Source organism: Flavobacterium sp. (assembly GCF_040402895.1).
In the GTDB taxonomy this organism is placed as follows: domain Bacteria; phylum Bacteroidota; class Bacteroidia; order Flavobacteriales; family Flavobacteriaceae; genus Flavobacterium.
Map to the genome: position 1 here is coordinate 115344 of NZ_JBBALR010000005.1, position 57671 is coordinate 173014.

The following is a 57671-nucleotide window of genomic DNA, read 5'->3' on the forward strand; positions in this document are numbered from 1 at the left end:
AGTAAAGAAAACGAAGGGACTAAACTGTATTTCGATTTAAATTTTGGGAAGTCTAACGCAGAAATTATCTTAAACCATGAAAACAAGAAAGTTACTTCATATGTAAACTTAAAAAATAAAACCGTTTTATTGGTTGAAGACAACAAAATCAACCAAATGATTACTAAAAAAATGGTCGAAAACAAAGGTATGATTTGCAGTATTATTGATAATGGAGAAGATGCTATTGTAGCTATGCAAAATAACACCTTTGATTTGGTTTTAATGGATGTACACTTAACAGGAATTAACGGAACAGAAGCTACTGCGGAAATTAGAAAATTTGATAAAACTACACCGATTATAGCATTAACCGCAATTTCTTTAAACGAAAATAGAGAAATGTTACTTTCTTTCGGCATGAATGAAGTAATTACTAAACCTTTTAATCCAGATTATTTCTATACTGTAATTAGTGAATTTTTAGTTTAATTTTTTTACCCAACTAGTAAGTGTCGAATCAAATTTTTCTTTTTCTGAGATAAATTTGGTTTGTATAGGCAAATAAAATAAGTTACTCCCGTTTATTTTTCCGTTTAAGCGCATAAAATCTTTTTCTGTAGTCACTATAATTTTATCTTTTGAAAGTTCATTTAATTCTAAAATTTCCACTTCTGAAAAATTATGATGGTCGGGATAAATCATAACTTTATCGTTACCTGAATTTAAATAATCAATAAAATATTTTGGTTTAGCAATTCCGCAAAGAATTACTTTTTCTATTGTTTTAATTTCAGAAACTTCTATACTGTTTAAAGAGCTATAAACATTAGTATCATAATCAATTGAAGTAAAAAAAACGGGTACACTTACGTTTAATTTTAGTTTTACTTTATCTTTGTTTTTTTCTGTAATATTTTGAGGACATTTCGTTACAACAATTATGTTGGCGCGCTTTTTACCAATGGCACTTTCCCGCAAATTTCCATAAGGCAAAATAAAATCATCTGAAAACAAATCGTCATATGCTGTTAATAAAATATAAAAACCTGCTTTAACTTTTCTATGCTGAAACGCATCGTCTAACAAAATAATATCTGGATTGCTATTCGAAATTAAGTTTTCAATTCCAATTTGTCTGTCTTCACAAACGGCAACAGCAATATCTTTAAATTTTGTATGAATTTGATACGACTCGTCACCTAATTCGGCAGCAGAAACAATATCATTTGCCGACACAAAACCTTTTGTACTTCGTTTGTATCCACGACTTAAAACAGCAATTTTATAAGTATCTTTTAATAATCGAATGATATATTCTGTTTGAGGCGTTTTACCTGTACCTCCTGCGCTTAAATTTCCTATTGCAATAATCGGTAAATCATATGATTTTGAAGTAAAAATACCTAAATCGTATAGCCAATTTCTAATAAAAGTGATTAACCAATAGAAACCCCCAAGTGGAAAAAGTAATTTTCTTAAAAAAACCATAGTTAGTTATCTAAATTATCACCTACAAAAGTACAAAAATCGCATGAATTAAATTTCAAGTAAATTATATTTAAAATCAATTGCATTTTTTATCTTTGAAAAATACAAAATTACTAAAATATAAAATGCAATTATCTGAAATCACAAAACATCTAGAGCAATTAGCTCCTTTAGCTTATGCTGAAGATTTTGACAATGTTGGGCTGTTAGTTGGTCATACAAATGACATTACTGGAATTTTGGTTTGTCATGATGCTTTAGAAGAAGTTATAGATGAAGCCATTTCCAAAAAATGTAATTTAGTAGTTTGCTTCCATCCTATTTTGTTTTCAGGATTAAAAAAAATAACTGGAAAAAATTATGTCGAACGAGCGATTATCAAAGCCTTAAAAAATGATATTGCCATTTATGCTGTTCATACTGCATTAGATAATCATCAAAATGGAGTGAATAAAATTTTCTGTGATGCGCTAGGTTTAACGAAAACTAAAGTTCTAATTCCCAAACAAAATTTCATTTATAAATTAGTTACATATACTAAACCTGAAAACGAAAACCAAGTCAAACAAGCCTTATTTGAGGCAGGTGCTGGTAGTATTGGAAATTATGATAATTGTAGTTTCGTTTCTTCTGGAATTGGCTCTTTCATGGGTAATGAAAACAGCAATCCAATAATAGGTGAAAAACATGTTTTACAAAATGAAGACGAAATTAAAATCGAAGTAACTTTTGAAAAACAGTTACAAAATACTATTTTGCGTGCCCTCTTTTCAAATCATATGTACGAAGAAGTGGCCTATGAAATTTACAAAACTGAAAATGAACACCAAAATATTGGCTTAGGTATGATTGGCGAATTAGAACAGCCCATGAAACCCATCGACTTTTTACAATTTGTGAAAGAAAAAATGGAATGTGGAGGCATTCGTCATAGTCAATTTTCAACAACTCCAATCAAGAAAGTAGCAGTTTTAGGTGGAAGTGGAAGTTTTGCTATAAAAAATGCCATTGCAGCTGGAGCAGATGCTTTTTTAACCGCTGATTTAAAATATCATCAGTTCTATGAAGCTGAAAACAAGCTGCTTTTAGCGGATATTGGACATTTTGAAAGCGAAAGATATACAAAAAATTATATTGTTGACTTTCTTAAAGAAAAAATCACTAATTTTGCAATCATTTTATCAGAATTAAATACAAATCCCGTTAAATATTTTTAACAATATGGCAAATACAAAAGAACTAAGCGTAGAAGAAAAGTTAAGAGCAATTTATGCTTTACAATTAATTGATTCTAAAATTGACGAAATTAGAAACGTAAGAGGAGAATTACCTTTAGAAGTGGAAGATTTAGAAGATGAAGTAGCTGGATTATCTAAACGTTTAGAGAAATTAAACGACGATTTAAAGAACATTGATAATCAAGCAAAAGAAAAAAAGAACAATATTGATGACCATATGGCAGCAATAAAAAAATATACGGAGCAACAAAAAAATGTGCGAAATAATAGAGAATTTAATTCTTTATCAAAAGAAATTGAATTTCAAGAATTAGAAATTCAATTAGCTGAAAAGCAAATTAAAGAAATGAAAGTTACTTTAGAAAACAAAAAAGAAATTGTTAATCAAACTAAAGACAAACTGGATAGTAAGCAAAATCACTTAAAACATAAAAAAGCAGAATTAAGTGATATTATGGCAGAAACAGAAAAAGACGAAAACTTTTTAATCGAAAAATCTAATGATTTTAGAGGAAAAATTGAAGCGCGTTTATTAGCGGCTTACGACAGAATTAGAAATAGTGTTGTAAATGGTTTAGCAGTTGTTTCTATCGAACGTGGCGCCTCTGCAGGTTCTTTCTTTACCATTCCACCACAAACTCAAATGGAAATTGCTGGTAGAAAGAAAATCTTAACAGATGAACATAGTGGTCGTATTTTAGTTGATAGTATTTTAGCTGATGAAGAAAGAGAAAAAATGGCGAAAATTTTTGCCAAAATGTAATAGTATTAGTCGAAAGTTTAAAGGCTAAGGTCTAAAATTCGAAATATTAGACTTTTACTCCATATAAAAACCAAATTAAAAATTCCAAACTCCAAGTTTTAAATTTGGAATTTGGAATTTTTTTTATTGGAATTTTAAACAAAATAAACCTCACAAACATTTAAACTAAAATACTACCTTTGTCTAATGGAAGAACAATTCGTACGCATAAATAAATATTTGTCAGAATCAGGATTTTGCTCTCGTAGAGAAGCCGATCGATTATTGGAAGAAGGCAGAATCACCATCAACGGAAACGTACCAGAATTAGGCACCAAAGTAGCTCCAGGAGACGAAGTTCGTGTGAATGGCGAATTAGTGACCAACGCCAATAAAAAACCTATTTATTTGTCTTTTCACAAACCTGCAGGAATTGAGTGTACAACTAATGTAAACATTCCAGACAATATTGTAGATTACATCAATTATCCCGAACGTGTTTTTCCTATTGGAAGATTAGACAAAGCCAGTGAAGGATTAATATTTATGACCAATGATGGCGATATTGTAAACAAAATTTTACGCGCCAGAAACAACCACGAAAAAGAATATATAGTTACCGTTGATAAACCAATTACGGAAACGTTCATTAAGCAAATGAGTAATGGCTTGCCTATTTTAGATACCATTACCAAAAAATGTAAGGTAGAAAAAATGAGTCAGTTTGTATTTAAAATTGTTTTAACACAAGGTTTAAATAGACAAATTCGTCGTATGTGTGAATATTTAGATTACGAAGTAACTTCTTTGAAACGAATCCGAATTATCAATATCACTTTAGATGTTCCTGTTGGTAAATACCGCCCGCTAACAGACAAAGAAATCGTAGAATTAAATACACTGATTGAACCGTCGAGTAAAACAGAAGACGCCAGTATTTTGAGAGAGAAGAAAACCAATTACGGAAGCCGAAATTACGATAAGCGAAATAGATAATTTTTTTTATGCGTTCCCTTTCAGGTCGTGTCTTCCGCTATATCTTTTTATTTTTTGTTACCTATTAAAACCTTAGACAACAAAAAACAAAAAGGATGCCGCTACAACCACTAACGCAAAATGCTGTTTTCATTAGAACAGATATTCCATTACGTAGTCGTCCATAACGTAACTATTTCCTATATCAATTACTTCCTCTTTTACATTAGTGAAACCTAATTTCTCATAGAAAAATTTAGCACTATTGTATTTATTAACATTTAAATAAATACCTTTCTGATTATTGGTTTTAGCGATTCTTAAAATTTCATCAATCATAAATTTTCCAAAGCCTTTACCTTGATTTTCTGGTAACAAATAAATTTTATGAATTTTAAGCCAGCTCTTTTCATTACAATTAAATTCGTAAGCTACAAAACCAACAACTTTGTTATCTTCAAAAAATAATTCAAAAATTTGACCCGCATTCATTTGATTTTCTAAATTTTCAACAGAATAAAAGGTATCCAACATATAATTTAATTGGTCTTTTGATAAGATTTCACCATAAGCAATTGGCCAAATAGCATAAGCCAAATCTTTGATAATGGCTAATTGGGTTTTATTTATTTTTTCTAAATGTATCATAATAATAAAAAGGCGATTACAAAAAAAAATGCAATCACCTTGAGATCTATAATTAAAAATTAAATACTATTCTTTACTATGCCTGACCAGTTGGCCCAAAATTTAGTGGTATTGGCGGATGCTCTTCCTCTTTTATTTGTCCGTGTGTGCTTTCAAAACGATGAATGTTTTCGTTTAATGCTTTTAATAATCTTTTAGCGTGTTGTGGTGTTAAAATAATTCTTGATTTTACTTTAGCTTTCGGAACGCCAGGCATTAAGGCAATAAAATCTAATACAAATTCGGTATTGGAATGGTTGATTATGGCTAAATTGGAATAGGTTCCTTCTGCTACTTTTTCGTCTAGTTCAATATTGATTTGACCTTCTTGGTTGTTGTTTTCCATTTTTATTGGGTATTGGATAATGAATAATTTCTAAATTTAGACTTTCGACTAATGCAATAATACAAAAACCTTTTGATTAAAAAAAAGCCTAACAGAAAAAATCTGCTAGGCTTTTTTGATATATTAAGAATTAAGAATTAGTAATTAAATTCTTCTTTTCCAGCCATTAATTCGCTGTATTCTTCTTTAGAACCTACAATTATGTGATCATAATCTCTCATACCTGTACCTGCAGGAATTCTGTGACCTACGATTACATTCTCTTTCAATCCTTCTAATGTATCAATTTTACCAGCAACAGCGGCTTCATTTAACACTTTAGTAGTTTCCTGGAACGATGCCGCAGAAATGAATGATTTTGTTTGTAACGATGCTCTTGTAATACCTTGTAAAACTGGTGTTGCAGTAGCCGTAATTACATCTCTTGCAGTAACTAAGTTTTTATCTTCACGTTTTAATAATGAATTTTCATCTCTTAATTCTCTAGGAGAAATAATTTGTCCTGGTTTTAAGCTTGAAGAATCACCCGCTTCTTCTACCACTTTCATTCCGTATAACTTATCGTTTTCTAGAATAAAGTCTGAAGTATGTGCTAATTGATCTTCTAAGAATAACGTATCTCCTGGATCTTGGATTCTTACTTTTCTCATCATTTGACGAATCACTACTTCGAAGTGTTTGTCATTAATTTTTACCCCTTGTAAACGGTACACTTCTTGAATTTCATTTACCAAGTACTGTTGTACAGCAGATGGTCCTTGAATTCTTAAAATATCTTCTGGAGTAATTGCTCCATCTGATAATGGTGTTCCGGCTCTTACGAAGTCGTTTTCTTGAACTAATATTTGAGCGGAAAGTTTTACTAAATATTTCTTAACATCTCCAAATTTAGATTCAATTGACAACTCACGGTTTCCTCTTTTTACTTTTCCGAAAGTAACTACACCATCAATTTCAGTAACTACAGCCGGGTTTGAAGGATTACGAGCTTCTAACAACTCGGTAATTCTTGGTAAACCTCCTGTAATATCACTAGCTTTAGAAGAACGACGAGGGATTTTAACAAGAATTTTTCCTGCTTTAATTTTCTCACCATCATCAACCATAAGGTGTGCCCCTACTGGTAAGTTGTATGATCTAATTAATTCTCCATCTTTACCATAAATATGTAAGGTTGGAATTAATTTTTTGTTACGACCTTCAGAAATTACTTTTTCTTGGAAACCTGTTTGCTCATCAATTTCAACCATGAATGATTGTCCTTGTTCTAAATCTTCATAAGCAATTTTACCTGTAAATTCAGATACAATTACTCCATTATAAGGATCCCATTTACAAATAGTAGCTCCTTTTTCTACTTTATCTCCGTCTTTCACAAAAATAGTAGAACCATAAGGAATATTATGAGTACTTAATAAAATACCTGTATTAACATCAAGTAATTTTAATTCGGTAGAACGAGAAATTACGATATCGATAGGTTTTCCATCTGCATCTTCACCTTTTACTGTTTTTAAATCTTCGATTTCTAATTTTCCAGCAAAACGAGCAGAAATTCCCGCTTCTTCAGAAATACCCCCTGCAACCCCTCCAACGTGGAACGTACGAAGTGTTAACTGTGTACCTGGCTCTCCAATTGACTGCGCAGCAATTACACCGACAGCTTCACCTCTTTGTGCCATTTTACCAGTGGCTAAATTACGACCGTAACATTTTGTACAGATTCCTTTTTTAGCTTCACAAGTTAATGCCGAACGCACTTCAACTTTTTCAATTGGTGAAGCTTCAACAGCTTTAACAATTGCTTCTGTGATGTGTTCTCCTGCATGAATTAAAATTTCAGAGTTAAATGGATTTACAACATCTTGTAATGCTACACGTCCTAAGATTCTTTCTCCTAATGTTTCAACAATTTCTTCGTTTTTCTTTAATGCAGAAACTTCTACACCTCTTAATGTACCACAATCAACAGAATTGATAATAACATCTTGAGATACATCATGTAATCTACGAGTTAAATATCCTGCATCGGCAGTTTTAAGAGCCGTATCCGCTAATCCTTTACGTGCACCGTGAGTAGAAATGAAGTATTCTAAAATTGATAATCCTTCTTTAAAGTTAGAAAGAATTGGATTTTCAATAATTTCACCACCACCTGCAGTCGATTTTTTCGGCTTAGCCATTAATCCACGCATACCAGTTAACTGACGAATTTGTTCTTTAGAACCCCTTGCACCAGAGTCAAGCATCATATATACCGAGTTGAAACCTTGTTGGTCTTCACGGATATTTTTCATAGCTAATTCTGTTAATTGTGCATTGGCAGACGTCCAAATATCAATTACCTGATTGTAACGCTCGTTATTTGTGATAAGTCCCATGTTATAGTTCATAGAAATACCTTCTACTTGTACACGAGCATCAGCAATTAATTGCGTTTTTTGTTCTGGAATACGAATATCACCTAAACTGAATGACAATCCACCTTTAAATGCGAATTTGTAACCCATATCTTTCATATCATCTAAGAAAGCTGCTGTAGTAGGCACATCCGTAACTGCTAAAATTTTACCAATAATATCTCTTAACGATTTTTTTGTTAAAACTTCATTTATATATCCTGCCGCTTCAGGTACTACTTCATTAAATAATACTCTACCTGCAGTAGTTTGAATAATTTGGTTTACTAACTCTCCATTTTCGTTAAAATCTCTTGCTCTAATTTTCACTCTAGCATTTAATTCTAATCTTCCTTCGTTTAAAGCAATATTTACTTCTTCCGCAGAATAGAAAGTTAATCCTTCTCCTAAAATAGTATGTTCAGGAGTTGATAAACGCTCTTTGGTCATGTAATACAGACCCAATACCATGTCTTGAGAAGGTACCGTGATAGGTGCTCCATTCGCAGGATTCAAGATATTATGAGACGCTAACATTAATAATTGTGCTTCCAAAATTGCTTCTGGACCTAAAGGTAAGTGAACCGCCATCTGGTCACCATCGAAATCGGCGTTGAATGCCGTACATACTAATGGGTGTAACTGGATTGCTTTTCCTTCAATTAACTTGGGTTGGAACGCTTGGATACCTAAACGGTGAAGTGTAGGCGCACGGTTAAGTAATACTGGATGTCCTTTGATAACATTTTCTAAGATATCCCATACTACTGGTTCTTTTTTGTCGATAATTTTCTTAGCCGACTTTACTGTTTTAACAATTCCTCTTTCGATTAACTTACGAATAACGAATGGTTTGTATAATTCAGCAGCCATATCTTTTGGCAATCCACATTCGAACAATTTCATTTCTGGTCCTACAACAATTACTGAACGCGCAGAATAATCAACACGTTTTCCTAATAAGTTTTGACGGAAACGACCTTGTTTTCCTTTTAATGAATCGGATAAAGATTTTAATGGTCTGTTTGATTCTGTTTTAACTGCAGAAGCTTTTCTTGTATTATCGAAAAGTGAATCTACCGCTTCTTGTAACATACGTTTTTCGTTACGTAAAATTACTTCTGGCGCTTTAATTTCCACTAATCTTTTTAAACGATTGTTACGGATGATTACTCTTCTGTATAAATCATTTAAATCTGAAGTTGCGAAACGACCACCATCTAAAGGCACAAGAGGACGTAATTCTGGTGGAATAACCGGAATTACTTTTAAAATCATCCATTCTGGACGGTTTTCTCTGTTTTTGTTAGATTCACGGAACGATTCAACAACATTTAATCTTTTTAATGCTTCTGTTTTTCTTTGTTTAGACGTTTCATTATTAGCGGCATGACGTAATTTGTATGATAATTCATCTAAATCTGTACGTGCTAATAAATCCATAATACATTCAGCACCCATTTTGGCGATAAATTTATTTGGATCGTTGTCATCTAAATATTGGTTTTCCATTGGTAAAGTATCCACAATATTTAGATATTCTTCTTCTGTTAAGAAATCTAATCTGTTTAATTCTTCTCCTTCTGGACCTTTAGCAATACCCGCTTGGATTACTACGTATCTTTCGTAGTAAATAATCATATCTAATTTCTTAGAAGGCAATCCTAAAACGTAACCAATTTTATTTGGAAGCGAACGGAAATACCAGATATGCGCAATTGGCACTACAAGATTGATGTGCCCAACTCTGTCTCTACGTACTTTTTTCTCGGTAACTTCTACCCCACATCGGTCACAAACGATTCCTTTGTAGCGAATTCTCTTATATTTTCCACAAGCACATTCGAAATCTTTTACTGGTCCGAAAATTCGTTCACAGAAAAGCCCATCTCTTTCTGGTTTGTGAGTACGGTAGTTGATTGTTTCTGGTTTTAACACCTCACCTCTTGATTCACCTAACATGGCTTCTGGCGATGCCAAACCAATTGTTATTCTGTTAAATCTTTTAACTCCTGTACTTTTGTCTTTGTTATTTCTATTATTCATCATAGTTTTTACTATTGATTTATGTGCAATTTAAAATTGATTCTTATTTAAGTCGAAAGTTTGAAAGTCAAAAGTCAAAAGTCGCATTAGACTTTCTGACATTAGAACTTTTTGACTTTGGACTTAAAAACTACCTCGGCTTACTTCTCTAAACTTCAACATTAACGTTGTAAGTGCTAGTTATATTTCTATAAAAAATCGGAACGGTTTACGGGTATAAATCCTAAAAACTCTTATAATAAGTACTCAGTCCCAATTGAATGGAACTGACTACAAATTTTATTTATTCTTCTAATCTGATATCTAAACCAAGACCTTTTAATTCATGCATTAATACATTGAATGATTCAGGTAATCCTGGTTCTGGCATAGTTTCACCTTTAACGATTGCTTCGTAGGTTTTTGCTCTACCGTTTACGTCATCTGATTTAACAGTTAAGATTTCTCTTAAAGTACTTGATGCACCGTATGCTTCAAGTGCCCAAACCTCCATCTCTCCGAAACGTTGTCCTCCAAATTGCGCTTTACCTCCTAAAGGTTGTTGCGTAATTAATGAGTATGGTCCGATAGAACGTGCGTGCATTTTATCATCAACCATATGCCCTAATTTAAGCATATAAATAACCCCTACAGTTGCCGGTTGATGGAAACGTTCTCCAGTTCCACCATCGTATAAGTACGTATGACCGAATCTTGGAATTCCAGCTTCGTCCGTATAGCCATTAATTTGATCTAATGAAGCACCATCAAAGATAGGCGTTGCAAACTTTTTACCAGTTCTTAAACCAGCCCAACCTAATACGGTTTCATAAATCTGTCCAATGTTCATACGAGAAGGTACTCCTAATGGATTTAATACGATATCTACTGGTGTTCCGTCTTCTAAGAAAGGCATATCTTCCTGACGAACGATTTTTGCAACAATACCTTTGTTACCGTGACGTCCTGCCATTTTATCCCCAACTTTTAACTTACGTTTTTTAGCGATATATACTTTAGCCAATTTTAAAATTCCGGCAGGTAATTCATCTCCAACAGAAATTGTAAATTTCTCTCTTCTTAGTACCCCTTGTAAATCGTTTAATTTGATTTTATAGTTGTGTACTAAATCGTTAATTAATGAATTGGTATGTTCGTCTGTAGTCCATTGTCCTTTTGTTAAGTGAGCAAAATCGTCTACCGCTTGTAACATTTTTTTAGTGAATTTTTTTCCTTTTGGTAATACTTCTTCACCTAAATCATTAATAACACCTTGAGATGTTTTCCCGTCTACTATTAAGAATAATTTATCAATTAACCTGTCTTTTAATTCGGTGAATTTCACTTCGAATTCCATTTCAAGTTTGTCTAAATCTTCTTTGTCTTTAGAACGCTTACGTTTATCTTTAACTGCTTTAGCAAATAATTTTTTATCTAAAACAACACCATGTAAAGATGGAGATGCTTTTAACGAAGCATCTTTTACATCACCTGCTTTATCACCAAAGATAGCACGTAATAATTTTTCTTCTGGAGTTGGATCTGATTCTCCTTTAGGTGTAATTTTTCCGATAAGAATGTCACCAGGTTTTACCTCTGCTCCAATTCTAATCATACCGTTTTCATCTAAATCTTTAGTAGCTTCTTCTGAAACGTTAGGAATATCATTTGTTAACTCTTCATTACCTAATTTAGTATCTCTAACTTCTAATGAATAATCATCTACGTGAATAGAGGTAAAAATATCATCTCTAACTACTTTTTCAGAAATTACAATCGCATCTTCAAAGTTATACCCTTTCCAAGGCATGAAGGCAACTTGTAGGTTTCTTCCTAAAGCTAATTCTCCGTTTTGAGTAGCATATCCTTCACAAAGTACTTGACCTTTTTCAACTCTTGTTCCCTTTATTACGATAGGTTTTAAGTTAATAGTAGTACTTTGATTGGTTTTTCTGAATTTGATTAAGTTGTATGTTTTTTCATCTTCATCAAAACTTACCATTCTTTGTTCGTCAGTACGGTCGTATTTAATGGTCACTTTATCAGCATCAACATACGTTACAATACCTGAACCTTCTGCATTAATAAGCACACGTGAATCAGACGCTACTTGTCTTTCTAAACCAGTTCCTACGATAGGAGCTTCTGGTCTTAACAAAGGTACTGCCTGACGCATCATGTTAGAACCCATCAAGGCTCTATTCGCATCATCATGCTCTAAGAATGGAATTAATGAAGCAGAAATAGAAGCAATTTGATTTGGTGCCACATCTGTATAATGCACTGCAGATGGTGAAACAACAGGAAAATCTCCCTCTTCACGAGCAATTACATTATCAGCGGTAATTTTACCTTTTGCGTCCATTTCAATGTTTGCTTGCGCAATCATTTTTCCTTCTTCTTCTTCTGCGCTTAAATAAACTGGAGTTGACTCTAAATCTACCACACCATCAGTTACCTTACGGTAAGGTGTTTCAATGAATCCCATTCCATTTACTTTTGCATATACACCAAGTGAAGAAATCAAACCAATGTTTGGTCCCTCAGGTGTTTCAATAGGACATAAACGTCCGTAATGAGTGTAGTGAACGTCACGAACTTCGAATCCTGCTCTTTCTCTAGATAAACCTCCAGGTCCAAGTGCTGATAAACGACGTTTGTGAGTAATCTCTGCTAATGGATTGGTTTGATCCATGAACTGAGATAACTGGTTGGTACCAAAAAATGAATTAATTACAGAAGATAACGTTTTTGCGTTAATCAGATCGATAGGTGTAAAGACTTCGTTATCACGCACATTCATTCTTTCACGAATAGTACGAGCCATACGAGCTAAACCTACACCAAACTGTGCGGATAATTGTTCCCCAACCGTTCTAACACGACGGTTAGATAAGTGGTCAATATCATCAATCTCCGCTTTTGAGTTAATTAATTCGATTAAGTATTTTACAATCGTAATGATATCTTCTTTAGTTAAAACTTGTTTATCCATAGGGATATCTAAGTTTAACTTTTTATTCATTCTATAACGACCTACATCACCTAAATTGTAACGTTGGTCTGAGAAGAATAATTTATCGATAATACCACGAGCTGTTTCTTCATCTGGCGGTTCGGCATTACGTAATTGTCTATATATGTGCTCTACAGCTTCTTTTTCAGAGTTCGTAGGGTCTTTTTGCAAAGTGTTGTGGATAATAGCAAAATCAGCTTGATTGCTATCTTCTTTGTGTAATAAAATTACTTTAACATCTGCTTCAATAATTTCTTCTACGTTTTCTTTATCTAAAATCGTATCACGATCTAAGATAATTTCGTTACGTTCAATAGAAACTACTTCTCCAGTGTCTTCATCTACGAAATCTTCATGCCATGTATTTAATACACGAGCAGCAAGTCTTCTTCCGATGAATTTTTTAATTCCAGTTTTAGACACTTTAATTTCTTCCGCAAGGTCAAAAATTTCAAGGATGTCCTTATCTCTTTCGAAACCTATGGCACGGAAAAGCGTAGTAACTGGTAATTTTTTCTTTCTATCAATGTACGCATACATGACGTTGTTGATATCGGTAGCAAATTCTATCCAAGAACCTTTGAAAGGAATTACTCTGGCAGAATATAATTTAGTTCCGTTTGCATGGAAAGATTGACCAAAGAATACCCCTGGTGATCTATGTAATTGAGAAACCACAACACGTTCTGCACCATTAATAACGAAAGTTCCGCTAGGTGCCATGTATGGAATTGTTCCTAAATATACATCTTGCACGATAGTTTCAAAATCCTCGTGCTCCGGATCTGTACAATACAACTTCAAACGTGCTTTTAAAGGAACGCTGTACGTTAAACCTCTATCAATACATTCTTCGATAGTATATCTTGGTGGGTCAATAAAGTAATCTAGGAACTCCAGTACAAATTGGTTTCTAGTATCCGTTATTGGAAAATTTTCCATGAAGGTATTATAAAGACCTTCGTTACCTCTTTCGTCTGATTTAGTTTCTAATTGAAAAAAATCTTGAAATGACTTCACCTGAATATCTAGAAAATCTGGATAATTCGGTATGTTTTTTGTCGAGGCAAAATTGATTCTTTCTGTTTGATTAGCAATCATCAATGGATAATATTTTTGATTAAAAAAAAGTAATTTTTGTGATAACACAACATTTATAAAATATTTTATACTTTTTTTTTACAACCAATACATCTTTAAAAACAAATAAAATTTATTTTTTTTCTTCGTATTGATTTAAAAAAACATTTTTCGATACAATATAATTTTTTAAAAACTATAAATTTTATTATACGAAAAATGGTTTAGGTCGTTGGAAGCAATCTCCAAGACCTAAACCTGTATTATAAACTGAGTGAGATTATTTTAACTCAACAACAGCTCCTGCTTCTTCTAAAGCTTTCTTAAGCCCTTCAGCTTCATCTTTAGAAACTCCTTCTTTAATATTTGATGGAGCAGCATCTACTAAATCTTTAGCTTCTTTAAGACCTAAACCAGTTAATTCTTTAACCGCTTTAACTACTCCTAATTTAGAAGCACCAGCTTCTTTTAATACTACTGTAAATTCTGATTGCTCAGCACCAGCACCAGCATCACCACCACCAGCAGCAACTACTACAGCTGCAGCAGCTGGTTCGATACCATACTCATCTTTTAATATTGTAGCTAATTCGTTAACTTCTTTAACTGTTAAATTAACTAATTGTTCTGCGAATTGTTTTAAATCTGCCATTTTTTCTATCTTTAATGTGTTTAAAATATGTAATTTATTAAGTGCGTTTTGTTTTGTTATTCTGCAGCTTCACCTTTAGTTTCAGCATGTTTTAATAAAGCTGAAAGTATACGTTTAGCTGGAGATTGTAATAATCCGATGATTTCACCGATAACTTCTTCTCTTGATTTAATAGCTACTAAGCTATCTAATAGTTCGTCACCAATGTAAACTTCTTGATTAATGTAGGCTCCTTTAAAAACAGGTTTTTGTCCTTTTTTACGGAATTCTTTAATAATTTTTGCAGGACCATTAGCGGTATCTGCAATCATTATAGAAGTATTTCCTTTTAAAGTTGACGATAAATCTCCATAGTCGTTGGCAGAAACCTCCATAGCTTTAGCTAATAAAGTATTTTTTACAACTTCTAATTTGATTCCTGCTTTAAAACAAGCTCTTCTTAAGTCTGAAGTAGTTCCTGCATCAAGTCCAGAAATGTCTGCTAAATACACAACATTCACATCTGCTAACTGTGCAGTTAAATCTTCAATAGCAATTGATTTTTCTTCTCTAGTCATACTAAATATATTTAACTACCAATTATACTGCTTTAGGATCTAAAGCGATAGCAGGACTCATAGTACTTGTTAAGTGAATAGACTTAATATAAGTACCTTTCGCTGCAGTTGGTTTTAATTTGATTAATGTTTGAACAATTTCGTGTGCATTGTCATAGATTTTATCCGCATCAAAAGATACTCTACCTATTCCTGCATGAACGATACCAGTTTTATCAACTTTAAAGTCAATTTTACCAGCTTTTACTTCTTGAATTGCTTTAGCAACATCCATTGTTACTGTACCTGTTTTAGGGTTTGGCATTAAACCTCTTGGTCCTAAAACACGTCCTAATGGACCTAATTTACCCATAACAGCTGGCATAGTGATAATTACATCAACTTCTGTCCAACCATCTTTTATTTTTTGAAGGTAGTCATCTAAACCAACGTGGTCTGCACCTGCTGCTTTAGCTTCCGCTTCTTTATCTGGAGTAACTAAGGCTAAAACTCTTACATCTTTACCTGTACCGTGTGGTAATGCAACCACACCTCTTACCATTTGATTTGCTTTTCTTGGATCTACTCCAAGTCTAACAGAGATATCAACTGATTCATCAAACTTTGCAGAAGCAATTTGTTTGATTAATACTGAAGCATCTTTTAAAGAATATAATTTATTCTTTTCAATTTTTGCTGCAGCTTCTTTTTGCTTTTTTGTCAATTTTGCCATATCTCTTATTTTAGAGGAGAATCTCCAGTTACAGTTATACCCATAGATCTAGCTGTTCCAGCAATCATACTCATTGCAGCTTCCATTGTGAATGCATTTAAATCTGCCATTTTATCTTCAGCGATTGCCTTAATCTGATCCCAAGTAACACTTGCTACTTTTTTACGATTAGGCTCTCCTGAACCAGACTTTAATTTTGCAGCATCCATTAATTGAACTGCAGCAGGTGGAGTTTTTACAACGAAGTCAAAAGACTTGTCTTTATATACAGTAATTTGTACTGGACATATTTTGCCAGGTTTATCTTGTGTTCTAGCATTAAATTGCTTACAGAACTCCATGATGTTAACCCCAGCAGCTCCCAAAGCAGGTCCAACCGGTGGCGACGGGTTCGCAGCACCTCCCTTAACTTGTAGTTTAACTACTTTACTAACTTCTTTAGCCATTTTTAAAATTTTTACATTAATCAGTGGAAGCGGATTAATGCGGGTTTATATATATGTAACAAAAATTATACTTTTTCAACTTGCATAAAACTTAATTCTAAAGGTGTTTTTCTTCCGAAAATTTTAACCATTACTTCAAGTTTACGCTTTTCTTCATTTATTTTTTCAATAGTTCCATTGAAGCCATTGAAAGGACCGTCAATAACTTTAACAGTTTCATCAATTGAGAAAGGAATATTAACGTTTTCTGTGGTTACAGATAATTCGTCTACTTTACCTAGCATTCTGTTTACTTCAGCAAGTCTTAACGGAACCGCTTCACCACCTTTTGTTTCGCCTAAAAAACCGATAACACCAGTAATAGATTTAATGATATGCGGTATTTCACCTGTTAAGTTTGCTTCAATCATAACATAACCTGGGAAATATACTCTTTCTTTTGATATTTTTTTTCCGTCTTTTACTTGTACTACTTTTTCAGTAGGCACAAGAACTTGAGAGACATAATCAGCCATTCCCACACGATTAACTTCCTGCTCTATATAAGCTTTAATCTTGTTTTCTTGCCCGCTTACCGCTCGAACGACATACCATTTCTTTACGTTATTGTCAGCCATTTTGTATTAACCTTTTAACAAATTAAAGAAACCGTTTAACACTTTTGTAAAGGTTAAATCAATACCCCAAGTTGCTAAAGCAAATATTACTGAAAATAATGCTACAACGATAGTGTATTTTTGAACTTCTGCCCATTCTGGCCAAGTTACATTTGATTTTAATTCTTCGAATGCTTCAGAGAAATATTTTAACATGATATTTACATTATTTGCACGAGCGGAGGGATTCGAACCCCCATCAATGGTTTTGGAGACCACTATTCTGCCCTTGAACTACGCTCGTATGTTAAAATCAGTACCGATTGCTCGATACTGATTTAAAAAAATATAATTGACTTTAAATTAGTCTAAAATTTCAGTTACCTGTCCAGCACCTACTGTTCTACCACCTTCACGGATAGCGAAACGTAAACCTATAGACAATGCAATTGGAGATAATAATTCAACATCAATAGTTAAGTTATCACCTGGCATAACCATCTCTCTTCCTTGTGGTAACATAATAGTACCTGTTACGTCAGTTGTACGTACATAAAACTGAGGACGGTAGTTATTATGGAATGGAGTATGACGTCCACCTTCTTCTTTTTTCAAGATATAAACCTCTGCTTTAAATTTAGCGTGTGGTTTTACTGAACCTGGCTTAATAATAACCATACCTCTTTTGATATCAGCTTTATCAATACCTCTTAACAATAAACCTACGTTATCTCCAGCTTCACCTCTATCTAAGATTTTACGGAACATTTCAACTCCAGTAATAGTAGAAGTTAATTTTTCAGCACCCATACCGATAATTTCAACTGGGTCTCCTGTATTAGCAATACCTGTTTCGATACGACCTGTAGCAACAGTTCCACGACCAGTAATTGTAAATGAATCCTCAACTGGCATTAAGAATGGTTTCTCAACGTCACGAACTGGTAATTCAATCCATGAATCTACTGCATCCATTAATTCCATGATAGTAGCTACCCATTTTGGATCTCCATTCAATCCTCCTAAAGCAGAACCTTGAATAACTGGACCATTATCACCATCATATTGATAGAAAGATAATAAGTCTCTGATTTCCATCTCAACTAACTCTAATAATTCAGCATCATCAACCATATCCACTTTGTTCATGAATACAACCATTCTTGGTACACCTACTTGGCGACCTAAAAGGATATGCTCACGAGTTTGTGGCATTGGACCATCTGTAGCAGCAACTACTAAGATAGCACCGTCCATTTGTGCAGCACCTGTAACCATGTTCTTAACGTAATCCGCGTGACCTGGACAGTCAACGTGAGCGTAGTGACGGTTAGCAGTTGAATACTCAACGTGCGACGTGTTAATTGTAATACCTCTTTCTTTTTCTTCTGGAGCATTATCAATTTGATCAAATGATTTTGCTTCTGATAAACCTGCATCTGACAATACTTTTGTAATTGCAGCTGTTAACGTAGTTTTACCGTGATCTACGTGTCCGATAGTACCAATATTCAAATGGGGCTTCGAACGGTCGAATGTTTCCTTTGCCATGATTTTAAAATTTAATCTTAGTTATTTATATTTATTAGTGTTCAAAAATTATTTCTATTTTGAGCCAATGTCGGGAATTGAACCCGAGACCTCTTCCTTACCAAGGAAGCACTCTACCCCTGAGCTACACCGGCTTTTGTGAGTTCAGAAGTTAAAAACAAACCTAAATTTGCTCTTAATCCTATTTTTCTTTTACTCGTTTTTAAAGATTTTACTTAAAAAATAATTAAATAAATTCATTTAAAAAAGTTTGTGGGGAGAGCAGGATTCGAACCTGCGAAGTTTTCACAGCAGATTTACAGTCTGCCCTCGTTGGCCGCTTGAGTATCTCCCCTAACCTTACTTAAAATCAAAAAAAACAAATTATAAATTCCAGCATAAACTAGAAAATAAATTAATTAATTCTTGATTGTCAAAATTTCAAAGAGCCAGTGGAGGGACTCGAACCCACGACCTGCTGATTACAAATCAGCTGCTCTAGCCAGCTGAGCTACACCGGCATTTCTATGCATAAAAAAAGTCCGCTATTTCTAACGGACTGCAAATGTATGTAATTTATTTATTAATCAAAACTTTTTTAAATCTTTTTTTAAATTAACTATGTGCTCTTAATTTTTCTTTTCTCTTTACTAATAATCGTTCTAAAGATTCAACTGCTAAATCTGCTGCCTCTTCAAAACTTTTACTGTGTTTCGTTACAATAAAATCATCTCCAGGTACCAATACCTTTAACTCCACCGTTTTGTTTTCTTTTTCACTTATATTTTCAACTTTTAAAAACGCATCTGAAGAAATTACCTTATCGTAATATTTTTCTAATTTAGTCATTCTTTCATCAATAAAATCAACTAATTTTCTGTCGATATTAAAATTAACTGCATGTACATTCACTTTCATAATAATTATAGGTTTTAATTAAACATTACTTGTTTCTTGGGTGTGCATTGCTGTATACTTTTTTTAACTCTGATAAACTACTATGCGTATAAATCTGAGTAGATGACAAACTTGCATGTCCAAGCAACTCTTTTACTGAATTTAAATCTGCACCGTTATTTAACAAATGTGTTGCAAACGAATGCCTAAGAACGTGGGGGCTTCTTTTTACCTTTTCAGATATAGTACTAAAGTAATCATTTATTAATCGATACACAAACGTTTCGCTTATTTTATTCCCTTTTTTAGATAAAATTAACTTTTCGGGAGCATGAATAATTGGAAGTTCTTTACGTTTTGTTAAATATAATTTTATTACGGCTGACGTGGAAGCTAATAAAGGTATAATTCTTTCTTTATTTCGTTTCCCTAATACCTTTATTGAATTACCATAAAAGTCTATTGCCTTACTTTCTAAATTAATCAATTCTGCTCTTCGCATTCCTGTTGCGTATAATAATTCAACTACCAACCTATTTCGCACACTATCAAAATCGGTTTCTAAAAAATGTAATTCAAATAAGGAGTTCATTTCCTTTTCAGAAAAAGGAATCTGAACTTGCTTGGGTGTTTTTAACGATTTGTGTTTTACAAAAGGATTACTGTCAATTTGTTTCGTTTTTAATAGAAATTTGTAAAACGATTTTAAGGAAGCCATTTTTCTATTTATTGAGGAAGCCGCAATTTTTGTATCTGACAACGCAACAATCCAACTTCGAATTAACGGATAATTCACTTCTTCTAAAGAACACCCCTCATGATTTTTATTAAGAAACAATTGAAAGGATAAAATATCTTTTTGATAGGCATTCACAGTAAGTGGGGAATACTTTTTTTCCTTTTCGAGATATTCTAAATGGGACTGTAAATTATTACGCATAAAAAAACCGTTAGATACAAATTTATAATTTATAATCTAACGGTTAAAGTATTTAATCAAAAAATGATGGATTAACTTTCTAAGTTGTCTCTCATGTTTTGGATGTAAGCCGCTTTTTGAATTTTGATTCTGTTTGTCACAGAAGGCTTAATGAAAGCTTGACGCGCACGTAACTGACGAACAGTTCCTGTTTTATCAAATTTTCTTTTATAGCGCTTTAATGCTCTATCGATATTTTCTCCGTCTTTAATTGGTATAATTAACATAATATTGACACCTCCTCTCGTTAAGGGTGCAAACTTAAATAAAAATTATGAATTATGAATTACGAATTGAAAATTATTTTTAAAACAACTATTTTACTGCTGGTTTATAATTTTGATTATCAATAATCATTTTTGATAAAATCTCTTTTAAGATTTCTGAAGTACCTCCACCAATTGGACCTAAACGACTGTCTCTTAACAATCTAGCTAACGGGTATTCTTCCATATATCCATAACCACCAAGCATTTGTAAGCAATCATATATGGCTAAATCGGCTACTTTTGTTGATTTCAATTTTGCCATAGTAGCTTCTTTTACAACATATTCACCTTTATCTAATCTAGCTACTGCTGCATAATTAAAGATTTTACAGTGTTCTACTTCGGTAGCATGCTCCACCATTGTATGACGCAGCGCTTGAAATTTATTAATAGTAGTTCCAAATGCTTCGCGTTGCGACATGTATTCTATAGTATAATCAATAGCATATTCCGCTCGAGCGTGCGCATTAACTGCCATTATTAATCTTTCAAATGCAAAATGCTGCATAATATAAGGAAATCCTTTCCCTTCTTCTCCCATTAAATTTTCAGTTGGAATCTCGACATTATCAAATGCAATTTCAGCAGTATCAGAAGCTCTCCATCCTAACTTATCAAGTTTGGTTGCAGAAATTCCTTTTAAATTGGTATCTACTAAAAAAATGCTAATTCCTTTATTTCCAAGTTCTGAATTTGTTTTTGCTGCTACTATATAATAATCTGCATACACGCCATTTGTAATAAATGTTTTCGAACCATTAATAATAAATTTATCACCTTGCTTTACTGCAGTAGTTCTCATTCCTGCAACATCACTACCTCCAAAAGGTTCCGTAACACACAATGCACCAATTTTTTCGCCTAATATACTTGGCGCTAAATAATTTTGTTTAATAGCTTCACTTCCTTCTGCGTTTAAATGCGTCATGGCCAAATAAGCATGTGCCCACATAGCTGCAGCAAAACCAGAAGACTTAATTTTTTGAAGTTCTTCTAAAAATACTACGGTATAAAACAAATCTAAATTTAATCCACCATATGCTTCTGGATAATTAATTCCAAAAAAGCCCATTTCACCAAATTTTTTCCAAATAAAGCGTTCAATCGTGCCTGTTTTTTCCCATTTTTCGATATGAGGCACTACTTCTTTTTGTAAAAAATCTTGTAAACTTTTTCTAAATAATTCGTGTTCTTCTGTAAAATATAATGAATTCATTAATTAGATTTTATTGGTTTATTTTTAGAATTCCAAATATAAGGCTATTATTTTTAATTTTTCAAGTGGAAATTGCTTAACATTTGTTAAATCTTCACTACGTTTAAAATCACCATTCATACTTCTAAAAGTAACGATATTCTTAGCTATAGTGTAATTAAAGTAAGGAAATTGCTGTAATTCTTTAATAGTAGAAGTGTTAATATTTATCTTTTTAATATTTCCAGTTGATTTAATTTGAAATTTTTTATTTAAATCGACTAGGGCCTCCAGAGAAATTCCCCATATAAAACCTAATTGATCCATTGAAACAAAATTTCCAAATTTTTCTCGTTCCGATATTATTTTTAAAGCTAATTTATCACCAATCATGTATACTTTTTCCAATTCTATTTGATCGGCTGAATTTAAATCTTGCACAATAATTTTAGATGCTTTCTTATCAAATTTTTGAAATTTATTTTCAAATTTCGATTGATATTTTTTAGTAGTTGTAGTTGTTACCCAATCTGGAAATTTAAAATATATTGCATACTGTTTCATCCATGAATTAGAAACACCTGTAAGTTTTTGAAATTCTGCATTTGAATTTACATATTTATTTTGTTTTCTAAAATTATGCAGCTTGTCAATTTGTGATACTGTCATTCCTAACTTGTAACCTTTATAGTCTGAAATAAAATTTGGGTTAAATGGATAAATTTTACTTGAATTTTTCTGATTTACATCTTTTAAACTATCAATTTCATTTTGAGCTAAAAGCCAGCTTTTCTCTTCTTGAGTTAATTCGAAAGACGTTGTACCCTTTTGGTTATTATACCAATAAATAAATAGTTGTAACAACCCAATACAACCAATCAAAATTGCAATTCCGAAATAATGTCCTTTAGAAAATCGTAACATAGCCTACTATTATAAATCAAAAACCGAACTTCTTTTCGTGTAAATTAAATCTTTTAACTTTAAAATAAAAGCCAATGTTAAATAAAAACCAAATCCTAATCCTACCGTAATAAAAGATATATATACAAAAAACAAACGTACTTGAGTGGCTCGCATCCCCAAACGGTCCGCTAATCGTGACGCAACAAAAAAACCGTTTTTTTCGAAGAAATGTAGTAAATTGTACATAAATATTAGTAACTATTTAAAGTATAAAGATACTTAGTTTTTTAACAATTGCAAACCTACAGCACAGTTAAGGCATTTATTTTTATTACAATATTCCTTTTTAAGTTCTAATAACGATTGCGATTGAAAAGCATTCTTTGTTTTTATATTAAAATCGGAAAATTTTTTAAGAATTGCATTCTTTTCTGCTGGCATTTCTTCTAAAAGACCTATTAATTCTTCAACATTTAATTTTCCTTGATGTTTAGCATAACAAAACTTTATAGGAATTACGGTATTAATTATTATCAAATCGATAAATGGATGGGTTGACCCTTTGCTTTTTGATTGGCTTACTTTTGAAAAATTATAATGATTTTTCCAATATTCTGAGGTTTCACTTTTTAATAATTGCTTAATTTGAGCATAGGAATTAGCTTGAATCAGCTGAAAAAACAAATTCTGATTATTCGCTATTAAATTTGCAAATTGCGACAACCGTATTGTTGGAAAATTGTCAGGACGAAGTTTAAAAAATTGTGGATGCAAACCAAATTCTGATTCTAAATTATATTTTATTTTTAGATAGCTCCAATGCGATGCTAATTTTGTGTGATATTCATCTTCTAATGGCTCATTTAACAAATTCAATTTTCCAAAAAACAAAGCTTCCAAATTTTCAACATCAAAACGTTCTTTTCTAACAATCGAAAAAGGAATAGACTTGGCTACTTGCAAAAAGCAATCACCATTGGTATTGAGACCAAAATTTTTGAATAGCATTTCAAAAAAAACGGCTTCCCAATTATTATTTGTTTCTATTAATCGTTTATCAATAATTTCAGATTTTCTTTCTAATCTATTTAAAAACAAACTTTCTAACCAATTTTCCCAAATAAAATTGTCAATTTTATCGATTTGATTTTCGCAATTTATCCAAGATTTAGAAGTTATTAGCGACTTGTACTTGTTAATTTCAGAAAGTGATACATACTTTTTTAATTCTAAAGTTGGAATTTCAGAATTGTCTTTTCTAAAAATAGGCATGTCATTTTCCCAGACCACGTGTAGAATAACGTTGTCATAATTAGCATCTTTTTCGTGATGGTGCAAATACCAATCGGAAGACTTAACATGGATTTCAATATTTCCAGCCCATTTTTGCTGATTAATAGAAATTTGCGCATTAAAAATATCGGGGCCTGCATTTTGCAAATACTGGCCAAAATGATTGATTTCTAATTTTTCGTTAAGATGTGTTTTGAGTTGGGTAAATGGTAGTTTCTTATTTACCCATAAATAATGGAGAAATTCTTCTTGCATGGCGTGTACTTTTTAATTTGGCTTATATATAAAACAAATATAAAAAAAACGGATAACATATTGCCATCCGTTTTAAAAATATTTATTTAGATTTTCTATTTAATAGAACTAATTATATCGTGTTTAGTTATAATATGATGTTTTCCGTTTCCTAAATCTACTAAAACCGCTTGATTGTCTTTATTAATTAATTTAGAAACTTCATCAATAGAAGCCGATGCCAATACAACTGGGAAGGGTTTACCCATAACTTCTTTAATTGGTAAATCTGCGATATCTTTATTTTCAAAATAGCTTCTAAATAAATCCGACTCATCCAAACTTCCAACAAATCCTTTAGTATCAATTACTGGAATTTGAGAAATTTTGTATTTTTTTAATCTTTCAATAGCATGAGACACCAATTCTTCTGTTCTTACAACAATTAAAGGTTTGTCTTTATGATCTTTGATTAAATCTTCAGCTTTAGTAAACTCTTCTTCTAAAAATCCTCGTTCTCGCATCCATTCATCGTTATACATTTTACCAACATATCGACTTCCAGAATCGTGAAACAAAACTACCACAACGTCATCTGGTTTAAAATGTTCTTTTAATTGCAAAACACCTTTAACAGCTGCACCAGCCGAATTTCCACAAAACATTCCTTCTTCCAATGCTAATTTACGAGTGTAAACAGCAGCGTCTTTATCCGTAACTTTTGTAAATCCGTCAATTAAAGAAAAATCGACATTTAATGGTAAAATATCTTCTCCGATTCCTTCAGTGATGTACGAATAAATTTCATTCTCATCAAAAATACCTGTTTCATGATATTTTTTAAATACAGATCCGTACGTATCAATTCCCCAAATTTTTATATTTGGATTTTGTTCTTTCAAATATTTAGCCACTCCAGAAATCGTTCCGCCTGTCCCTACTCCAACCACAAAATGGGTAATTTTACCTTCGGTTTGTTTCCAAATTTCCGGTCCAGTTTGCTCATAATGTGCAATGGCATTACTAGGGTTGTCATATTGGTTTACATACCATGAATTTGGAATTTCATCCCCTAAACGTTTTGATACAGAATAGTAAGAACGTGGATCGGTTGGTTCCACATCTGTTGGACAAACAATAACTTTTGCGCCTACTGCACGTAAAATATCTGACTTCTCTTTTGATTGCTTATCCGAAATTACAAAAATACATTTGTATCCTTTAACAATTGCTGCCAAGGCTAAACCCATTCCAGTATTTCCTGAAGTTCCTTCAATAATGGTTCCACCTGGCTTCAATCGTCCATCCGCTTCTGCATCTTCCACCATTTTTAAGGCCATTCTGTCTTTCACAGAATTTCCAGGATTAAATGTTTCTAATTTTCCTAAAACCAAACAAGGTATTTCGGCTGTTATTTTATTTAATTTTACAATTGGTGTATTACCAATGGTTTCTAATATATTTTTTGCGTATTTCATATTATTATTTTGTGAAGACAAAGTTACAGGTAATTGTAAGATATACAAACAGAAAACAAGTATTAACAGTTACTATTTAAAGAAATTCCATTCTAAACCGAAGCGGATATGAAAATCACGAAACGGAGAGTTTGGCGTATTATAATAATTTACTTTATTTGTAAACAAAGCATTAAAATGTTCTGCTTTAAGATATATTCTACATTGTTGAACACGTGCATTTAAAAAGAAATCTAAAACAGGAAATCCTCCCACTTTTAATTGATCTTGAACATAAAATTCTCCCAAAACACCAATGTAATCATTTGCATAATGCTTACTAAAGTAGTTTGCAGTTATTCCCGTTTGCAATAACATGGCTTTCTTAAATACCGATTTGGTATAATACAATGTGTTTCGTAAAACAATATTTGGCAAATTTAAAATTTTAGCATCTTGTTGTACTTCTTGAAATTTTACCCTATTATCTAATGCCCAATTTCTAAATTTAATTTCTTTGGCTACTTCAGCGCTTGCATATTGAATAGATTTACTGTATTGAAATGGTTTTATGAGTAAAACATCTATTTGCTGTGTAGTATTATAAAAATACAAATGGTCATTTAAATTTGAAATTTGAATAGTTGCATCCACCCATTTGTTTTTAGTTTCCACTTTAATAGTGCTGATTTTTTCATTTTTAAAAGGCGTGTTCCAATTGTAATTATTGTAATCACTTTTATGAAATACAAAAATATTATCTGGAACTTTACTGACTTGTTGTGCTGATATTTTTACAAAATTATCATTTGAAAAAGTATACTTAGCAAAAGCTTCAAAATTTGATGCCGGCTGATTTGAAATGGCATTTTGTACCAAAATATTGAAATTCCATTTGTTTCTATCAAATTCGTATTGCCCGCCTACTGAGGTTACGCGATTATGTAAGTTGTATTTGTCATTTGCATTGAAAGCAATGTTATCTGGAATAACATAAAAATGATTATACGAATAGTTATCTAAAAAAAAGTTAATTTCCCCTAGTGTTTTGGTTTTAAAACTTACTCCTACTTTATTATAAAACACATCAAAACGTGTTTTATTATTTATAGAAGATGAAATTGCAGTACCTAATCGATCACTTTTGGTAGTTTGAATGTATTCGTAAAACTTGTTTTCATAATAGGTCTGATGTTTTAACACCAATGAATTTCCTGTAGAAAATTGATAGGATTGATCTAAAAAATAACGATTCCCTTTTAACTTTGACGAAGCATCATTAAAATACACATCTACTCTTTCTCGTTGACTAAAAGAAGGGTTAGTTCCATCTAATTGCTCCAACGTTTTTATTCCACCATTTTCTTGATTAAAAATATCTTGACCAATAAAATTGGCTTTCAAAAAATATTTTTTGTTTAATGAATGGTAATTCGTTATAAACCTAAAATGCCCAGAACTTGTTAGATTATTAAAATAATCTCCAATAGATCGAATAGATTTATAAGCAATAGTAAAATTTAAGTTTGGTTTTGTATTTACTGACAATAGCGCATCCAAACTTTGTCCTTGACGCATAACTGTTTTGAAATAGATATCCGTTAAAGGTGTTGGAACAGAATAATAATAAATATCCTTGTTGTTTAAATAAGAAACATGTTTTGCATTAAAACCAAATTGAGGTAAAGAACCAATAGTTTTTTTAGAAAAATCTAATTGATTATAAAGATAACCTTCATTTGAAAAAGAGAATAAACCAAAATTATCTTTTCTTAAGTAATTGTATTTGTATTCATCTTGAATAGTCAAAGACGTATCAATAAAAACGGTATCTTTTTGAGTAGTGAAGGTTTTATAGAGTTTAATATCTGCTTTTAAATCAACCACTTTAGTAGTATCTCTTTCTTGGGCGTAGAAAGAAGAAGATAAAGCAAAAAACAATATAGTAAGTAGGTTTCTCATTTTTACAATTTAAAGGGCAAATGTACTGAGAATTTGTTGTAAAAAAAAACCCCGATAAATCGGGGTTTAATTTAATATAATACAATTAATAAATTAATTAATTGTAAAAGGATGTGATATAGTTGAACCAAAAACTGAACCTGTAACTAGCGTTGTACCGTCAGCTAACTTTAAATTATAAGTACCTGGTGCAATACCATCTCCGTAACTGTCATTCATAATAAATGTATAGTCACCTGGAGTTAAACAAAACTGAGTAGTAAATGAAGCTAATCCATCAGCATATGGAGAAGAACTAGCAATAGTTACATTCGATGAATTTTTTAACAACCAAGAAATTTCTGATGCATAAGGGTCAAAAGCTATATTTAAATTAACTTTTGTATTAGCACAACCTCTTTGAATACTAACCACATGGTTTGTTCTGTTAGGTAACGCATAAAAACCTGAATCAAAAACTAAAACTAATTGTTTTGCTGAACCATCAGAAGGCAAAGCAGCAAATGAACCAGAGTTAATTCTAAGCTTAGCAGTAGTCTGACCTGCAGGAATAACCGCAGTTGACATATCAATTGAATACATATTTGTAGTTGCAGTCGTAAAAGGACTTACTACAACTGGTACTACTCTGTCTACGTTAGAAACTATAGAAGAACTAACTAAAACTTCAGTAAATGCTGGAGCTGCTGCAGTAAACTCAAATATTGAAGCTGGCTTATTAAAAAGCAATGCATCTTGAGGGCCTGTGAATGATTTATAATTATCGTCATCATTGCTACAACTAACAAGCAATGCCGAAATAATTAAACCAAAAAAGATTGAAAATCTAAAATTTTTCATAATTTAATAATTTATATATTAATAACCTGGGTTTTGTTGAATAGTTACGTTACCAGCAACCTCTAATTGAGGGATAGGTAAAGTAAATCTGTAATCAGAAAGTGCTAAAGTTAAAGGCTGATCTGCAATGTCATCATCCGTATTATCTCTTGTAATTCCTTGGTTTCCAGCTAAAGCAGCAAGACGTTTAATATCTAAATATCTATGACCTTCAAAAGCTAACTCTTTTCTTCTTTCTAATAAAATATCAGCCCAAGCCGCTTGTGCAGTAGCATAAACTGGCAAAGGTTGACCTGTTGCTCTAGCTGTTCTAATTGAGCGAACAAGTGTAGCAGCTGCAGCTAAATTAGGAGTTGCAGAACCAACTTCACATTCAGCAAGAATTAAAACCATTTCAGAATTTCTAAATAACTTTAAATCATTTCTTAATTGCTGACTTGGTTTACCAGGATATTTATTTATTGGTAAAATATCATTAGAAACATAATTAATGTCAGTTGCATAATTTGGATTAATTTGTGCTGTCGCATCAACCCAATTAATTCTTCTTACATCATTTGGATATTGATTATATAAATTAAATAAATTTCTACCCATATCTAAAAAACAACCACCTGTAGCGCTAGTTACATTAAAATACCAAGTACTACCAATATTTCCCCAAGTTCCACCTGAAGGTCTTGATGCTGCAAAAATACATTCACCTTGAGCAGTATCCGCCCATAAACCATTGTAAGCAGCTGCGGTAGAAAGAGCACCAGTAGCTAAAGTTGCATATTGTTTTGCTTTTACGTAATCTTTTCTATATAGATACATTCTAGCTCTTGCAGCAGAAATAAACTTCTGAGTAACAAATTTGTAATTTGTTGCAGTAGATGCTAAATTAGCTTCAGCAAATGAAAAATCACTTTCAATTAAATCATAAATTAATTGATTTTTAACTCTAAGTCTTTCTTGAACAACATTTGGTTTTTCCGGAGTTGTAACCAAAATAACACCTAATTCATTAGGGTTAGCAGGATCAACAGAGAAAAACGAAACCAACTGAATGTAAGAATACGCTCTTAAGGCGCGAGCTTCAGCTAAAACAGCATTTTTAGCGGCTAATTCTGCAGGAGTTGAAGTTACTACCAAATTAGAAAACTCTAATAATCTATTAACTCTGTTAATAACTGTATAATGAGAACTCCAAATACCTGCTGGTTCACCTGAGTTCGCATTCAGTTGAAATCTATGTAACTCTTTATCTTGACCACCATTTGATGGACCAATACCCACTTCATCTGTAAAAATTGAAGTAAATGCAATTTCTTCAGTATTGTCGATTCTTGAGTAAACATCACCATTTAAGTAGTTTCTTAAATCCGTAACTGTCTTAAATGCATCTTCTCTATATATTTCACCTTCTTGCACAATGTCTAAAGCATCACTACAAGATGAAATAAATAATAAACTTCCAATTGCAAGGAAAATATTTTTAATTTTTTTCATAATTATTATTATTATTAATTAATTAATTTAAAATCCAATTGAAGTACCAAAGGTAATTGTTTTAGGATTCGGGAAATTTGTTACTGATAATGCAGTTATTGCTTCCGGATCAAAACCTCTCCATTTTGTCCAAGTTAATAAGTTCTCAGCTAAAATGAAAAACTTAACATTTGTGAAAGGAGATTTTTTTAACAATTTTGAAGGAATATTGTATCCTACATTAATATTTTTTAGTCTAATAAATGATGAGTCATATAAAAATCTATCAGAACCTATGAAAACATTATTATTAGAAGCATTTAATGACGGCATTGTTGCAGTTGTATTGGTTGGAGTCCATTGATCTAATAAATCAGCAGTAACATTTTCTTGTCCAATAAATGCTGGATTAGAAGCCCATGAAAATTGGTTATCAATTCTCCATACGTCATACATGTATGTAAATAATGTATTAAAGTAAAAACCTTTGTAGTCAAAATTAAATCCAAAACCACCTTGGTATTTAGGTAAGTTACTTTTTCCAGTAGCTCTTCTATCTTTAGCTTCATCAGGTGTTTCGGTTAAGTTATTATTTCTGTCTAAGTATAATAAGTTACCATTTGCTTGGTTCACCCCAACATAAGGAATTAAATTCCATTCGTTAAGAATGTTACCCACTTGACGTAAGTTAGAAACACCACTTTGATCAGTAACAGCTAATGCAGTAATTTTGTTTTCATTGTATGAAGAATTTGCAAATACAGAAAACTTCATTTTATCATTTTTAATTACATTATATTTTAATAAAACTTCAATACCATTGTTTGTTAATTCACCATTATTCCCTGCAACTGAATACCCTGTACCAACTGTAGCAGAATTAGGAATAGAATTAAATAAATTAGATGTTGTTTTATTATACACATCAACATTACCTTCAAGTTTATCATTAAATACTGCAAAGTCAACACCAATGTTAGCTTGTGTGATTTTTTCCCACTGTACTGTAGTATTGTCAAATTGACCATATAAAAGACTACCCGCAGCGTTATTATAACCATTACCAACAGCAATAGTTTCTCTAATTAAATTACTAGAGGTTAACAAAGAAGGGAAGCCATAGTTAGCCGCAGAAATATTTTGATTTCCATTTGTTCCATATGAAGCTCTAAATTTTAACATAGAAAATTTAGAATTTTTCATAAACTCTTCTTGGTCAATATTCCATCTTGCAGATGCAGACCAAAATGTACCCCATCTGTTGTCTTCAGAGAATCTGTATGTTCCATCACGTCTTACTACAGCACTAACACCATATTTTTTATCATAATCATAGTCTAAAGTACCAAAAGCAGACAATGTTCCACCTGTTAATTTAGTTCCATTTACTGTTGAAATATAGAAGTTAGGAGTTGCAGGGTTAAAGGCAATATAACCTGTACCCGCACCTGGAGAATAAGTCAAAGGATTTAAACCATTTTGTCTACTTCCATGTCCTACATAATGAACTTTTGTATATTCAAAGAATGCTGCTAATGATAAATCATGCTTGTCTTTATATACTTTACGGAAATTTAAACTAGCAATGTTTGTAGCTGTTAAATCATTAATTGTTGATTGATCTTCAAATCCACCAAATGCTGAACCAGCATTTTGAGCAACTACTAAAGCTAAATAAGATTGAGGTGATCTACCAAATAATCTCCCGTATTGTTTAAAGTCAAGACCCGTTCTGTTTCTTACCGTTAAAGTTGGTGATAACTTATATGAAACTCCTAGGTTTAAAATAGCTGTTTTATCAGTATAATAACTCGGTAATGAATCTTCTTTAAGAATATCTTGTAATACATAAGTATCGTTAGCTCCGTTAAAGTTAGTTCCAATTGCAGTTAATAATTCCTGACCAGTTGCATATGGAGAAGGCGCAATGTAAGGAAGACCCATTAAACCTCCATGTAATGGATTTTGAATTGTATTATTATTTACTCCACTATTTGTTTCTTGGTCTAACTGACTTCTTTTAGAATAACCTAAAGCGATTTGTGAATCGAAGTTAAATTTATCATTATTACTTTTTCCTGATAAATTACTTCTAAAAGTAAATCTGTTAAAATTTGTAGTTGGCACTAAACCACCTTGATTAAAATAGCCAAGAGAAGTAAACGATTTAAGGTTTTTAGAACCCACACTAACACCTAAATTGTGTTGAGTAATTACATCCGTATTAAAAAACAAATCTACCCAATCTGTATCAATACCATAATTTGCAATATCACTATCTGATAAAGTAGAACCTAATCCAGTATTTTTTAACTTTTCAATAGTTAATGCTTGTTTTGCATTAGCCATGTTGTACTTGTTTTTTGGTAGTGTACTAAATCCAGATGAAGCATCATAAGAAAAAGTTAACGCTTGACCAAATTTACCGCTAAAAGTTTTAATTAAAATAACTCCATTAGCCCCTTTATTACCATAAATAGATGTACCAGCAGCATCTCTCAATACTGTAACACTTTCAATTTCATTTTGGTTAAGGTTTCTAAATTGATTAGAAGTAGAAGGAATACCATCAATTACAATTAATGGATCTGTATTACCATTAATTGAAGACGCCCCTCTAATAAATCCATCAAACTTAGCAGAACCTGGCGATCCTGAAGATGAAATAATTGTTAAACCTGGCGCAGTCCCTTGTAACGAAGCTAAAACTGACGCATTTGGTCTGTTCTCTAAAGTTTCACCACCTACTGTAGTTGAAGCAGTATTAGAGTTTGCTTTAGTTCTAGTTCTGTCGTAACCAATAGAAACATTAACAACTTCTATTACGTTATCTTTGTTAGATAAAGTAACATTTATAACATTTCCAGCACCAACAGTTACTGTTTTTGTTTCTTTATTTAAAAAAGAAACCTCTAAAACATCACCTTGAGCGGCTTTAATTGAGAATTTACCATTCTCATCTGTTTGAGTACCTTGTTTTGTACCCGAAATACTTACAGTAGCGCCTGGCAATTTAGCGCCATCACTAGTTACTGTACCTGTAACAGTTTTCTGTTGTGCGAAAGAAAACTGCATTGTAAACGCTACTAAAAGCGTAAAAATCCATTTGAACTTCGATCTCATATTAATTTTATTTGAGTTAGTTATTCCGCAAACTTCTTAATAATTTCTTAAATAAACAAATAATACTTCACAATATTGTTATTTTTTTTATGTTAATTTTTTTTTCGAATTTAAAAACTTTGCAGAACCCACAATATAATAGCGTTGAAATAATGTTAAATGTTATTTTAAATTTAATTATTTTTGTAAAAAATATTTTATGTTAAATAAATGTTACAGTAATTTTACTATTGAGTGCGGAACGGATGAAGCCGGCAGGGGTTGCCTAGCTGGTCCTGTAACAGCTGCTGCAATTATTTTACAAACGCCTAACAGTAACTTAACGAAAGCCCGAAAAAAACAAGAACATTTTTTATTTCAAGCCTTAAATGATTCCAAACAACTTACTGAAAAAAAACGTGTTGAACTGAGGCCAATTATTGAAAGTTTATTTGATTTTTCTTTTACTCATATATATAATGTAGAAATTGATGAAATAAATATCCTTAACGCTTCTATGAAAGCCATGCAAGAAAGCATATTGAAATTAAAAACTATTCCAGAATATATTATTGTAGATGGAAACAGGCCTTTAAACGGAAAATTAGGAATGAAACAAAAAGAAGGAAAAATTTTTAATGCCAAAGAAATTGAAATATTGTCCTCCATTCCAAACACTTCAATTATTAAAGGTGATGCAAAATTTTTGAGTATTGCCGCTGCCTCTATTTTAGCAAAGACATATCGAGACGATTTTATGGATAAAATTCACGAAGAATATCCTATGTACAATTGGAAAAAGAATAAAGGATATCCTACAAAAGAACACCGAGATGCTATTCGGAAATACGGCATTACTAAATATCATCGAAAAACGTTCCGATTACTACCTGAACAATTAGTATTAGATATTTAATAATTACACGAATGAACTTTCAAATAAAACTGAAAAATGTTTTAGAATTTTTTCTTTTACTTCTTCTTCATTGACTTCCCTACCCAACTCAACATGCATAGATGTTACCGCCTTCCCTCGAATACCACAAGGAATAATATTGTCAAAATAGCCTAAATCGGAATTCACATTTAAGGCAAAGCCATGCATCGTAACCCAACGAGAAGCACGAACTCCCAACGCACAAATTTTTCGAGCAAATGGCGTTCCCACATCAAACCAGACACCCGTTTCACCAGGGCTACGTTCTGTTTTTAACCCGTATTCTGCTAAAGTTAAAATAATAGCTTCTTCTAAAAATCTAAGGTATTTATGAATATCGGTAAAAAAATTTTCTAGATCTAAAATCGGATAACCTACAATTTGCCCAGGTCCGTGATACGTAATATCTCCCCCTCTATTTATTTTGTAGAAACTCGCTCCTTTTTCTTGAAGTTGCTTTTCGGAAAGTAACAAATTTGAAAAATCGCCGCTTTTACCTAAAGTATACACATGAGGATGGGTTACATATAGAAAAAAGTTCGGCGTTGGAAGTGGCTGCGAATCAGAATTTCTATTTAAGATTTTTAAATCTACAATTTTTTTAAATAATTCTTCTTGATACTCCCAAGTTTCTTTATAGTTTTTGTTTCCTATATCTAGAAGTTGAATTTTTTTATTCATTTTATTCAAAAACTATACTCAAGTTCAAATCTTTAATTTTTTTGGTAAACTCTTCAAATTTATATTTTAAAAATATTGTTTTTTTATCGTCACTTAATTTATAACTGGATTTAGGCAAAGAAACGTTTTTGATTTTTCTAGTAAATGTGTATTGAAATTCATAAGCCGAATCTTCCATCGCTTTTTTCATCATTTCACCCATTTTTTTAAAATCTTTTTCCATTTTTTTGATGTCTGCCTCACTCATATCTTCTTCTACCACGTTTTCCTCTGCTTCCACTTCTTCTATTGCTTCTTCTTCAGTTTCACGAATTGCATCTTCAATTGCTAAAGTATCAACAGGCATTTCGTATGCGGCTGTATCAATAATTTCGTCGTATATTTCTTCCTCAACCACTGCTTCAACATAGGGTTTTTGTTCTACAGATCTTGAGAATTCTTTTCCATCAAATGAAAATTTTACTTCTGTATTTTGATTTTGATTTCCAGCATCTAAAGCACCCGTTTTTTTACCCGACAAACCTTTAATTATGGATAGCGCTGAACCTACATTTCCTACCTCAGCTATAGAACTAAAATCGGTATACAAAATATACTTCATTTCGCTTTTTTCTTTATTTAAAAGTATTCGCATCGAATAATTTTTCATTTGCTCCATATTTGCCAATTGCTCAGCAGTCATTTCTTTTCCTTCTTTTTGATATTTTGCAACAAGGTCTTTAAAAACAACAACACTATCCATGTCTTTATCGGTTCCTTCAGTTAATTCTTTAGTCATTTTGTCCGACTTGTCTAAATCTTTAGTCATGGCGATCATTTTTGACATATCAACGGTATAAGATAACTTTCCAGATCCATCTTCATTAAAAATAATTTGCTCAGAAATCGAACAACTAATTAAAGAAAAACTAACAATAATAGCAACTAGAATATTTTTCATTTTAATATTTTTTATAATTTTTCCAAAGATACAATTTTGAAATCATTCTACTAAAAAATTCTCACTTTGAAACTATATTTCTATTACCTATCTTTGCCTTCTTAAACTAAAATATATTATGCAACTTTCCGAACAAGAAATCATTAGAAGAGAGAAATTACTAGCCCTAAGAAACTTAGGAATTAATCCTTATCCTGCAGATTTATATCCTGTAAAGGACACTTCAAAAGCTATAAAGAATAATTTTGAAGAAGGAAAAAAGGTGGTAATTGCTGGAAGATTAATGAGTGTGAGAGATCAAGGAAAAGCCGCATTTGCTGAAATTCAGGATAGCGAAGGCAGAATGCAAGTATATTTTAATAGAGATTTTATTTGCCAAGACGAAGACAAAACCTTATACAACCAAGTTTTTAAAAAACTAACCGATTTAGGTGATTTTTTAGGAATAGAAGGGGAATTATTCACCACTCAAGTAGGTGCAAAATGTGTTCGCGTAGACAACTTTACTTTTTTAAGCAAAACATTACGTCCTTTACCATTTCCAAAAACAGATGAAGACGGAAAAGTATATGATGCGTTTAACGATGCGGAACTTCGTTATCGCATGCGTTATGTAGATTTAGTAGTAAATCCGCAAGTAAAAGAAGTATTTGTAAAAAGAACCAAATTATTTACGGCCATGCGAACTTTCTTCAACGAAAGTGGTTATATGGAAGTGGAAACACCAATTTTACAATCCATTCCGGGTGGTGCTGCTGCACGTCCGTTTATGACGCATCACAACAGTTTAGATATTCCTTTATACATGCGAATTGCTAACGAATTATACTTAAAAAGATTAATCGTTGGTGGCTTTGATGGAGTGTACGAATTTTCTAAAAACTTCCGTAACGAAGGGATGGACCGAACACACAATCCAGAATTTACGGCAATGGAAATATATGTAGCCTACAAAGATTACAATTGGATGATGGAATTTACCGAAAACCTTTTGGAATATTGTGCCACAAAAGTAAATGACACCACAGAAACGACTTTTGGCGAACATAAAATTAGCTTTAAAGCGCCTTATGCAAGAGTAACCATGACGCAATCCATAATTGATTTCACCGGTTTTGATATTTCTGGAAAAACAGAAGCTGAATTATTTGAAGCAGCAAAAGGCATGGGAATTGACGTAAATGAAACCATGGGCAAAGGAAAATTAATTGATGAAATTTTTGGTGCAAAATGCGAAGGAAATTACATTCAACCGACTTTCATTACAGATTATCCGAAAGAAATGTCACCTTTATGTAAACAACACCGAGACAATCCAGATTTAACAGAGCGTTTTGAATTAATGGTTTGCGGAAAAGAAATTGCCAATGCCTATTCGGAATTAAACGATCCAATTGATCAAAGAGAACGTTTTGAAGCACAAATGGCTTTAGCAGAAAAAGGCGATGATGAAGCCAACGGAATTATTGATGAAGACTTTTTACGTGCTTTAGAATACGGAATGCCTCCAACTTCTGGTTTAGGAATTGGAATGGATCGATTAATTATGTTTTTAACAAATAACGCCTCTATTCAAGAAGTGTTGTTTTTCCCACAAATGCGTCCTGAGAAAAAAGTAACGTATGAATTAACCGAAGACGAAAAATTCATTGTTAGTTTATTAGAAAAAGAAAACAACCAACCTATCGGAACGTTAAAAGAAAAAGCAGGTTTAAGCGGTAAAAAATGGGATGCTGCCATGAAAGGTTTAGCCAAACACGGCTTAACTAAAGTAGTAGTTGAAGGAGAAAATAAATTAGTGATATTAGGGTAAAAAATAACGGCAAGAAAACACAGAAAACCTCGAAACTTAAAAATTTCGAGGTTTTTTATTTCTTGGAATTTGGAATTTTAATATTGGAATTTTTTATTTAGAATCTCAAACCAAACATAAATCCTTCACCGAAGTTATTTCCTTGAAAACTTCTAACATAGTCTACACGGAAAATTTTAAACTTTCCAAAACCTATTCGATCTAAACCAACGGTAATTTCTTGATAAGGTCTGTTATTTGGAGTAGCCAATTGGTGAAAACCTCCAACTAAATTCCAACCTAATTTATTTATTAATGGAATTTTATTCATAAAATAACCATTGTCGTTATAATTTGCATGTAATTCAAAATACCGATTATTAGTAGATTGCGAATAATAAGGTAACAAATTAAAACTTGAATTGTATTGTCCATCAATTCGAACATGTGTTTGATTTCCGTTAAAATGTTTATAATCTACAAATGAAATGTTGTCGGCATTAAAAAACATTCCTGATTTTAAATTTAATTCCAAATCACCTTTATTGGCTAATGTTTTGTTATAATTTAAACGTGCTTCTAAAAAATCGTATTCATACGCTTTTGAAGTGGCTAAAAATGCTTTTGTATAAGTAAACCCAAGCGTTGGATAGTTACCTTCATTCATATTCATTTTTCCGTCTGGTCTAGTAATGTATTTTTGACCAAAAACAATTCGAGAACTCAAACTAAACTTGGTAACATGATGTTCATTAAATGCTGGAAGTACATCAGAATTTGGATTTAATGGATTATTGGAACTGTATACATCATCCGTTTTATTAATAGCAAAATCTGTGGTATTAAACAAAGGTTTTCTGTTTTCGTAGGCAATATTCGCATTTAAAAAAAGACCATTTATTACTTCTCTACCTGCTCCAATTTCAACAAATTCTTTTTCGTATAATTTCATGAAATTATTCTTAAAAATTAACGAACTTACTGAGTTTTCAATTTTAGATATAGGTTCTGAACTATTGAATTGATTGACTTTATTTCCACCAGAAAGTCGAAAATAAGCATCATTTGTATTATTGAATTTATGATAAAAAGAAGCCGTAGGTCGGATGCGTTTATCAGAAAATCCGTATTGAAAATCACTACTTATTATGGTTCGTTTTTGTTTTTCTTCGTTATAAGTTGAATACGAAAACCCGGAACCAATATGATAACCCTGAACCGTATTGAAATTAAAAGAAGATAAATTAAATAACCCTTGATAATTGAATCTTTTCTTTTTAAAACTATTTTTAAAGGTATAACCGGTAATCAACTTACTTACCTTAAATTTATTGGAAACCGAATCAACAGAATCCATATACACTTGAGAATTTCGGATTTTATAAACACTATCTTTTTTTACATAATTGGAAGTTTCCTCTTCCGTTAAAGGTACTGGACGATTTTGTAACCAATATGAATCTTCCTTTTTATTTGACTTTTCGGCAAACGTAACTACTTCACTACCAAAGGTTTTTTTCTCAAAATTAGAAACAAAATTATAATTGCTAAACACATGTGTAAATTTTCCATTGAATTTCATCATAAACACACCCGCCTTAAAATCAAATGTTTGTAAACTTTTTACCCACATTTTAGAATCTGGATTATAATTGAAATTTTGCACTAATTTAAATGATTCTAAAAACTCTTGTTGCGCTCTATATCCTTTAATATCTAAATCGGCGGCATAAATAGCAAAAGTATCATCAACAATATAAATATAACCTTCAAAAACAGGTTCTTTATCTCGTTTAGGAGTAACTTTAATTTTGTACACATAATTATTATAACTATCTGTAAATGAATCTTCTATTTTATATTTATAGTACGTAAAAGCATTGGAAGCAATAGGTGAAATCATGGGAATATTGAAACCAACTGTATTCTGATACAAATCATAATTGGTGTTTAAAGCTGTGTTAAAGCTAAATCCATTGTCGTTACCCGCCACTTTACTAGCTATAATTTCTTCTTTTAAATTATTAGGTTTTTCAAACTTGATTTTAGAAACGGTTTCCGATTGATAAATAATTCCAGCACCTGTAGAATCTACATTTCCATCTAAATCACCAATTTCAATACCCATAAATTTTTTGGGAATATCTTTTACTCTAAAAATTCCTCTTGAATAAAAATCGGCTTCAAATTTATCCGTTTTTTCTGTATTTTTTTTACGATTGGCTATGGCACTTCTGATGATTCCATTGGCTGGATTTTCACCACTTTTAACAACTACTTCTTCAATAGAATATTGTTCATCGGAAAGCGTAGCATTAATTACAACAGGAAATGAATTAATTTCTTGGGTAATGGTTTTGGTTTTGTATCCTAAAATCTTAAAAACCAAGGTGTAATTACCTGATTTTTTAATATTTAGCTCGTACTCCCCATTTTCATTAGTGGAAGTTCCGATGTAGGTTTTTTCAATAGTAACACTTGCATATGGCAAAGCATTTCCATTTGAGTCAGTAACTTTTCCTTTTATTTGTGCTATTGAAAAACAAGAAAAAAGAAAAAGTAAAATTGAGGTTTGGGGCTTCATAATTAATTACTTTACTTGTTCAACAGAGCCAGAAGTGCTCTCGGTTATTTTTACTTTATCTAATTTTCCATAATATTTAATTGAGGCACTGGTTGAGGCGTTAGCGTCTAATCCCTTTAATGCTAAAACTTGAATATCTGAAGAGGTACTAGCCGAAACCTGAGCCATATTTGAAATTAACTCTTTTGCATCGCAATCTGCGGAGCTTGACGCATCAATAGCTAAATTATCTGTCTTTCCTTTTAATGCTACGCTTGAGCTGCTACTTAAATTAACAGCTATATCATCTGTAGCCATATTTAAAGCCACATTTGAACTGGAAGACGCATCAATAAAAATGGAATTACAAGTTACGGTTCCTGAAAAATCGGCGCTTGAAGAAGTATTTATTTTTAACAAACTTACGTTCAAATTATTTTTAATAGAAAACGTAGCTGAAGAACTTACCGTAACGCTTCCGATACCAGGATTTGAAACGGTTACAAGCAATTTACTAGTATCCATTTTTTTATAGTAGTTGGTGTTTTCAATAAAAATTTTTAAAATATTATTTTTAGTTTCCACTTTTAAAAATTTCATTAAATCTTTTTCCCAAGTCACCTCAACATTTTGTACAGGTCCTTGAGTATAGACTACATTTACACCAGAAGATGCTTTTATAGCGGTAAAATTTCCTACACCTCTAGTCTCTTTAACTTGACCATATAATGTTGAAAATAGGGCAAAAAATGCAAGAAGGAATACAGTGATTTTTTTCATTTTTAAATAGATTTAGGGTTTGAATTTATAGACGCATTTTTTATTAAATAGTTACATCAATTACAAAAAACTTTGAATTGCTAAAGCATAACTTTTTAATCCAAAACCAATAACTACGCCTTTTGCATGAGGAGAAATGTAGGATTGATGACGAAATGTTTCTCTAGAAAATGTATTTGAAATATGTACTTCAACTACTGGCGATGATATTGCTTTTACACAATCTGAAATGGCTACTGAAGTGTGTGTATAGGCTCCAGCATTTAATAGTATTCCATCGTATGAAAAACCAACTTCTTGCAGTTTATTGATAATTTCGCCTTCTACATTAGACTGAAAATAATCCAATTGAACCAAAGGAAATTGTAATTTCAATTCTTCAAAATAAGAGTCGAAACTTTGATTGCCGTAAACTTCTGGTTCACGTTGACCTAATAAATTCAAATTAGGGCCATTTAAAATTAACAAATGCATTATTTACCGTCTTTGTCAACTACAATTCTATTTTCTCTGTTGGCCAATTCCCACGCTAAAGTAAAAGCCAACTTGACACGCATAGCTAATAAATCATATTCAATTTTATCAGCCGTATCATTTGGCCCGTGATAATCTTCATGTACGCCATTAAAAAAGAAAATGGCAGGAATCCCTTTTTTGGCAAAATTATAATGATCTGAACGAAAATAAAACCTATTTGGGTCATTTCTTGCGTTAAATGTGTAGTCTAAATTTAAACCTACGTATTTTGTATTCATTTCTTCGTTTATGGAGTGTAATTCAGAACTTAATCGGTCTGAACCAATTACATACACATATTTTCCATTTTCCTTATGATTTCCTATTGTATCTCTTCGCCCCACCATATCAATATTTATATCTGCAATAGTGTTTTTTATTGGAAATAAAGGATTCTCAGAATAATATCTCGAACCGTGTAAACCGTGTTCTTCACCCGTAACATGCAAAAATAAAATAGAACGTTTTGGTGAAAAACCATCTTTTTTAGCTTCCGCAAATGCTTTAGCAATTTCAACTAAAGACACTGTTCCAGAACCATCATCATCAGCACCGTTAAAAACTTCACCGTTCTTCATACCAACATGGTCGTAATGAGCAGAAATAACAAGCACTTCTTCTGGTTTTTCAGAACCTGGTATGAAAGCCCAAATATTTTCTGAATCGCCTAATTTTGGAGAAAACCCTTTTTTCATATATTCCGAAGGAACTTTTTGATAATAATCAGTAGAACCTGGAGGATTTGAAATACCTAACGCTTTATATTGTTCAATAAGATATAAACCTGCTTTTTTCTGTCCTGGTTCTCCAGTATTTCTGCCTTCCATTTCGTCAGAAGCGATTACATGAAGGTTTTTTGACAAACTGGCTTCGTTAATGGTATTCACGTATTTTGTAACATCTACCACTTTTTTTGTCGAATTGGCTATAACGATTTTTTTTGGAGAACAACTTAGCAGAAATGTAGCTGTTGCAACTAGAATTATTAATTTTTTCATTTGAATTGGTTTTAAGCAATACAAATCTAAATTAAAAAAGTTTGATACCAATAAAATTTATAAGAATTTTAAGAAGAGAAGTAAAAAATGGCAAGCGACCTACATCGCACCGCTACAACCACATACCTTTGCTGCGTTCCCACCCTGGAGGATTTTGAGGGAGCTGGTCGTGTAGGACTTGCCGACGCAAATATACAATCTTTTATTATTTATACAAATCAAAAATTAGTTTAAAATAAATTGTAATATTGTAGTATTAAATAATTTAGATATGAGAAAATTTAACTTACTTATAATCACGTTATTAAGTGCTTTTCTATTTAATTGTAGCGAAACAAAATACCTGTTTTCTATTGCTACAAAAGACTTAAAGCAAGTTTACAAACCTAATGAAAGCGTTAATTTAAGTATTGAAAATATAGAAAATGCTAAAATTGATTCCGTAATTTATTTTTCAAATGATATTAAATTAGGCAAATCAACTGATAATGCTATTTTTATTCTAAAATTAGAAAAATTACAATTTGGCGTACAAGACATTAAAGCAATTGTGCATTCTGATGGTGAAAAAATAGAATGTTTGACCTCTTTTGAATTGGTTTCGAATATCACACCAAAATTATATGAAACAAAAGATTATCGTGTTTTAAATACTTTTAATCACGACATCAATGCTTACACACAAGGCTTAGAATTCCACAAAGGCATTTTGTATGAAGGAACTGGTCAAAATGGTGAATCAACACTTAGAAAAACAGATTATAAATCTGGAAATGTTTCAAAATCAGTTTCATTATCACCTGATTATTTTGGAGAAGGAATTACAGTTTTTAATGGTAAAATTTACCAATTGACCTGGAAAAACAAAGTTGGATTTATATATAATGCAGCAACTTTAGTGCAAGAAAAAACATTTGATTATTTTTCAGACATAGAGGGTTGGGGCTTAACGCATAACGACAAACACTTGATAATGAGCGACGGAACCAATAAAATTTATTTTCTAAATCCCGAATCTCAAAAAATGGAACGCTTTATAAATGTGTATTCTGATACAAATGCTATTACAGAACTTAACGAATTAGAATGGATTGATGGAAAAATTTGGGCCAACATTTACCAAAAAGATGTAATTGTTATTATTAATCCAGAAAATGGTGCCGTAGAAAGTGCTATCGATTTTTCAGAGTTAAAGAAAACGGTTAAACAACATCCAGAAATTGATGTTTTAAACGGAATTGCATACAACCCATCCACAAAAACCGTTTTTATTACTGGTAAAAATTGGGATAAAATGTTTGAAATAAAATTGAAATAAATATCAAATTAAAACAGCAAAAACTATGAAAAAAATAATCTTAGCATCAGTTTTACTGATATTTTCAGCAAAAATACAATCACAAAACCAAAATCAAAAAATGAAAACCATTCAACCACCGATTGCAAAAATAATTCCAAAAAAATTAGAAAAACACGGAGATATCAGAACGGATAATTACTATTGGTTAAACGAAAGAGAAAATCCTGAAGTCATTGATTATTTAAATAAAGAAAACGAATATTACCAAAAATCTACCGCGCATACCAAACAATTGCAAGACGATTTGTTTGCTGAAATGAAATCCAGAATTAAAGAAGACGACAGTTCTGTGCCTTATTTTTACAACGAATATTGGTACATCACGCGTTTTGAAACGGGTAAAGATTATCCCATTTATGCCAGAAAAAAAGGAAGTTTAGACGCGAAAGAAGAAATTTTATTTGATTGCAATGAAATGGCAAAAGGACAATCCTATTTCAATTTAAGCGGAATGAGTGTAAGTGGCGACAACAAATTAGTGGCTTTTGGTTTAGATTTGGTTTCAAGAAGACAATACACCATACAAATTAAAAATTTAGAAACTGGCGAAATTCTTTCAGATAAAATTGAAAATACAACCGGTGGTTCTTGCTGGTCAACCGACAACAAAACGCTTTTTTATACTGGAAAAGACCCACAAACCTTACGTTCTGATAAAATTTTCAAACATAAATTAGGTACAAGTGCCTCCGAAGATATTTTAGTTTTTCACGAAAAAGACGATACATACAATACGTTTGTGTATAAAGAAAAATCGAAAAAATACATCATAATTGGATCTGGAAGTACCCTAACAAGCGAATATCAAATTTTAGAAGCAGACAATCCAGATGGGGAATTCAGAGTATTTCAACCCAGAACACGTGGCTTAGAATATTCGATTTCATTCTACAAAGATAAATTTTACATCTTAACAAATGCCGATAAAGCCACCAATTTCAAATTGATGACCACGACTGAAAACGCAACATCAAAAGAAAATTGGACCGATTTAATTCCGCATAGAAAAGATGTGTTGTTAGAAGGCATTGAAATTTTCAAAAACTATTTAGTCGTAGAAGAACGTTCAAACGGATTAAATAAAATTCAAATTAAACCTTGGGATGGCTCTGGAGATTATTACTTACCTTTTAATAGCGAAACCTATACGTGCTACACCACTTCAAATGTTGATTTTGACACAGACGTATTACGATATGGCTACCAATCCATGGCCACGCCTTCTTCTGTAATCGATTTCAATATGAAAACAAAAGAAAAAACCATCTTAAAAGAACAAGCTGTTTTAGGTGGAAAATTTGACAAAAATAATTATATAGAAGAAAGAATTTGGGCTACTGCAACTGATGGAACAAAAATTCCAATGAGTATTGTTTATAAAAAAGGCATCCAAAAAGATGGTAAAAATCCTTTGCTACAATATGCTTATGGCTCCTATGGCTCTTCAATGGATCCCTATTTTTCAAGTACACGATTAAGTTTAATGGATAGAGGATTCATCTACGTTATTGCTCACATTCGTGGTGGAGAAGATTTAGGTAGAGAATGGTACGAAAATGGAAAACTATTAAAAAAGAAAAACACATTTACGGATTTTATAGATTGTAGTAAATTCTTAATCGCAGAAAAATACACTTCTGCCGAGCATTTATATGCCGAAGGAGGCTCAGCAGGTGGTTTGTTAATGGGTGCTATTGTGAATATGGCTCCAGAATTATACAATGGTGTTATTGCACAAGTGCCTTTTGTAGACGTAATTACAACCATGTTAGATGACACTATTCCGTTAACTACTGGAGAATATGACGAATGGGGAAATCCGAATGAAAAAAAATATTATGATTATATGTTATCCTATTCACCATACGATCAAGTAAAAGAACAAGGTTATCCAAATATGTATGTATCAACAGGTTTACACGATTCGCAAGTGCAATATTTTGAACCTGCTAAATGGGTGGCAAAATTAAGAGTAATGAAAACCAACAACAAACAATTGTTTTTAGATACAAATATGGATGCTGGTCACGGCGGGGCTTCTGGAAGATTTGAAGCATTAAAAGAATTAGCCAAAGAGTTTGCTTTCTTGTTTGATTTAGAGAACATTAAAAAATAAATTATTGAAAAGTTTTGTTTGTCAATTTGAACAACTTTAAATACATAATATTGAAAATGAAAAATGAAATAAACGCCTACAATAATGTTTTAGAATTAGTTGGAAATACGCCAATTATAAAATTAAATAAAATTACTGCTGGATTAACTGGGAATTTTTATGCAAAAATGGAAGCTTTTAATCCCGGACATTCCTCTAAAGACAGAATTGCCTTACATATTATCAATAGCGCAGAAGAAAAAGGAATTTTAAAACCTGGAGCAACCATAGTAGAAACTACTTCTGGAAATACAGGATTTAGCTTAGCTATGATAAGCATAATTAAAGGTTATAAATGTATTTTAGCAGTAAGTGATAAATCATCGCCAGACAAAATCGACATGCTAAAAAGCATGGGAGCAAAAGTATATGTTTGTCCGGCTAATGTAAAAGCTGATGATCCTAAAAGTTATTATGAAGTGGCGAAAAAAATTCATATAGAAACGCCAAATTCTATCTATATTAATCAATACTTTAATGATTTAAACATTGAAGCACATTATTGCAGTACCGGAAAAGAAATTTGGGATCAAACCAATGGTTTGGTAACGCATGTGGTAGTTTGTAGCGGTACTGGAGGGACTATTTCTGGTATAGGAAGGTATTTAAAAGAAAAAAATCCTACTATTAAAGTTTTAGGTGTAGATGCTTATGGTTCTGTTTTAAAAAAATACCATGAAACCAAAGAATTTGACGAAAAAGAAATTTATTCATACAAAATTGAAGGTTTAGGTAAAAATTTAATCCCAACAGCAACCGATTTTGATATTATTGATAAATATATAAAAGTTACCGATAAAGAAAGTGCTATTACCGCTCGAGAAATTTCAAAAACGGAAGGATTATTTGTAGGTTACACTTCTGGCGCTGCATTCCAAGCTGTAAAACAATATGCTGCTTTAGGTGAATTTGATGAAACTAGCAATGTAGTAATTGTTTTCCCAGATCATGGTTCTCGTTACATGAGTAAAATTTATAGCGATGACTGGATGCAAGAGCAAGGTTTTTTAGAGACCGAAAACATTGATGATTCAATGAAAATTGAGGTGATAAACTAATTTTAAAAAAATGAAAAAAATATTATTTTTATTACCCCTTGTATTTAATTTAAATGCTTTCGGACAAATAAAAGAATCTAGTTGGAAAACAATTGATGAGAGTTCATATTCCATTCAATATCCTGAGAATTGGGAATTGAATGTCAGTGAAACAATGGGTACGAGCTTTATTTTATTATCGCAACAAACTTCTGCAGAAGATAAATTTCGAGCAAACATTAACTTAAGTATTCAAAATTTAGAAGGTTATTATTTAAATTTGGATGCCTATGTTGCTATTTCTGAAGAACAAATTACAAAAATGATTACAAACGGAACTATTATTGAAAGCAACAGGATAATAATTGAAAATAAAACTGAATTTCAAAAAATTATTTTTACAGGGAAACAAGGGCTGTTCCAACTCAAATTTTTACAATATTATTTTATAAAAGATGAAAAAGCCTATGTACTCACTTTTACTAGTGAAGCATCACAATATGAAAAATATAATATTACCGCAGAACAGATTTTAGAAAGCTTTCTCTTAAAATAACCATAAAATAAACTTTATAAAATCCTTTACTTTTATTAAAAAAGCCCATAAAAAAATAAAAAATAATAATTATTTATAAAAAAGGCTTTGATATTAAAAATATTTTTTATTTTTGGTAAAACAATTAAAAAAAATTAACAATGAAAAATTTATTAGGCGCTCTTGTTTTGTTTTTAGCTTTCACAGTAAATGCTAATGCTCAAGAAACATTTAAAAAAGTAGATGAGAAAATTGAAGCTAAAAAAAATATGGTGGCACTTTCCGAAGTAATAACTTTAGAAGGAACTTTGAGCGATGATTTAACAAGATTATTTGAACACAAATTCAGAAACTTAAACGAAAATCTTTCAGCAGAAAGAAAAATCGAATTAGCTAGAGTAATTGAAGCTAAATTAAGAGCTACACTTTCTCAAACACAAATGGAAAGTATTGAAAATAAACAAGGTTTGTTGAAAAAATTAACAAACTAAAAATAAATTACTTTTTAAAAAGCCCGTTTAGTAAACTAAACGGGCTTTTTTTATATGATTTTAGCTACTTTATCTATACAAGCAATGGTGTAATCTAAATCTTCATAGCTTAAAGCATCGGTAATAAACCAAGTTTCATAAGCTGAAGGGGCAATATAAATGCCAAGTTTTAATAGTTCATGAAAGAATTTTTTAAATCTTTCGTTATCTCCTTTTTTAGCAGTTTCAAAATCATACACTTCATTTTTATCAAAGTGAACGGAAATCATGGATCCTACTCTATTTATAGTAAATTCAATATTATTTTCCGACAGAACTTTGTGAATTCCTCTCTCTAAATAAGCTGTTTTTTCTTCTAATCTAGTAAATATTTCTTTATCTGAATTTAATTCCAATAACATTTGATATCCTGCCGCCATAGCCAACGGATTTCCTGATAATGTTCCCGCTTGATACACTGGACCTAATGGAGATAACAAATTCATAATTTCATTTCGAGCAGCAAAAGCGCCTACTGGTAAACCACCTCCTATTACTTTCCCAAAACAAATAATATCCGCTGCAACTTGATACAATTCTTGTACGCCACCTTTTGCAAGACGAAAACCCGTCATTACTTCATCAAAAACCAACAAGGCTCCATTTGCTTCACAAAGTTGCTTTAAACCGGATAAAAACCCAGCTTTTGGAGGAATACATCCCATATTTCCTGCAACAGGTTCTACGATAATAGCTGCAATTTCATTTTCATTGGCTTCAAAAAGCGCTTTTACATGCTCTAAATCATTATATTTTGCTAATAATGTATCTTTAGCAGTACCTTCAGTAACTCCAGGACTATTTGGCACACCAAACGTACTTAATCCACTTCCAGCAGCAATTAAAAACGAATCAGAATGACCATGATAACAACCTGAAAATTTTATTATTTTATCGCGCTTGGTATAGCCTCTTGCTAAACGGATTGCACTCATACAAGCTTCCGTACCCGAATTAACAAATCGAATTTTATCAATATTTGGCACCATTGAAATGGCCAATTGAGCAATTTTCGTTTCTAACTCGGTGGGCGTTCCAAAAGAGGTGCCTTTTTTTGCTTTTTCAATTATTGCATGAACTACAGGCTCGTGTGCGTGACCTAAAATCATAGGTCCCCAGGAATTAATATAGTCAATGTATTTGTTTCCGTCTTCATCAAATAAATAGGCTCCTTTGGCTTCTTTAATAAAAATAGGAAAACCACCAACGCCTTTAAATGCTCTAACTGGAGAGTTAACACCACCGGGTATCACTTCGTTTGCTTCAATAAATAACTGACTACTTCTTTGATATAACATTATTTTTTTACTTTTAATTTTTGACCAATTGAAATTCCTGAATCTGTAATCGCATTTAAACTTTTTAACTCCTCAACAGGAATATTATATTTTTTTGATAATGAATACAAGGTATCTCCTTTTTCAACGATATGCTCTCCTATAGCTTGTACTTGCGGAACAACTCTTGGTTTTGGAATAAAACTTCTTCCTAAAACTTCGTTATCAATTTTATATAATTCGTACCGTTCAATAATTCCAATTAATTTTGAAGGATAAAACGTATCTGTGGCATAACCTGCTTGTTTTAAACCATTTGCCCAAGATTCGTAATCGCCTTTATCTAATTTAAACAAACTTTCATACCGTTTTCTTGAAGATAAAAACAGAGAATGATCTTTGTACGATTCGGTAGGATCTTTATATTTTCTAAAACACTCTTGTTCGGCATCATCGTCATATTTAACAGATTCACCTGTCCAGCCTGTATGACATTTTATCCCGAAATGATTGTTTGCTTCTTTAGCTAAGGATCCAAAACCGGCACCCGATTCTAAAATACCTTGTGCGATAGTAATACTTGCAGGTATGCCATGAACCTTCATATTATTTTTTGCCGTTTCTTTAAAATCTTCAATGTATTTTTTTACATCTTCTGTCGTTGCTTTTACTTTAGATGTTGCTACTAATATTTCACTCCCAGAAGGATTTTCTTTTGTAGGCGATTTTGCAACAGGTGTTGGGTTTTCAGTTGACTTTTTTGCAATCGGATAACTTTTAGTACTTGATTTCTTTTTTGAAGTGAGAATTTTAGAGCCGCCACAACTTGTTAAAAGCAGCGCAAATACTAGTATTAAAATTTTATTCATCATATCGTTATCTTTGTTTTTCCTGATTTTTCTAATTTTATATTCATACCCGCAATACCTTGTAAACCACCGGTGTGAATGGCTAAAATTTTTGAATTTGGTGGAAAATAATTATTTAGTATTAAATCAAAAATACCAAACATCATTTTTCCGGTATAAATAGGATCCAATGGAATAGCATGATCTAAATAAAATGAATTTATAAATTCAATTAATTCGTTGTTGACTTTTCCATAACCTCCAAAATGATACTCACAATTTACAGACCAATTCTTTTCGTTTGCAAATTTAGCAATATCATTTTGTAAAAAATCACCTTTTAAGGAAGAAAATCCAATAATGTTTTGATGGGAACCTGCACTATTAATTATTCCAGTAATTGTACCGCCGGTTCCTATTGAAGTACAAATATGTGAAAACTCGATATCATCTTCAGATAAAATTTCTTCACAGCCTTTTATAGCTAATTCATTTGTTCCTCCTTCTGGTAACAAATAAAAATCACCAAATTTAAACTGCATTTCTTTTAAAAATTCTGGGGTATCTTTCAACCCATATTCATTTCTTGAAACAAAAACCAATTTCATTCCGAATTGTTGCGCTACAGCTAAACTTGGATTTTCATGTATCTTTTCTTGTAATTCTTCGCCTCTAATTATTCCAATAGTTTCAAAACCAAATTCTTTTCCAGCGCCGGCTACAGCTACAATATGATTAGAAAACGCACCGCCAAAGGTCAATAATGTCTTTTTATTTTGGTGTTTAGCAGCAAGTAAATTGTATTTTAATTTTCTGAATTTATTTCCAGAAACTACAGGATGCAATTGATCTTCTCTTTTGATAAAAAGTTCAATTCCATTAGGAAAATGAATAGGTATTTTTTGGTTATTTGATTTCATAAAAAACAAATAATTGTTTCGCCAATTAAAAATTTAAAAACTAATACAATCATTTGCTGCAAAGTTCCTAAATTTGCGATTATGAACAATGAAATAAATCCAAAAAATTTAAAAGAAGGAGAAGATTTTTATTTTACTCCTGAAGGATATAAATGTTTTACAGAAAAACATCACTTAAAACGTGGCTATTGCTGCAAAAGTGGTTGCCGACATTGTCCATATGGTTACGATAAAAAAACAGGAACAAACAAGAAATAAAAAAATAGATTAAAGAAATTCAGACCTTACAATCCGAAAATCCAAAATCTAAAAATCCAAAATCTAAAAAAATGACATTTCAAGAGCAAATACAACAAGGCATTCCGTATATTTTACCACAACAAAAACCATATGAGGTAACAATAAATCATGCGCCAAAGCGAAAAGAAATTCTTTCAGAAGAAGAAAAAAAATTAGCTTTAAAAAATGCTTTGCGCTATTTTGATGCCAAACATCATGCCACGTTGCTTCCTGAATTTAAAGCCGAATTAGAAAAATATGGGCGTATTTACATGTATCGTTTCCGTCCAGATTACGAAATGAAAGCCAGGCCTATTTCTGAATATCCAGGAAAATCCGAGCAGGCAAAAGCCATTATGTTGATGATTCAAAATAATTTAGATTATGCTGTAGCACAACATCCCCATGAATTAATTACATATGGAGGAAATGGTGCCGTTTTTCAAAATTGGGCACAGTATTTACTTACCATGAAATATTTATCTGAAATGACAGACGAACAAACGTTATCGATGTATTCTGGACATCCGATGGGATTGTTTCCTTCTCATAAAGAAGCCCCGAGAGTCGTAGTTACCAACGGAATGGTTATTCCAAACTACTCCAAACCAGATGATTGGGAAAAAATGAATGCGTTAGGTGTGTCGCAATATGGTCAAATGACGGCAGGAAGTTATATGTATATTGGCCCTCAAGGTATTGTTCATGGCACTACAATTACCGTTTTAAACGGTTTTCGAAAAATAAAAAAATCACCAAAAGGCGGTTTATTTGTAACTTCTGGTTTAGGTGGCATGTCAGGCGCACAGCCAAAAGCAGGAAATATTGCGGGATGTGTTACCGTTTGTGCAGAGGTGAATCCTAAAATCACACACATTCGTCATTCACAAGGATGGATAAACGAAGTAATTGATGATATAACACTTTTAGTAGCCAGAGTTAAAAAAGCATTGGAAACCAATGAAGTAGTTTCTATTGCTTATTTAGGAAATGTAGTGGATGTTTGGGAACGATTTGATGAAGAAAATTTACATATCGATTTAGGTTCTGACCAAACGTCTCTTCACAACCCTTGGGCGGGCGGCTACTACCCTATTGGATTTACATTTGAGGAGTCTAATGAAATGATGGCTAACAATCCAAATCAATTTAAAGAAGAAGTACAAAAAACACTGCGTCGTCATGCTATGGCAATTAATAAACATACCGAAAAAGGTACGTATTTCTTCGACTATGGAAATGCGTTTTTATTAGAAGCATCCAGAGCGGGTGCAGATGTATTTGCAGAAAATCATATCGATTTTAAATACAATAGTTATGTACAAGACATTATGGGTCCGATGTGTTTTGATTACGGTTTTGGACCTTTTCGATGGGTTTGTGCCTCAGGAAATCCGGAAGATTTAGCGAAAACCGATGCAATGGCTTGTGCTGTTTTAGAAGAAATGATGAGAACTTCTCCAGAAGAAATTCAGCAACAAATGGCCGATAATATTCAGTGGATTAAAGGTGCTCAACAAAATAAATTAGTTGTAGGGTCACAAGCTCGTATTTTATATGCTGATGCAGAAGGACGAATTAAAATTGCAGAAGCTTTTAATCAAGCTATAGCTCGTGGCGAAATTGGAATGGTAATTTTAGGTAGAGACCATCATGATGTTTCTGGTACCGATTCGCCATACAGAGAAACTTCAAATATTTATGACGGTTCGCGATTTACGGCAGATATGGCTATTCAAAATGTAATTGGCGACAGTTTCCGAGGTGCTACTTGGGTTTCTATTCATAATGGAGGTGGTGTTGGTTGGGGCGAAGTCATAAACGGAGGTTTTGGCATGCTTCTTGATGGAACAAAAGAAGCCTCTAAACGTTTAGAAATGATGTTGTTTTGGGATGTAAACAATGGAATATCGAGAAGAAATTGGGCTAGAAACGAAGGGGCCATATTTGCTATAAAACGCGCAATGGAGGCACAACCTTTATTAAAAGTAACACTTCCAAACTTAGTTGACGAAAATTTATTAACTTAAATAATATACTATGAAATTAATTAAACTACTTTCGGTTTTAGGATTTTTTATCCTTACTTCTTGTTCCTCTGTTTACGTAAATACAGATTATGACAAAAAAGCAAATTTTGAAAGCTATAAAACTTATGCTTATAATAAAAGTAGCATAGATAAATTAGAAATTTCAGATTTAGACAAAAAACGTATTTTGTATGCACTTGACGCTGCCATGCCTACAAAAGGATTCTCTAAATCTGAAAATCCAGATGTATTAATCAATGTTTTTACCAAAGAAAGAGAACGTGTTAACGTATATAACAACATGGGTTGGGGTCCAGGTTGGGGTCTAGGTTGGGGCTGGGGAATAGGCTGGGGAATGGGAATGGGCTTCACACAAACAACCACAACTCCGGAAGGCACGTTATACATTGATATTGTTGATGCTAAAACAAAAGAATTAGTATGGCAAGGAATTGGAACGGGTTATTTAACCACAAACTTTGAAAAAAAAGACGAAAGAATTGCTGAATTTGTTTCAAAAATTTTAGAAAAATATCCGCCAATAATGAAATAAAACACTTATTGAAATTGAAAATATAATCCTGATTGGTTTTAAAACTATCAGGATTTTTATTTGCATGATAAAAATCATAATTTGATTCAAAATTTATTGTAATTTTACGGAAACATCATAAATACCATTATGGAAACAAATTTTGAAAGTAACCCTTTAATAGACAGGTTACCTAAACATTTAAAACAATTCATAATCCCACAAGATTATACAGACTACACACCAATAAATCAAGCGGTTTGGAGATATGTGATGCGTAAAAACGTAAATTATTTGTCTAAAGTGGCACATAATTCTTATTTAGAGGGATTAGAAAAAACTGGGTTAGAAATTGATAATATTCCTAACATGTATGGTATGAATCGTATTTTAAAAGAAATAGGATGGGCAGCTGTAGCGGTTGACGGATTTATTCCTCCAAGTGCATTTATGGAATTTCAAGCGTTTAATGTTTTAGTTATTGCTTGTGATATTAGACAATTAGAACATATAGAATATACCCCTGCTCCAGATATTATTCATGAAGGTGCCGGACACGCACCCATAATTGCCAATCCGGAATATGCAGAATATTTACGTCGTTTTGGTGAAATCGGCTGCAAAGCCATTTCATCTTCAAGAGATTACGAATTGTACGAAGCCGTTCGATTATTATCTATTGTAAAAGAAGCAGAAGGCACTTCAGATGAAGAAATCAAAGCAGCAGAAGACCAAGTTGAATTTTTACAAAACAACATGGGGGAATTGTCTGAAATGTCTAAAATTAGAAATTTACATTGGTGGACTGTGGAATACGGATTAATTGGGACAGTAGAAAACCCGAAAATATATGGTGCAGGATTATTATCTTCCATAGGTGAAAGTGCTTGGTGTATGACAGATGAAGTAAAAAAAATCCCTTACGATATTTCAGCAGCAGACCAAAGTTTTGATATCACTAAACCGCAACCGCAACTTTATGTTACCCCAGATTTTGCTCAATTAAGTTCCGTATTAGAAGAATTTGCCAATAAAATGGCACTACGAACTGGTGGTTTAACTGGAATTCAAAAATTAATTACTTCAAAAGCCATGGGTACTGTAGAATTAAGTACCGGATTACAAATATCAGGAGTTTTTTCAAACGTAATTGAAAACGAAGGAAAACCAGTATACATTCAAACCACCGGAAAAACAGCTTTATCATACAGAGAAAAAGAATTAGTTGGCCACGGAACTGAAGCGCATCCAGATGGATTTGGTTCGCCAATTGGAATGCTAAAAGGCATCAACTTGGCAATTGAAGATATGGGTCCAAGAGATTTACGTGCTTATGATATTTATGAAGGCGAACAAATTACATTAGAATTTGAAGGAAATATAAAAGTTTCAGGTGAAATAATTACTGGAACAAGAAATTTACAAGGAGAAATTTTACTGATTAAATTCAAAAACTGTACGGTTACACATGGCGAAACCGTATTATTTGCTCCAGAATGGGGAGTTTATGATATGGCTGTAGGTAAAAAAATAACATCCGCCTTCTCTGGACCTGCAGATGTTACCAGTTTTGACATGATTACCCACGTTCCTACATCGCATACCATCAAACAAAAAAAATCTAGCAAACGTGAAGAACTAGAAAATTTATACCTAAATATTAGAAAATTAAGGGAAGGAAAGCCAGCTGAAATCACTCTGAAAGAAGCATTTGGTGCCGTAACTGCAAGCCACGAAAAGGATTGGTTACTTTCTGTAGAAATTGCAGAATTAGCAAAAAAAGAAAACCATTTGGATTTAATTGACAAAGTTTTAAATCATTTAGAGAAGCTTAAAAAAATACGTCCAGAAATTGCTCACCTAATTGAAGGTGGCTTAGAATTAATTTTTGAACAAGAAAAACATACTACAAAGTAACATTTGTTACAAAATAATTAATAGATTCCCATATATTTGCTAAAAACAAAACAATATGGGAATTTTAGATTTTTTAGGATTTGGAAATAAATCCGCTCAAATTGCAGCATTTAAAGAGAGAAATGCAATTATTATTGATGTGAGAACGTACGAAGAATTTGCCGGCGGACATATTAAAGACTCCAAAAATATTCCTTTACAAATTATCGAATCGAAAATAAATGATATTAAAAAACTAAACAAACCCGTTATTGCTTGTTGTAGAAGTGGAAACAGAAGCGGCATGGCAACAAGGATTCTAAACCGAAACGGTATTGAATGCATCAACGGTGGTAGTTGGCAAAGTTTACAAAGCAAATTACAATAGTTGCTTTAAAATTTCATTTCAGGATATTTAGCTACAATTGCGTTAATTTTCTGTTTTAAATTATTCTGAAATTTTATGTGACTTTCAGAATTTGGATTAAACGGTCTATGACTCAGTGCTTTCTGAATTTCTGAAACGTGTTGCATCGTTTCAAATTCTTTTTCATCTATATAATTTTCAGAAAATTTCATCCAAATATAATCAATTGCGGTTTGATTTGGATGCAACATATCTTCCGCATAAAAACGATAATCACGTAACTCGTCCATCAAAATTTCATAACTCGGAAAATAAATACTTGAAGTAGTTTTTGATAGAAAATGATAAAGCGCAGTAATTAAAAGCGATTTACTTACATTATTTTCTATAAAACCGTCTTTACTATGACGAACAGGAGAAATGGTAAAAATAAATTTACAGTTTGGATTTACAACTTGAATTTCTGAAACAATGCTTTTCAAACTCGCTTCAATATCAGAAACACAAAGCAATTCTTTTACAAATTGTTGTTGCGGCACTTTATGACAATTGGCTACAATCGCATCGCTTTCTATATGTTTATACGCCCAAGAAGTTCCTAACGTAATTAAACAATGTGTCGCTTTTTCAATGTGCCAATTTGTGGTAGCAATTAATTGATTTAATGTAGTAAGAAATTCCGCTTTATCAGGGTTTGAAAGTTCAGAATGCACTTCGTAACAATGCCACGCATCGTGATGAAAAAATATATCTTTTTCAGTAAAATATTTTTTATGAATACATCTAACAATTATTTTTTCTAATGAAATTGTATTAAAAATAATTCCAAACGGATTGGCCATCGTAGAAAATTTAAAATACTCCAATTTATTGCTCATATTTTCGGCAAAACAAGAACCAAAAGAAACTAATTTGGAAGAATAATCAATTAAAAAATCAGATTTTTGTATGGGAATGGAAGTTTGAAATTTCATAACTTTATTTATAGTCATCCAAAAATACAAAAACAAGTTAAATAGTTGCAAAATAATTTATAAAGTCTTTTTATTGTCTACTTTTGCCTCTTAAATTTTTACAAATGAAATTGCTTTATACGTATTTACGAAAACACAAATTACTGCTCTTTTTTGCACTTTTAATGGCAACCATAAACATATGTTTTAGTTTGTCAGACTCTATTATTACAGGTAAATTAATGCAGGATTGTGGCGTTGGAATTGCAAAATATAAAGGCAATGAAATTGGATTTATAAAATCAGTTGGCTTTTGGTTAGGACTTTCCCTTACCGCAGCAATGATTTCTCGTATTACAAAAAATTTTCAAGATTACTTTACCAATATTGTTATTCAAAGAACAGGTGCTGAAATGTATACGGATGGTATAAAAAAATCTTTAGATTTGCCTTATGAAGATTTTGAAGATCAAAGTAGTGGCGAAACCTTAAGCAAATTGCAAAAAGCCAGAACCGACTCTGAAAAGCTAATCACACTTTCTATTTCGTTGATTTTTCAAACCATAATTGGATTCATTTTTGTAATTGTTTACATTTCAAGAATTGATTACAGAATTGCCTTTATTTTTGTGTTAACCGCGCCCATTATTGCATTTATTAGTTCCTTCTT

Annotated in this window: 51 protein-coding genes, 4 tRNA genes and 1 other RNA gene (2 of these 56 cut by a window edge); 17 read left to right on the forward strand and 39 right to left on the reverse strand. The window is 32.0% G+C overall.

The window, feature by feature from the left end; translation table 11 throughout:
* Positions 1–471: the 3' end of a tetratricopeptide repeat-containing hybrid sensor histidine kinase/response regulator gene (locus ABWP60_RS06240; protein WP_353150070.1), read on the forward strand. It extends 1701 nt beyond the left edge of the window; only the last 471 of its 2172 coding nucleotides appear in the window; the start codon falls outside the window, past its left edge; it ends in the stop codon at positions 469–471.
* Here ABWP60_RS06240 and lpxK read toward each other — a convergent pair.
* Positions 463–1470: a tetraacyldisaccharide 4'-kinase gene (gene lpxK, locus ABWP60_RS06245; RefSeq protein WP_353150072.1), complete on the reverse strand. Its 1008-nt coding sequence runs from the start codon at positions 1468–1470 to the stop codon at positions 463–465. The two genes, ABWP60_RS06240 and lpxK, sit on opposite strands and share 9 nt — an antisense overlap.
* A gap of 125 nt (positions 1471–1595) precedes the next feature.
* Here lpxK and ABWP60_RS06250 point away from each other — a divergent pair, with 125 nt between their 5' ends.
* From ABWP60_RS06250 to rluF, 3 genes are all read left to right on the forward strand, one after another.
* Positions 1596–2687 carry a Nif3-like dinuclear metal center hexameric protein gene (locus ABWP60_RS06250; RefSeq protein WP_353150074.1) on the forward strand — a complete coding sequence of 364 codons (1092 nt, stop codon included), beginning with the start codon at positions 1596–1598 and terminating at the stop codon, positions 2685–2687.
* A 4-nt stretch (positions 2688–2691) separates the two neighbouring features.
* On the forward strand, positions 2692–3471 hold the full coding sequence (locus ABWP60_RS06255; RefSeq protein WP_353150077.1) for a zinc ribbon domain-containing protein: 780 nt from the start codon (positions 2692–2694) through the stop codon (positions 3469–3471).
* 186 nt (positions 3472–3657) lie between these two features.
* The gene (gene rluF, locus ABWP60_RS06260; RefSeq protein WP_353150080.1) at positions 3658–4446 is read left to right on the forward strand and encodes a 23S rRNA pseudouridine(2604) synthase RluF; all 789 of its coding nucleotides are present in this window, start codon (positions 3658–3660) and stop codon (positions 4444–4446) included.
* Between the two features lie 132 nt (positions 4447–4578).
* Here rluF and ABWP60_RS06265 read toward each other — a convergent pair whose 3' ends face one another.
* The 27 genes from ABWP60_RS06265 to ABWP60_RS06395 form a co-directional block, all read right to left on the reverse strand.
* The gene (locus ABWP60_RS06265) at positions 4579–5073 is read right to left on the reverse strand and encodes a GNAT family N-acetyltransferase (protein WP_353150082.1); all 495 of its coding nucleotides are present in this window, start codon (positions 5071–5073) and stop codon (positions 4579–4581) included.
* A gap of 76 nt (positions 5074–5149) precedes the next feature.
* Entirely contained in the window at positions 5150–5458 is a 309-nt protein-coding gene (locus ABWP60_RS06270; RefSeq protein ID WP_353150085.1) for a DUF3467 domain-containing protein, read from the reverse strand.
* A 137-nt stretch (positions 5459–5595) separates the two neighbouring features.
* The gene (gene rpoC, locus ABWP60_RS06275) at positions 5596–9906 is read right to left on the reverse strand and encodes a DNA-directed RNA polymerase subunit beta' (protein WP_353150089.1); all 4311 of its coding nucleotides are present in this window, start codon (positions 9904–9906) and stop codon (positions 5596–5598) included.
* A 280-nt stretch (positions 9907–10186) separates the two neighbouring features.
* Positions 10187–13999 (reverse strand): DNA-directed RNA polymerase subunit beta, encoded by a 3813-nt coding sequence (gene rpoB, locus ABWP60_RS06280; RefSeq protein ID WP_353150092.1) that lies wholly within the window; start codon positions 13997–13999, stop codon positions 10187–10189.
* Positions 14000–14258: 259 nt separating this feature from the next.
* A complete protein-coding gene (gene rplL, locus ABWP60_RS06285; protein WP_353150095.1) occupies positions 14259–14630 on the reverse strand; it encodes a 50S ribosomal protein L7/L12 in 372 nt (123 codons plus the stop codon).
* Positions 14631–14686: 56 nt separating this feature from the next.
* Positions 14687–15187 (reverse strand): 50S ribosomal protein L10, encoded by a 501-nt coding sequence (gene rplJ, locus ABWP60_RS06290; protein WP_353150098.1) that lies wholly within the window; start codon positions 15185–15187, stop codon positions 14687–14689.
* A gap of 22 nt (positions 15188–15209) precedes the next feature.
* Positions 15210–15899 carry a 50S ribosomal protein L1 gene (gene rplA / locus ABWP60_RS06295; RefSeq protein ID WP_353150101.1) on the reverse strand — a complete coding sequence of 230 codons (690 nt, stop codon included), beginning with the start codon at positions 15897–15899 and terminating at the stop codon, positions 15210–15212.
* A gap of 5 nt (positions 15900–15904) precedes the next feature.
* Positions 15905–16345 carry a 50S ribosomal protein L11 gene (gene rplK, locus ABWP60_RS06300; protein ID WP_091309369.1) on the reverse strand — a complete coding sequence of 147 codons (441 nt, stop codon included), beginning with the start codon at positions 16343–16345 and terminating at the stop codon, positions 15905–15907.
* A 65-nt stretch (positions 16346–16410) separates the two neighbouring features.
* The gene (gene nusG, locus ABWP60_RS06305) at positions 16411–16962 is read right to left on the reverse strand and encodes a transcription termination/antitermination protein NusG (RefSeq protein WP_353150104.1); all 552 of its coding nucleotides are present in this window, start codon (positions 16960–16962) and stop codon (positions 16411–16413) included.
* 6 nt (positions 16963–16968) lie between these two features.
* On the reverse strand, positions 16969–17157 hold the full coding sequence (gene secE / locus ABWP60_RS06310; RefSeq protein ID WP_291241155.1) for a preprotein translocase subunit SecE: 189 nt from the start codon (positions 17155–17157) through the stop codon (positions 16969–16971).
* Between the two features lie 17 nt (positions 17158–17174).
* Positions 17175–17245, reverse strand: a tRNA-Trp gene (locus ABWP60_RS06315).
* A 59-nt stretch (positions 17246–17304) separates the two neighbouring features.
* The gene (gene tuf / locus ABWP60_RS06320; protein WP_353150108.1) at positions 17305–18492 is read right to left on the reverse strand and encodes an elongation factor Tu; all 1188 of its coding nucleotides are present in this window, start codon (positions 18490–18492) and stop codon (positions 17305–17307) included.
* A gap of 62 nt (positions 18493–18554) precedes the next feature.
* A tRNA-Thr gene (locus ABWP60_RS06325) sits at positions 18555–18626 on the reverse strand.
* 119 nt (positions 18627–18745) lie between these two features.
* Positions 18746–18826: transfer RNA gene (locus ABWP60_RS06330), tRNA-Tyr, on the reverse strand.
* A gap of 92 nt (positions 18827–18918) precedes the next feature.
* A tRNA-Thr gene (locus ABWP60_RS06335) sits at positions 18919–18992 on the reverse strand.
* Between the two features lie 94 nt (positions 18993–19086).
* Positions 19087–19389 carry a ribosome hibernation-promoting factor, HPF/YfiA family gene (gene hpf, locus ABWP60_RS06340; protein ID WP_353150110.1) on the reverse strand — a complete coding sequence of 101 codons (303 nt, stop codon included), beginning with the start codon at positions 19387–19389 and terminating at the stop codon, positions 19087–19089.
* 25 nt (positions 19390–19414) lie between these two features.
* Entirely contained in the window at positions 19415–20308 is an 894-nt protein-coding gene (locus tag ABWP60_RS06345; protein WP_353150113.1) for a tyrosine-type recombinase/integrase, read from the reverse strand.
* Between the two features lie 71 nt (positions 20309–20379).
* A complete protein-coding gene (gene rpsU, locus ABWP60_RS06350) occupies positions 20380–20574 on the reverse strand; it encodes a 30S ribosomal protein S21 (protein ID WP_166127146.1) in 195 nt (64 codons plus the stop codon).
* 88 nt (positions 20575–20662) lie between these two features.
* A complete protein-coding gene (locus tag ABWP60_RS06355; RefSeq protein ID WP_353150117.1) occupies positions 20663–21832 on the reverse strand; it encodes an acyl-CoA dehydrogenase family protein in 1170 nt (389 codons plus the stop codon).
* Positions 21833–21856: 24 nt separating this feature from the next.
* Positions 21857–22735 carry a ComEA family DNA-binding protein gene (locus tag ABWP60_RS06360; RefSeq protein WP_353150120.1) on the reverse strand — a complete coding sequence of 293 codons (879 nt, stop codon included), beginning with the start codon at positions 22733–22735 and terminating at the stop codon, positions 21857–21859.
* Between the two features lie 9 nt (positions 22736–22744).
* Positions 22745–22963, reverse strand: a complete 219-nt coding sequence (locus ABWP60_RS06365; protein ID WP_353150123.1) for a PspC domain-containing protein — start codon at positions 22961–22963, stop codon at positions 22745–22747.
* Positions 22964–22996: 33 nt separating this feature from the next.
* Complete coding sequence (locus tag ABWP60_RS06370; protein WP_353150126.1) at positions 22997–24265, reverse strand: DUF2851 family protein; 1269 nt, start codon at positions 24263–24265, stop codon at positions 22997–22999.
* A 95-nt stretch (positions 24266–24360) separates the two neighbouring features.
* The gene (locus ABWP60_RS06375; protein WP_353150128.1) at positions 24361–25722 is read right to left on the reverse strand and encodes a pyridoxal-phosphate dependent enzyme; all 1362 of its coding nucleotides are present in this window, start codon (positions 25720–25722) and stop codon (positions 24361–24363) included.
* A 72-nt stretch (positions 25723–25794) separates the two neighbouring features.
* Positions 25795–27663 (reverse strand): putative porin, encoded by a 1869-nt coding sequence (locus ABWP60_RS06380; RefSeq protein WP_353150130.1) that lies wholly within the window; start codon positions 27661–27663, stop codon positions 25795–25797.
* Between the two features lie 93 nt (positions 27664–27756).
* Positions 27757–28503 (reverse strand): hypothetical protein, encoded by a 747-nt coding sequence (locus ABWP60_RS06385; protein WP_353150133.1) that lies wholly within the window; start codon positions 28501–28503, stop codon positions 27757–27759.
* Positions 28504–28521: 18 nt separating this feature from the next.
* Positions 28522–29994 (reverse strand): RagB/SusD family nutrient uptake outer membrane protein, encoded by a 1473-nt coding sequence (locus ABWP60_RS06390; RefSeq protein ID WP_353150136.1) that lies wholly within the window; start codon positions 29992–29994, stop codon positions 28522–28524.
* Positions 29995–30021: 27 nt separating this feature from the next.
* Entirely contained in the window at positions 30022–33096 is a 3075-nt protein-coding gene (locus ABWP60_RS06395; RefSeq protein ID WP_353150139.1) for a SusC/RagA family TonB-linked outer membrane protein, read from the reverse strand.
* A 199-nt stretch (positions 33097–33295) separates the two neighbouring features.
* Between ABWP60_RS06395 and rnhB the strand changes: the two genes are divergently transcribed.
* Positions 33296–33991, forward strand: coding sequence for a ribonuclease HII (gene rnhB / locus ABWP60_RS06400; protein WP_353150141.1), 696 nt, complete (start codon positions 33296–33298; stop codon positions 33989–33991).
* A gap of 3 nt (positions 33992–33994) precedes the next feature.
* Here the strand turns inward: rnhB and lipB are convergent, their stop codons facing one another.
* A complete protein-coding gene (gene lipB / locus ABWP60_RS06405; protein WP_353150144.1) occupies positions 33995–34693 on the reverse strand; it encodes a lipoyl(octanoyl) transferase LipB in 699 nt (232 codons plus the stop codon).
* A 1-nt stretch (position 34694) separates the two neighbouring features.
* Positions 34695–35633: a hypothetical protein gene (locus ABWP60_RS06410; RefSeq protein WP_353150147.1), complete on the reverse strand. Its 939-nt coding sequence runs from the start codon at positions 35631–35633 to the stop codon at positions 34695–34697.
* A gap of 118 nt (positions 35634–35751) precedes the next feature.
* Between ABWP60_RS06410 and lysS the strand changes: the two genes are divergently transcribed.
* Positions 35752–37446 (forward strand): lysine--tRNA ligase, encoded by a 1695-nt coding sequence (lysS, locus tag ABWP60_RS06415; protein ID WP_353150149.1) that lies wholly within the window; start codon positions 35752–35754, stop codon positions 37444–37446.
* Between the two features lie 97 nt (positions 37447–37543).
* Here the strand turns inward: lysS and ABWP60_RS06420 are convergent, their stop codons facing one another.
* The 5 genes from ABWP60_RS06420 to ffs all read right to left on the reverse strand — a co-directional run bounded on the left by ABWP60_RS06420 (position 37544) and on the right by ffs (position 42466).
* Positions 37544–40009 (reverse strand): DUF5686 and carboxypeptidase regulatory-like domain-containing protein, encoded by a 2466-nt coding sequence (locus tag ABWP60_RS06420; protein WP_353150152.1) that lies wholly within the window; start codon positions 40007–40009, stop codon positions 37544–37546.
* 6 nt (positions 40010–40015) lie between these two features.
* Positions 40016–40768, reverse strand: a complete 753-nt coding sequence (locus tag ABWP60_RS06425) for a head GIN domain-containing protein (protein ID WP_353150155.1) — start codon at positions 40766–40768, stop codon at positions 40016–40018.
* Between the two features lie 60 nt (positions 40769–40828).
* On the reverse strand, positions 40829–41242 hold the full coding sequence (locus ABWP60_RS06430; RefSeq protein ID WP_353150157.1) for a type II 3-dehydroquinate dehydratase: 414 nt from the start codon (positions 41240–41242) through the stop codon (positions 40829–40831).
* A complete protein-coding gene (locus ABWP60_RS06435) occupies positions 41242–42282 on the reverse strand; it encodes a M28 family metallopeptidase (RefSeq protein ID WP_353150160.1) in 1041 nt (346 codons plus the stop codon). The genes ABWP60_RS06430 and ABWP60_RS06435 overlap by 1 nt, the downstream gene beginning before the upstream one ends.
* Positions 42283–42368: 86 nt before the next feature.
* Positions 42369–42466: signal recognition particle sRNA small type (gene ffs / locus ABWP60_RS06440), an RNA gene on the reverse strand.
* 87 nt (positions 42467–42553) lie between these two features.
* Between ffs and ABWP60_RS06445 the strand changes: the two genes are divergently transcribed.
* The 5 genes from ABWP60_RS06445 (at position 42554) to ABWP60_RS06465 (ending at position 47860) form a co-directional block, all read left to right on the forward strand.
* Positions 42554–43600 carry a glutaminyl-peptide cyclotransferase gene (locus ABWP60_RS06445; RefSeq protein WP_353150163.1) on the forward strand — a complete coding sequence of 349 codons (1047 nt, stop codon included), beginning with the start codon at positions 42554–42556 and terminating at the stop codon, positions 43598–43600.
* A gap of 100 nt (positions 43601–43700) precedes the next feature.
* Entirely contained in the window at positions 43701–45758 is a 2058-nt protein-coding gene (locus ABWP60_RS06450) for a S9 family peptidase (RefSeq protein ID WP_502904811.1), read from the forward strand.
* Positions 45759–45814: 56 nt separating this feature from the next.
* On the forward strand, positions 45815–46855 hold the full coding sequence (gene capA / locus ABWP60_RS06455; RefSeq protein WP_353150168.1) for a cysteate synthase: 1041 nt from the start codon (positions 45815–45817) through the stop codon (positions 46853–46855).
* A 10-nt stretch (positions 46856–46865) separates the two neighbouring features.
* Complete coding sequence (locus tag ABWP60_RS06460; RefSeq protein ID WP_353150171.1) at positions 46866–47390, forward strand: hypothetical protein; 525 nt, start codon at positions 46866–46868, stop codon at positions 47388–47390.
* Between the two features lie 140 nt (positions 47391–47530).
* Positions 47531–47860, forward strand: coding sequence for a hypothetical protein (locus ABWP60_RS06465; protein WP_353150174.1), 330 nt, complete (start codon positions 47531–47533; stop codon positions 47858–47860).
* A 50-nt stretch (positions 47861–47910) separates the two neighbouring features.
* Here the strand turns inward: ABWP60_RS06465 and hemL are convergent, their stop codons facing one another.
* Genes hemL through ABWP60_RS06480 form a run of 3 tightly spaced genes read right to left on the reverse strand, consistent with a single transcriptional unit; the run spans position 47911 to position 50944 of the window.
* The gene (hemL, locus tag ABWP60_RS06470; RefSeq protein WP_353150177.1) at positions 47911–49197 is read right to left on the reverse strand and encodes a glutamate-1-semialdehyde 2,1-aminomutase; all 1287 of its coding nucleotides are present in this window, start codon (positions 49195–49197) and stop codon (positions 47911–47913) included.
* Positions 49197–50048 (reverse strand): glucosaminidase domain-containing protein, encoded by an 852-nt coding sequence (locus ABWP60_RS06475; RefSeq protein WP_353150180.1) that lies wholly within the window; start codon positions 50046–50048, stop codon positions 49197–49199. The genes hemL and ABWP60_RS06475 overlap by 1 nt, the downstream gene beginning before the upstream one ends.
* Positions 50045–50944: a 1-aminocyclopropane-1-carboxylate deaminase/D-cysteine desulfhydrase gene (locus ABWP60_RS06480; protein ID WP_353150183.1), complete on the reverse strand. Its 900-nt coding sequence runs from the start codon at positions 50942–50944 to the stop codon at positions 50045–50047. The genes ABWP60_RS06475 and ABWP60_RS06480 overlap by 4 nt, the downstream gene beginning before the upstream one ends.
* An 81-nt stretch (positions 50945–51025) precedes the next feature.
* Here ABWP60_RS06480 and ABWP60_RS06485 point away from each other — a divergent pair, with 81 nt between their 5' ends.
* From ABWP60_RS06485 to ABWP60_RS06505, 5 genes are all read left to right on the forward strand, one after another.
* Positions 51026–51202, forward strand: a complete 177-nt coding sequence (locus tag ABWP60_RS06485; protein ID WP_353150186.1) for a C1orf53 family protein — start codon at positions 51026–51028, stop codon at positions 51200–51202.
* Between the two features lie 71 nt (positions 51203–51273).
* Positions 51274–53253: a urocanate hydratase gene (hutU, locus tag ABWP60_RS06490; RefSeq protein WP_353150189.1), complete on the forward strand. Its 1980-nt coding sequence runs from the start codon at positions 51274–51276 to the stop codon at positions 53251–53253.
* Between the two features lie 10 nt (positions 53254–53263).
* Positions 53264–53806 (forward strand): DUF4136 domain-containing protein, encoded by a 543-nt coding sequence (locus tag ABWP60_RS06495; RefSeq protein ID WP_353150192.1) that lies wholly within the window; start codon positions 53264–53266, stop codon positions 53804–53806.
* Between the two features lie 129 nt (positions 53807–53935).
* Positions 53936–55702, forward strand: a complete 1767-nt coding sequence (locus tag ABWP60_RS06500; protein WP_353150195.1) for an aromatic amino acid hydroxylase — start codon at positions 53936–53938, stop codon at positions 55700–55702.
* A 55-nt stretch (positions 55703–55757) separates the two neighbouring features.
* Positions 55758–56069, forward strand: coding sequence for a rhodanese-like domain-containing protein (locus tag ABWP60_RS06505; protein ID WP_353150198.1), 312 nt, complete (start codon positions 55758–55760; stop codon positions 56067–56069).
* 5 nt (positions 56070–56074) lie between these two features.
* Here ABWP60_RS06505 and ABWP60_RS06510 read toward each other — a convergent pair whose 3' ends face one another.
* Positions 56075–57022 carry a GSCFA domain-containing protein gene (locus tag ABWP60_RS06510; protein ID WP_353150201.1) on the reverse strand — a complete coding sequence of 316 codons (948 nt, stop codon included), beginning with the start codon at positions 57020–57022 and terminating at the stop codon, positions 56075–56077.
* 104 nt (positions 57023–57126) lie between these two features.
* Between ABWP60_RS06510 and ABWP60_RS06515 the strand changes: the two genes are divergently transcribed.
* A protein-coding gene (locus tag ABWP60_RS06515; protein WP_353150204.1) for an ABC transporter ATP-binding protein crosses the window boundary here: on the forward strand, positions 57127–57671 show its 5' end (the start). 1201 nt of this gene lie beyond the right edge of the window; the window shows 545 of its 1746 coding nt (coding positions 1–545); the start codon lies at positions 57127–57129; the stop codon falls past the right edge of the window.

Excerpts from the sequence above, each read along its gene's own strand:
- lpxK (WP_353150072.1), bottom strand. The coding sequence starts at position 1,470 with ATGGTTTTTTTAAGAAAATTACTTTTTCCACTTGGGGGTTTCTATTGG.
- ABWP60_RS06250 (WP_353150074.1), top strand. The coding sequence starts at position 1,596 with ATGCAATTATCTGAAATCACAAAACATCTAGAGCAATTAGCTCCTTTA.
- ABWP60_RS06255 (WP_353150077.1), top strand. The coding sequence starts at position 2,692 with ATGGCAAATACAAAAGAACTAAGCGTAGAAGAAAAGTTAAGAGCAATT.
- rluF (WP_353150080.1), top strand. The coding sequence starts at position 3,658 with ATGGAAGAACAATTCGTACGCATAAATAAATATTTGTCAGAATCAGGA.
- ABWP60_RS06265 (WP_353150082.1), bottom strand. The coding sequence starts at position 5,073 with ATGATACATTTAGAAAAAATAAATAAAACCCAATTAGCCATTATCAAA.
- ABWP60_RS06270 (WP_353150085.1), bottom strand. The coding sequence starts at position 5,458 with ATGGAAAACAACAACCAAGAAGGTCAAATCAATATTGAACTAGACGAA.
- rpoC (WP_353150089.1), bottom strand. The coding sequence starts at position 9,906 with ATGATGAATAATAGAAATAACAAAGACAAAAGTACAGGAGTTAAAAGA.
- rpoB (WP_353150092.1), bottom strand. The coding sequence starts at position 13,999 with ATGATTGCTAATCAAACAGAAAGAATCAATTTTGCCTCGACAAAAAAC.
- rplL (WP_353150095.1), bottom strand. The coding sequence starts at position 14,630 with ATGGCAGATTTAAAACAATTCGCAGAACAATTAGTTAATTTAACAGTT.
- rplJ (WP_353150098.1), bottom strand. The coding sequence starts at position 15,187 with ATGACTAGAGAAGAAAAATCAATTGCTATTGAAGATTTAACTGCACAG.
- rplA (WP_353150101.1), bottom strand. The coding sequence starts at position 15,899 with ATGGCAAAATTGACAAAAAAGCAAAAAGAAGCTGCAGCAAAAATTGAA.
- rplK (WP_091309369.1), bottom strand. The coding sequence starts at position 16,345 with ATGGCTAAAGAAGTTAGTAAAGTAGTTAAACTACAAGTTAAGGGAGGT.
- nusG (WP_353150104.1), bottom strand. The coding sequence starts at position 16,962 with ATGGCTGACAATAACGTAAAGAAATGGTATGTCGTTCGAGCGGTAAGC.
- secE (WP_291241155.1), bottom strand. The coding sequence starts at position 17,157 with ATGTTAAAATATTTCTCTGAAGCATTCGAAGAATTAAAATCAAATGTA.
- tuf (WP_353150108.1), bottom strand. The coding sequence starts at position 18,492 with ATGGCAAAGGAAACATTCGACCGTTCGAAGCCCCATTTGAATATTGGT.
- hpf (WP_353150110.1), bottom strand. The coding sequence starts at position 19,389 with ATGAAAGTGAATGTACATGCAGTTAATTTTAATATCGACAGAAAATTA.
- ABWP60_RS06345 (WP_353150113.1), bottom strand. The coding sequence starts at position 20,308 with ATGCGTAATAATTTACAGTCCCATTTAGAATATCTCGAAAAGGAAAAA.
- rpsU (WP_166127146.1), bottom strand. The coding sequence starts at position 20,574 with ATGTTAATTATACCAATTAAAGACGGAGAAAATATCGATAGAGCATTA.
- ABWP60_RS06355 (WP_353150117.1), bottom strand. The coding sequence starts at position 21,832 with ATGAATTCATTATATTTTACAGAAGAACACGAATTATTTAGAAAAAGT.
- ABWP60_RS06360 (WP_353150120.1), bottom strand. The coding sequence starts at position 22,735 with ATGTTACGATTTTCTAAAGGACATTATTTCGGAATTGCAATTTTGATT.
- ABWP60_RS06365 (WP_353150123.1), bottom strand. The coding sequence starts at position 22,963 with ATGTACAATTTACTACATTTCTTCGAAAAAAACGGTTTTTTTGTTGCG.
- ABWP60_RS06370 (WP_353150126.1), bottom strand. The coding sequence starts at position 24,265 with ATGCAAGAAGAATTTCTCCATTATTTATGGGTAAATAAGAAACTACCA.
- ABWP60_RS06375 (WP_353150128.1), bottom strand. The coding sequence starts at position 25,722 with ATGAAATACGCAAAAAATATATTAGAAACCATTGGTAATACACCAATT.
- ABWP60_RS06380 (WP_353150130.1), bottom strand. The coding sequence starts at position 27,663 with ATGAGAAACCTACTTACTATATTGTTTTTTGCTTTATCTTCTTCTTTC.
- ABWP60_RS06385 (WP_353150133.1), bottom strand. The coding sequence starts at position 28,503 with ATGAAAAATTTTAGATTTTCAATCTTTTTTGGTTTAATTATTTCGGCA.
- ABWP60_RS06390 (WP_353150136.1), bottom strand. The coding sequence starts at position 29,994 with ATGAAAAAAATTAAAAATATTTTCCTTGCAATTGGAAGTTTATTATTT.
- ABWP60_RS06395 (WP_353150139.1), bottom strand. The coding sequence starts at position 33,096 with ATGAGATCGAAGTTCAAATGGATTTTTACGCTTTTAGTAGCGTTTACA.
- rnhB (WP_353150141.1), top strand. The coding sequence starts at position 33,296 with ATGTTAAATAAATGTTACAGTAATTTTACTATTGAGTGCGGAACGGAT.
- lipB (WP_353150144.1), bottom strand. The coding sequence starts at position 34,693 with ATGAATAAAAAAATTCAACTTCTAGATATAGGAAACAAAAACTATAAA.
- ABWP60_RS06410 (WP_353150147.1), bottom strand. The coding sequence starts at position 35,633 with ATGAAAAATATTCTAGTTGCTATTATTGTTAGTTTTTCTTTAATTAGT.
- lysS (WP_353150149.1), top strand. The coding sequence starts at position 35,752 with ATGCAACTTTCCGAACAAGAAATCATTAGAAGAGAGAAATTACTAGCC.
- ABWP60_RS06420 (WP_353150152.1), bottom strand. The coding sequence starts at position 40,009 with ATGAAGCCCCAAACCTCAATTTTACTTTTTCTTTTTTCTTGTTTTTCA.
- ABWP60_RS06425 (WP_353150155.1), bottom strand. The coding sequence starts at position 40,768 with ATGAAAAAAATCACTGTATTCCTTCTTGCATTTTTTGCCCTATTTTCA.
- ABWP60_RS06430 (WP_353150157.1), bottom strand. The coding sequence starts at position 41,242 with ATGCATTTGTTAATTTTAAATGGCCCTAATTTGAATTTATTAGGTCAA.
- ABWP60_RS06435 (WP_353150160.1), bottom strand. The coding sequence starts at position 42,282 with ATGAAAAAATTAATAATTCTAGTTGCAACAGCTACATTTCTGCTAAGT.
- ABWP60_RS06445 (WP_353150163.1), top strand. The coding sequence starts at position 42,554 with ATGAGAAAATTTAACTTACTTATAATCACGTTATTAAGTGCTTTTCTA.
- ABWP60_RS06450 (WP_502904811.1), top strand. The coding sequence starts at position 43,701 with ATGAAAACCATTCAACCACCGATTGCAAAAATAATTCCAAAAAAATTA.
- capA (WP_353150168.1), top strand. The coding sequence starts at position 45,815 with ATGAAAAATGAAATAAACGCCTACAATAATGTTTTAGAATTAGTTGGA.
- ABWP60_RS06460 (WP_353150171.1), top strand. The coding sequence starts at position 46,866 with ATGAAAAAAATATTATTTTTATTACCCCTTGTATTTAATTTAAATGCT.
- ABWP60_RS06465 (WP_353150174.1), top strand. The coding sequence starts at position 47,531 with ATGAAAAATTTATTAGGCGCTCTTGTTTTGTTTTTAGCTTTCACAGTA.
- hemL (WP_353150177.1), bottom strand. The coding sequence starts at position 49,197 with ATGTTATATCAAAGAAGTAGTCAGTTATTTATTGAAGCAAACGAAGTG.
- ABWP60_RS06475 (WP_353150180.1), bottom strand. The coding sequence starts at position 50,048 with ATGATGAATAAAATTTTAATACTAGTATTTGCGCTGCTTTTAACAAGT.
- ABWP60_RS06480 (WP_353150183.1), bottom strand. The coding sequence starts at position 50,944 with ATGAAATCAAATAACCAAAAAATACCTATTCATTTTCCTAATGGAATT.
- ABWP60_RS06485 (WP_353150186.1), top strand. The coding sequence starts at position 51,026 with ATGAACAATGAAATAAATCCAAAAAATTTAAAAGAAGGAGAAGATTTT.
- hutU (WP_353150189.1), top strand. The coding sequence starts at position 51,274 with ATGACATTTCAAGAGCAAATACAACAAGGCATTCCGTATATTTTACCA.
- ABWP60_RS06495 (WP_353150192.1), top strand. The coding sequence starts at position 53,264 with ATGAAATTAATTAAACTACTTTCGGTTTTAGGATTTTTTATCCTTACT.
- ABWP60_RS06500 (WP_353150195.1), top strand. The coding sequence starts at position 53,936 with ATGGAAACAAATTTTGAAAGTAACCCTTTAATAGACAGGTTACCTAAA.
- ABWP60_RS06505 (WP_353150198.1), top strand. The coding sequence starts at position 55,758 with ATGGGAATTTTAGATTTTTTAGGATTTGGAAATAAATCCGCTCAAATT.
- ABWP60_RS06510 (WP_353150201.1), bottom strand. The coding sequence starts at position 57,022 with ATGAAATTTCAAACTTCCATTCCCATACAAAAATCTGATTTTTTAATT.